The following is a 57,671-nucleotide window of genomic DNA, read 5'->3' on the forward strand; positions in this document are numbered from 1 at the left end:
CGCCAGCACCGGCCGATCGGCCGGTGCTGGCGCGCGCCGCGTGCGTCTACTCGTGCTTCTTGCGCCGCGTCCCGAAGACGATCTCGTCCCAGCTCGGCACGGCGGCACGGCGGCCGGGACGCACCCCGTCGGCCTCCGCCTGGCGGTCGGTCACGCCGGTCAGGCGGTCCCGGTGGCCCGTGACGGCGCGGGGCATGAGCACGTCCGCGTACGCCGAGCCGGCCCCGGCGCTTGCCGCGGGAGCCGGTGGCTCCTCGACCTCGTCGGGCTCCGGCTCCTCGCCCGCCCCGCGCTTGGGCGACTCCGGCACCACCATGTCGCCGCGGAAGCTCGGCACGGCCTCCAGGAGGCTGGTGAGGGAGTCGCGCTCGCGCTCGGCCGGGGGCTCCTCGCGTTCCGCCGCCGGCTCCGGCGCCGGGCGCTCGGTGAGCGGAGCGTTCCGGTCCAGCGGACGGTCCCGCGGCAGCCGTGCGATGCGCGGCACGAACGGGAACGTGGGCTCCGGCGTGTCGTCGCTCTCGCCGACGAGCGCGCGGGCCTCGTCGTCCATGGCCTGCACCAGGCGTCGCGGCGGATCGTAGGACCAGCTCGCGGAGTGCGGCTCGCCGGCGACCCGGTAGACCAGCAGTACCTCCCAGGTGCCGTCGTCCCGGCGCCAGGAGTCCCAGGTGACGGTCTCCTTGTCCGCGCCGCGCAGCAGCAGCCGTTCGGCGACCGCGTCACCGAGCTGCGGGCCGGCGTTCTCTCCCGGGCGGCGCACCGGTGTCTTGCGGGCGCGCTCGGCCATGAAGGCACGTTCCGCCAGGACCGGTCCCTCGAACCGCCGGACCCGCTCCACGGGGATGCCCGCGAGCTGCGCGACCTCCTCAGCGGAGGCACCGGCTCGTATCCGCGCCTGGATGTCCCGCGGGCGGAGGTGGCTCTCGACCTCGATCTCGATCTGTCCGAGGCGGGCGCGGTCGTTGCGGACGGCGGCGCGCAGGCGTTCGTCGATGGGAAGCGTGTACTCGGTGCTGTCCGCAGCTTTGAGCACCAGCCGTGTGCCGTCGTTGGAGACGGCCACGACACGCAGTTCGGGCATGGGAACCTCCCGGGTGGTGCCTGCCGACGTCACGTGCGTCGCTGCTTCCGCTGGTCGAGTGTGGCCTGCCCGGGGTGCAGCCTGCCACAACATTGCCGAGTTGCCCGGCGTGTCGGGGACGTACCCTGACGCGCCGTTATGACACGGTAACCGGTTCGCCACGCTCGGTCACCACGTCGGACGCCCTGGCTTCGCTGTCCGCGTGCCGTCCGGTCCGGGCGGTGGTGCCGGTGTGGTCGGTCTCCGGCGGTTCCCCCGTCGCTTCCGGGCAGCCCAGACGGGACATCGGGGCCAGGGCTCGCCACAGTACTCCATTCGGGCCACCGGAGTGGATCGCCGCGCCGCTGAAGTCGCCCAGGTCCAGGCGAGTTCGGTCGCCTTGTCGATCTCTCGTTTTTCCGCGCCCCCGGGGCGTGACGCCCCGTGTCCGATGGTGGTCGTCCGATGGCGGGGGTGTGTGCGGTTCGGGTGGCGAGTTTCACAGATTCTCCCCAACCGGAACTATCTGCTTCGCCAGTGGGTCCCCCATGCGTGCAAGATGGGAACGCAGGGGCGACAAAAGGCTGGAGATGGACAAGCAGAGCGACACAGGTACGAAGAGGCAGAAAAAGCTGGACCTGAGCCTTGCTCAGGTGGCGGGAAGCGCGGTGGCCGCTGCGGTGGCCGCCTACCTCGCCGGACGGCTGGGCGTCTACGGGACCATCATCGGTGCCGGGGTGGTGAGCGTGGTGGCCACCACCGGCGGCTCGGTCTTCCAGCACCTCTTCCGCCGTACCGGCGAACAGATCAGGGAGGCCGCCGTCACCACGCGGCCCAGACCCCGGCGCGCGACGGTATCCCGGCTCCCGGCCGGGGTGCGTCCGCCACTGGTCCTGCCCACCTTCGACAGGCACGGCGCCGAGGACGACGTGACCTCCGTGGCGGCTGCCGAGCGGCAGAGCGCGCCCGAGGAGCAGAGCACCCGGCTGCTGCCGCAGGTGACGCCGGCCACGGCCGGCCGTCCCGCCGACCGCACGCAGGCGCTTCCCCGCCTGGCCCGGACGCAGGTGGTCCCCCGGCCGCAGGTGCCGGCGCCCACCCGCAGCGCCGACCGGACGCAGCTGGTGCCACGGGTGGACCAGGCCACCCTCGCCCTGACCCGCCCGGAACCGCCGGAGGACGGGGACGCGGACGAGGCCGGCGCCACGACCGTGCTGCCGGCCGCCCCGTCCGGCCCGCGTCCGCCCGGAACACCCGGCGGCGTCGGCGCCGGCGAGGAACCCGAGGAGGTCGGCAGGGCGACCTACGGCACCCGGCTGCGCGGCTGGCGCAGGCCCGTCCTGGGCGCCCTCGGCGTCTTCGTGCTGGCGATGGGCGGGGTGACCGGCGTGGAACTGCTCACCGGCCAGACCCCGGACGGCTCACCCGGCACCACCTGGGGGCACTTCCGCGGGGCGAGCGGCCACGTCCAGCGGCAGCAGCCGTCCGGCACCACCCCGGACCACGCGGTGAGCGACTCGCCGTCCTCGCAGGAGGAGCCGAGCGGGACGCCCTCACCCCGGCAGTCCGGCACCGGGCAGGACGGCGAGCAGGGCACGGAACGCTCACCCGGCGGCGACTCGACCGCCTCTCCCGGCGGCGCCACCGGCAAGGACGGCTCCAAGGAAACCGCGACCCCGACCCCGACCCCCACACCCGGTGACGGGGAGACCGGCACCGACAAGGACTCCGGCAACGGGTCGAAGACCACCCGCTCCCCGGGAGCGGACGCCACCGCACCCACCGACACCCCCTGAACCCCCCGCCACGCATCGCCTTCCCCCACCGGCGGCCGGACGCCCCCGCGTCCGGCCGCCGCGGCGTCCCGTCACGGATGCGGCGTCCGGGGCCGGGCCCGGCCGTCAGCCGCCCAGCACCCGCCGCAGGTAGGGATTGCCGAACAGCCGCTGCGGGTCCAGCCGGTCCCGCAGGGCGGTGAACTCGCCGAACCGGGGATAGACCGTCTCCAGGTAGGCCGCGTCCCGGCTGTGGAGCTTCCCCCAGTGCGGTCGCCCGCCGTGTGCGGTCATGATCCGCTCCGCGGCGGTGAAGTACGCCGAGTGCGGCGTGCCCCGGTACATGTGGACGGCGATGTAGGCCGTCGCCCGGCCCGCGGCGGTGGACAGCGGGATGTCGTCGCCCGGAGCCACCCGTACCTCGACGGGGAAGCTCACCCGCAGCCGCGAGCGGTCCACCAGCTCCTTCAGCTCCCGGAGCGCGTCGACCACGGCCCGGCGCGGCAGGGCGTACTCCATCTCCACGAACCGGACCCGGCGCGGGCTGGTGAACACCCGGTACGGGACGTCGCTGTAGGTACGGGCGGAGAGCGCCCGGCTGGAGACCCGCGCGATGCCGGGAACCACCGCCGGCACGGCCCGGCCCAGCGCACAGGCCACCTGGAACACGCCGTTGGAGAGCAGTTCGTCCTCCACCCAGCCACCGACCCTGCCCAGCGGCTTGGCAGGCTGGTGGGTGCGGTTGTTCCGCTTGGTGTTGCAGTTGTCCGTGTGGGGGAACCAGTAGAACTCGAAGTGCTCGTTCTCCGCGACGAGCTGGTCGAACTCCGCGAGCACCCGGCCCAGCCGCATCGGCTCCTCCCGCGCCTGCAGCACGAACTGCGGCTCCACGGCGAAGGTCGCCTCGGTCAGCACACCCAGCGCCCCCAGGCCCACCCGCGCGGCGTCGAAGACCTCGGGGTTCTCCGTGCGGGAGCAGCGCAGCACGGAACCGTCCGCCGTGACCAGCTCCAGTCCGCGCAACTGGGCGGCGACGGAGGCGGAGTCCCGGCCGGTGCCGTGGGTGCCGGTGCTCACCGCGCCGGCCACCGTCTGCTCCATGATGTCGCCCATGTTGGTCAGCGACAGGCCGTGCGAGGCCAGCACCGTGTTCAGGTGGCGCAGGGTCGTGCCCGCCCCCACCGTCACCGTGCCCGCCTCGCGGTCGACACTGCGCACACCCGCCATCCGCTCCGGCCGCAGCAGCACACCGTCGGTGGCGGCCGCCGTGGTGAAGGAGTGGCCGCTGCCCACCGCCTTCACCGCCAGCCCGTCCGCGGCGGCCCGGCGCAGCACCGAGGCGACCTCCTGCGCGTCCCGCGGGGCGACGGTGCGTTCGGGGCGGGCGACGACGTTGCCGGCCCAGTTAGACCAGGCCGCCGCCCCCCGGGGCGCCGGTACCCTCCCGCGCCGCCCCGGACGCGCCCACCGGCCCGTCCGCGACCGCCCCGGTGACGGTGACGTCCCGTGCGCCCTCGACGCCTCGGTCATCGACTGCCCCTCCCCTTGCCTGCGGTGCGGCGCCCCCGGGCCGCTGCGGTGCCGTGCGCAGCCGGCGGTAGCCCAGCAGCGCCAACGCCAGCCCCAGCGCACCCGCCACCGCGGGGACGGCGTACCCCGCCCGGGCCCCGGCCGCGTCCACGACCGAACCGGCGACCGAGGAGCCGAGGGCGACACCGACGCACAGGCCGGTGCTCGTCCACGTCATGCCCTCGGTCAGCCGCGCACCGGGCACGTGCCGCTCGACCAGGGCCACCGTGGTCACCATGGTCGGCGCCACGGACAGCCCCGCGACGAACAGCGCGGCGGCCAGGACCGGCAGGTTCCCGGCCAGTTGGAGCGGGATCATACTCACGGCCATCGCGGCGACCCCCACCACCCAGCGCCGGGCGACGGGCCCCCGGGGATGCAGCAGCCCGAAGACGGCCCCCGCGGAGCACGAGCCGAGGGCGTAGGTCGCCAGGACGACGCTCGCCGCGCTCCGGTGCCCGGTGGCCGCCGCGAAGGCCACCGTCACCACGTCCACCGCGCCGAAGATCACACCGGTGGCGACGAAGGTGGCCACCAGCACCCGCAGCCCGGGCGAGCGCAGCGCCGAGCCGCCGGAATGCGCGTCGTGCGGGTGCGGCGGCGGCTCGGTGGCGCGCTGCGCCGTCAGCCACCAGATGCCCACCGCCAGGAAGACGGCCGCCAGCAACGGGCCCGCCTCGGGAAACCACGCCGTGGACAGCCCGATCGACAGGATCGGGCCGATGATGAAGCACAGTTCGTCGACGACCGACTCCCAGGCGTAGGCGGCGTGCAGCAGCCGCGGCGAGCCGCCGTGGATCAGCGCCCAGCGGGCCCGCACCATCGCCCCGGTACTCGGCACGCAGCCGGCCGGCACCGCACAGGCGAACAGCGTCCAGTCCGGCCACCGCCGCTCCGCGCTCAGCAGCAGCACCGCCACGGCGGCCAGGGAGACCACCGCCGCGGGGCGCAGTACCCGCCGCTGCCCGTAGCGGTCCACCCAGCGCGAGACCTGCGGACCGAGCGCCGCGCTGGAGAGGGCGAGCGTCGCGGTGAGCGCCCCGGCCAGCCCGTAGCGGCCGGTGAGCGCGGAGACCATCGTGACGACCCCGACGCCCATCATCGACTGGGGCATCCTCCCCAGCAGGCCGGCCGCGGAGAAGGGCAGCGTTCCGGGGCGCCGGAAGATGGCGCGGTAGGGACTGGACAACGTGGGGCTCCGCGGTTCGGGGTGGGTCGGTGGAACGGTCGAGCAGGGCGGCTGCGGGGCTGCCGGCGCCGCCGCGGCGCCCGTCGGACGGCGGGCCCCCGGTGTCCCGCGCGTCCGTCCCCGACCCCTGTGGGTAAGGAGTGAGGGCAGCCGATACAGATTACCGGCAGCCGGGCTGCGGGGCACGACGGTTTTCCGCCCACCCCTGCCCAGGTGGCAGGATCGACGACATGCCCGAGACCCACCACGCCTCCCGTCCCACCGCGGACGGCACCACCCCCGCCCCCCGCCGGGACGCCACCGCGCGCCCCCGCACCGGTGGCGACCCAGCGCCCTATGACGCGCTCCTGCTGCTCTCCTTCGGCGGACCCGAAGGCCCGGAGGACGTCGTGCCGTTCCTGGAGAACGTCACCCGGGGGCGCGGCATCCCGCGGGAACGGCTCAGGGAGGTCGGGCAGCACTACTTCCTCTTCGACGGCGTCAGCCCCATCAACGCCCAGAACCGGGAGCTGCTGGCCGCCCTGCGCACGGCGTTCGACGAGGCGGGCGTGGACCTCCCGGTCCACTGGGGAAACCGCAACTGGGCGCCCTACCTGACGGACACGCTGCGGGAGATGACCCGGGACGGGCACCGCCGGGTGGCCGTGCTGGCCACCAGCGCCTACGCCTCCTACTCGGGCTGCCGCCAGTACCGCGAGAACCTGGCCGAAGCGCTGAACACACTGGCGGCCGAGGGACTGCGCCCGCCGCGGGTGGACAAGCTGCGCCACTACTTCGACCACCCGGGCTTCGTGGAGCCGATGGTCGACGGAGTGGTCGCGGCGCTGGCCGAGCTGCCCGCCGAGGCCCGCGCGGGCGCCCACCTCGCCTTCACCACCCACTCCATCCCGACCGCCGCGGCCGACACCTCCGGCACCCCGGCGCAGCACACCTCGGGCGGCGCGGGCGGCGCCTACGTGGCCCAGCACCTCCAGGTGGCGCGGCTGGTGGTCGAGGCGGTGCGGGAGCGGACCGGGACGGCGTACCCGTGGCAGCTGGTCTACCAGTCCCGCAGCGGGGCCCCGCACATCCCGTGGCTGGAGCCCGACATCTGCGACCACCTGGAGGAGCTGCACGGCCAGGGCGTACCCGGAGTGGTCATGGCACCCATCGGCTTCGTCTCCGACCACATGGAGGTCAAGTACGACCTCGACACCGAGGCCCGCGCCAAGGCCGCGGAACTCGGCCTGCCCGTCGCGCGCTCCGCGACCGTCGGTGCCGACCCCCGGTTCGCCGGCGCGGTGCTCGACCTCCTCCTCGAACGCGCCGAGGCCGAACGCGCCGCCGCGCAAGACGCCACCGAGCCCGCCGCGGGCGCCGTACGCCGCTGTGCACTGGGGGAGCTCGGACCCAGCCACGACGTGTGCCCCGTCGGCTGCTGTCCCGCCCGCACCCCGCGGCCCGCCGCCGCGGGCGCCGACTGGGACGGCCCCACGCCCTGACGCCGACGGGCCGCACCACCGCGGCCCGTCCCGCACCCCGCCCACCACGACCTCGGGCCCCACCGGCCCGGCCAGGGAGTACCGTGTCCGACCCGCTCCACGACGAACTGCTGGGCCTCGCACTGGACATCGCCCGTGACGCGGGCACCATGCTGCGTGAGCGCCGCCCCGCCGACCTCTCGGTGGCCGCCACCAAGACCAGTCCCATCGACGTCGTCACCGAGATGGACATCGCCGCCGAGGAACTCATCACCTCCTACCTGCGCAAGCACCGCCCCGAGGACGGTTTTCTCGGCGAGGAGGGCGCCGACGTCGAGGGCAGCAGCGGCGTGCGGTGGGTGATCGACCCGATCGACGGGACGGTGAACTACCTCTACGACCTGCCCTCGTGGTCGGTGTCGATCGCCGCGGAGTACCGGGGCGAGACGGTGGTCGGCGTGGTCGCCGCCCCCATGCGCGAGGAGGTCTACCACGCCGTCCTGGGCGGGGGTGCGCACCGCAACGGCGTCCCGGTCCGCTGCCGGCCCGCACCGCCGCTGTCCCAGGCCCTGGTCGGCACCGGTTTCGGCTACCTGGCCGAACGCCGCGCCGCGCAGGCCGAGGTGGTGCGCGCCCTGCTGCCCCGGGTCCGCGACATCCGGCGGGGCGGGTCGGCTGCCATCGACCTGTGCGACGTGGCCTGCGGCCGGCTGGACGCCTACTACGAGCGGGGCCTGAACCCGTGGGACATGGCGGCCGGCGACCTGATCGCCCGCGAGGCCGGGGCGCTGACCGGTGGCCGGCCCGGGCTGACCCCCTCCACCGAGCTCACCGTGGCGGCCTCCCCGGAGGTCTTCGGCGTCCTGCAGCCCCTCCTGGAGGAACTCGGCGCCTGGCACGACTGAGAGAGCGCCCGCGGGGCTGCTCCGGCGTCACGGTGCCCGAGCAGCCCCGCCAGCCCCGGGGACGCGGCAGGGCCCGGCACCGTGGGGACGGTGCCGGGCCCTGAGACGTCCGCGGGCTGCGTCAGGCGGTGACGGCCACGCCGTGCTCGGTGGCCAGCCGGCGCAGGTCCTCCAGCTCTCCCAGTTCCACCTCGACGAGGTGGTCGTCGCCGGAGGCGAGGGCCTGGTCGAGGTCGGCCTCGGTGTTCCTTATGCGCTGCAGGATGTCTGCGGTGAACGACTTCATGGTGCGCCCCCTCGTCGTGGGTCGGGTCGGTGGCACAGGCGTGCCCTGGGGGTCTCCAGCCGGTGGGGAACCGGGCGGAGGGAACGATCACGGCGTGGTTCCCGTCGCGCGGCGTCAGTCGCCCACGGCGTGCCGTGGCGCGGGACGTGATCGGGCGTGTGAACACGTCATCCCCACCGGCAACCTCACGGAAACCTCAGAATCCGGCCCCGAAGCAGAAGTTTTTCAGCCTGCCCGCCCGGGCCCCAGGAGCCCCGCAAGCCCCGGGAGCACGGCCCGCGCCGCCTGCCGGACTGTGCTCCTTACCGCCGGTTTACCGCTCTTCGGGGCAGGATGGAGAGGCTGTGTGAACATCGCCCGCTTCGTGCGGGGCCCCAGGAAAGGACCTACGACGTGCGCGTACTCGTCGTCGAGGACGAGCAACTGCTCGCCGACGCGGTGGCCACCGGGCTGCGCAGGGAGGCCATGGCCGTCGATGTGGTGTACGACGGTGCGGCGGCCCAGGAGCGGATCGAGGTCAACGACTACGACGTCGTCGTCCTCGACCGGGACCTTCCCCTCGTCCACGGGGACGACGTGTGCCGCAGGATCGTCGAGTTGGGCCTTCCCATGCGGGTGCTCATGCTGACCGCCTCCGGGGACGTCACCGACCGCGTGGCCGGCCTGGAGCTGGGCGCCGACGACTACCTTCCCAAGCCGTTCGCCTTCAGCGAGCTGACCGCGCGGGTCCGGGCGCTGGGCCGGCGCACCACCGTGGCCCTGCCGCCCGTCCTGGAGCGGGCCGGGATCAAGCTGGACCCCAACCGCCGCGAGGTCTTCCGCGACGGCCGGGAGATCCAGCTCGCGCCCAAGGAGTTCGCGGTGCTGGAGGTGCTGATGCGCAGCGAAGGCACGGTCGTCTCCGCCGAGCAGCTTTTGGAGAAGGCCTGGGACGAGAACACCGACCCCTTCACCAACGTCGTCCGGGTGACCGTGATGACGCTCCGCCGCAAACTCGGGGAGCCGCCGGTCATCGTGACCGTGCCCGGCTCCGGATACCGGATCTGAACCGCACGATGGCCCCCTTCTCCAAGGCGCCCCCGCCGCCTCCGTCCGTTCCCCCCAAGCCCGTCTGGGACCCGCGTCCCGCGCCGCGTCCGGCGCCGTGGCTGCGTCCCACCATCCGCATACGGCTCACCCTGCTCTACGGCGGGATGTTCCTCATGGCGGGCGTGGTGCTGCTCACGATCATCTACATCCTGGCGGCCAAGGCCCTGCAGTCCGGCAGCCAGTTGCCGCTGCGCGTCACCGGCTCCAACCTCACGGTCACCAGCGACACCTGTCCGGGGCTGGCGGACATCCAGAACAGCGGTCAGCTCACCCACGCGATCGCCGACTGCCTCAACCGGCAGCGGGCGCTGGCCCTCAACACGCTCCTGAACCGCTCCCTGGTGGCGCTGGTCGGCCTGACGGTGGTGGCGTTCGCCTTCGGCTACGCCATGGCCGGGCGGGTGCTCTCGCCGCTGGGCAGGATCACCCGCACCGCACAGCGCGTCGCCGGCTCCGACCTGCACCGCAGGATCGAGCTGGGTGGGCCGGACGACGAGCTGAAGGAGCTGGCCGACACCTTCGACGAGATGCTGGACCGCCTGGACCGTGCATTCGATGCACAGCAGCGGTTCGTGGCCAACGCCTCCCACGAGCTACGGACCCCCCTGGCCATCAACCGCACCCTGCTGGAGGTGCAGCTGGCCGATCCGGCGGCTCCACCCGAAGTGATGCAGCTGGGCAGAACACTGCTGTCCACCAACGAGCGCAGCGAGCAGCTCGTGGAGGGCCTGCTGCTGCTCGCCCGGAGCGAGAACAAGATTACCGACAAGAAACCGGTGGACCTCGCCGAGGTCGCGGGGCAGGCCGTGGACCAGGTGCGCGCCGAGGCGGACGAACGCGGCGTGGAGCTGCGCGGAGTGCGCCGGCAGGCCTTCGTCCAGGGCAGCGGTGTCCTGTTGGAGCGGATCGCTCTCAATCTCGTCCAGAACGCCGTCCGGTACAACGTGGCCGAGGACGGCTGGGTCGAGGTCTCCACCGAGCCCCGGCAGGGCTACACCGTCCTGACCGTCTCGAACACCGGACCCGTCGTACCCGCATACGAGGTGGAGAACCTCTTCGAGCCCTTCCGGCGGCTGCGGACGGAGCGGACCGGCAGCGACAAGGGCGTGGGGCTGGGCCTGTCCATCGTCAGGTCCGTGGTCAGGGCCCACGACGGCACCATCGTCGCCTCCCCGCGCGAGGGCGGCGGCCTGGAGATGCGGGTGACCATCCCGGTGTAGGTCCACCGAAAAAGGGCGCTCCGAAAAGCCTTCTATCCGCCGGAACGCCGACACGCCCGGAGGTTTCGCTGTGAGCGTAGAGGAGACCTTCCTCACGACGACCCTCCGGTGTGCGTTGTCTCACAGGCGTGTGTTTCCGGACAAATACTCTCTGTGATCATGACGGGCCGGGAATGGCAAGGAATATCCGGGTTTCCCGGTGGGTTGGTCACGGGAAGTACAGGAGGTGGCGTCTTCGGACCGGCCGAACCGACCGTGTACGGTCCTGTTCGCCATCCAACCGATCACCTCTTCAGAGGTCCGGTTGGGTGTCGATTGAGTAACAGACCTTGATGTGAGGCAAAATCTCCGCCTCAGGTCGGGCACAAGCCCGGCCTCTCACGCGTTACGTGCGCGGAGACACCGCAGACACCCAGAGGGGGAGAGCGACATGGCAACGGATTACGACACTCCACGCAAGACCGATGACGACCTCAACGAGGACAGCATCGAGGAACTGAAGTCGCGGCGGAACGACAAGTCCGCCTCGGCCGTCGACGTCGACGAGTTCGAGCAGGCCGAGGGCCTGGAACTGCCCGGCGCGGACCTCTCCAACGAGGAGCTGGCCGTCCGGGTGCTGCCCAAGCAGCAGGACGAGTTCACCTGCATGAGCTGCTTCCTGGTGCACCACCGCAGTCAGCTCGCCGAGGAGAAGAACGGCCAGCCGATCTGCCGCGACTGCGCGGCCTGACGGTCCGCGTGGACGACGCGAACCCGTTCCGCAAGGGTCGCAGGGGCGAGAAGGGCCCGGCGGCCGGCGCACGAACACGCCCAGACCAGGCGCCCGTGCCCGCCGACCCGACCGTCCAGCCCGCGGAACAGGGTGACCACGTACCGACCCGACGGGGCCGGGTGGCCTCGCTCGCCGCGCGTCTCACGCCCGGCGCCTCCACCACGCGCCGGGACCGCGGTGCGGGCGGGCCGGAGGACGAGAGCGTCGAGCACGTCGAGGACGTGGTGCGGGCCGAGCGCAGACGCCGCGTGCGTCTCGGCCTGGGCTCCCTGGCCGACCGCATCATCGAACTGGCCCCTCGGGTGCCGGTGCGGGACCTGGCCACGCTGCGCCGCCAGTTCCCCGACCGCACGCCCGAGGAGATCGCCGACCGGCTCGTCGCCGGAGCCGCACGTGCCACGGCGACGGTGGGGGCCGGAGTCGGCGCGGCGGCGATGCTCCCGACCCCGCCGGCCATGCCGGCCGAGCTGGCCGCCGAGGTCATCGGTATCGCCTCGGTCGAGATCAAGCTCATCGCCGAGCTCCACGAGGTCTACGGCCTGCGACCGGACGGCGGCCTGCGCCGGCGGAGCCTGGCCTACCTCTCGTCGTGGACGGAGGAACGCGGCATCGAGGTCACCCGGCCCTCCTCCCTCAACGCGGCGCTCGGCAGCCAGACCAGACGCCGGCTGCGGCAGCAGATCCTCAAACGCACCTTCCGCAAGCTCCCGGCCCTTGCCCCGTTCATGATCGGCGCGACCGTCGGCGCGGTGCTCAACCGCCGCGACACCCGGACCCTGGCGGAGAAGGTCAGAGCGGACCTGCGCAGACACCAGGTCCCCTGGGACGCCCTGCCGGCCGAGCGGAGCGGTTCCTTCAGCGAGGACGGGCCCGGCCAGGACGGCCCCGCCACGAGCCGCTGAGCGGCCCCGTACAGGCGGAACGGGCGGGTCCGGCCCCCCGGCGGCCCCGTGAGGCGACAGCCGCCACCGCCAGGCCCTGGCCGCACCGCCGACGCGCCGGCCGCCACCCCGCGGTCCGGCGCACCTGAGACCTCAGGCGACCTCAGGCGGACCGCACCTCGGCCCTGTCAGCCCGGGTTCCGCCGTCCCGGGCAGCGCGCCGTCCCGCTCAGGCCTCTTCCGCCACCGGCTCCGACGCGTCCTGCTCCACCACCGGCTGCTCCGGCGCGGGCTCCTCCGGCCTGGCCGCCTCGATCGCCGCGATCAGCCGCTTCGGGGTGCGCGTGGAGAGGTACAGGTAGGGCGTGGGGTCGGCCGGGTCCACCACCTCGACCCGGACGGCCGTCGGCACGTAGCTGCGCAGCAGCATGAAGGCCCTAGGGTCCGCCTTGTGGGTGCGCCAGGCCAGCGTCTCGCGGGGGTCCAGCGCCCAGGCCTGCCCCAGCGCCGTCACCGGCAGCTTCGCGTCACCGGCGACCAGCGAGTCCCCGACGACCCGCAGGCGCACCGAGCCGTAGGAGCTCACCACCACCGCCGCCAGGGCGGCGCCGCCGATCAGCCCGCCGAGCATGGGTGCCGTGCCCACCGGCATCAGGATCAGGGCGCAGGCCACGCCGACCAGAGCGGCGATCAGCCACCAGGAGCGGGGGGCGGTGAGGCGTTCCTCGTACGACTGCATGCGTCCAGCTTGGCACGGGGGCGCGTCGCGCCCGCGCGCGCGGGTAGGGTCTGCACTCGTGAGTGGACCCAACCGCGAAGAACCCGTCGGGAAGCTGACGCCGCCGCCCGAGGCGACCGCGCCCGTGAGGCACCCCGAGGCGCCGGCCCCGGGCGAGATCATCGGCGCGCACTACGAGTACTGCTTCGGCTGCGGCCCCGGCCTCGGTCACGGGCTGCACCTGGAGACGCGCGCCGGGGAGGGCGTGCGGGTCCGGGCCGAGTTCACCGTCCAGCCGGCCCACCAGGGGGCACCCGGCCTCGCCCACGGCGGAGTTCTGGCCACCGCGCTCGACGAGACGCTGGGCTCGCTCGGCTGGCTGCTGCGGACCATCGCCGTCACCGGCCGCCTGGAGACCGACTTCCTGCGTCCGGTACCCGTCGGCACCGTCCTCCACATCGATGCCGAGGTCACCGCGGTCCACGGCCGCAAGATCTACTCCAGCGCGGTCGGCCGGACGGGCGGCCCCGAGGGCCCCGTGGCCGTCCGGGCCGACGCCCTCTTCATCGAGGTCAAGGTCGACCACTTCGTCGAGAACGGCCGCAACGAGGAGATCCGGGCGGCCATGGACGACCCCGACCAGCTCCGCCGGGTCCGAGCTTTCGAGGTGAACCCGTGAGCCCCCGGCGACACCCCGTCGACGTCCTGCTGTGCCGCGTCGACCCGGACGTCCCCGTCCCCGGCTACGCACACCCGGGCGACGCCGGTCTCGACCTCGTCACCACCCAGGCCGCCGAGCTCGCCCCGGGCGAGCGGACCGTGCTGCCCACCGGCATCGCCATCGCGCTGCCCGACGGGTACGCGGCGTTCGTGCATCCGAGGTCCGGACTCGCGGCCCGCTGCGGAGTGGCGCTCGTGAACGCCCCCGGCACGGTCGACGCCGGGTACCGTGGAGAGATCAAGGTGATCGTGGCGAACCTCGATCCGCGCGAGACGGTGCGCTTCGCCCGGTTCGACAGGATCGCCCAACTGGTCGTCCAGCAGGTCGAGAAGGTGCGCCTCCACGAGGTGGCGGAGCTTCCCGGATCGGCCCGGGCCGAGGGCGGATTCGGTTCCACCGGTGGACACGCGGCGGTGGACGGTCCCGCGGCCTCAAACGGATACGCATCGGTCGGTTCCGACCAGGAAGGACAGTGACGTGTTCGGACGTCGCAAGAAGAACGAGGCTCCTGAAGAGTCGGCTGAGTCCACGGGTGCGGAGGACCTCCCCGGGGACGCGACGGACGAGCAGGCCGACACGGACGACGCCCACCGGGTGAACCTGCCTCCCGCGCCCCGGCCGGACGGTCCCTGGGACATCTCCGAGGTCTCCAAGCCCGAGGAGGGGCGCGTCGACCTCGGCGGCCTGTACGTCCCCGGTGTCGAGGGCATGGAACTGCGGGTGGAGGTCGCGGGTGACGCCATCGTCGCGGCGACCGTGGTGCTCCAGGACAGCGCCGTGCAGGTGCAGGCCTTCGCCGCGCCCAAGAACGAGGGCATCTGGGGCGAGGTCCGCGAGGAGATCGCCACCGGCATCACCCAGCAGGGCGGTGTCATCGACGAGATCGAGGGCCCCCTGGGCTGGGAACTCCGTGCCCAGGTGCCCGTTCCGCTGCCCGACGGCAAGGGCGGGGTCCAGGTCGTGCGCTTCGTCGGCGTCGACGGGCCCCGCTGGTTCCTGCGCGGCGTGATCTCGGGCCACGGCGCGGTCCAGCCCGAGGCCGCGGGCGTGCTGGAGCACGTCTTCCGCGACACGGTCGTGGTGCGCGGCGAGGGACCGATGGCCCCCCGCGACCCGATCGTCCTCAAGCTCCCCGACGACGCGCAGATGGTCCCGGACGGTGTCCAGCAGGAGACCGTCGCCGAGTCCCGCTTCAGCGGGGGAGTGGAGCGCCTGGAGCGCGGGCCGGAGATCTCCGAGACCCGCTGACCACCTGCTCCGCCGCGCAACCGACGGGCCGCCCCGCCACCGGGGCGGCCCGTCGCGCGTGTACGCCCCCCGCGCGGCCGGCAGCCTCCCTTCCCCGCCTGAGCCCTCCGCCGCGGAGACGGGCTGCGCACCGTCTTGACCGTCCGCGCATTGGCCCATACCTTCCGTGCGGCAGGTGTTCAGATGAACGCCTGCTGTTCATGTACGAGAACGCCCTCGCTCTGAGGTTCCTCTCGACAGGAAGGCGCAACGATGCGCAGAATCCTCCCACTCGCCCTCGGCGCCCTGCTGGCCGCACTCGTCACCGGCTTCCTGGCCGGCTCCCCGGCCTCGGCGACCTCCGCCCGCACCGCACCCCGGCAGCCGGCGCAGGTCAGGACCACCGCAGCCTTCACCCACCCCGGGGTCCTGCTGGACACCGCGCAGCTGGACTTCGTCCGGACGAAGGTGAACGCGGGCGCCCAGCCGTGGAAGAGCGCCTACGACGCCATGATCGGCAGCAAGTACGCCTCGCTGGACCGCGTCCCCAAGCCGCGGGCCACCGTCGAGTGCGGCTCCTACTCCAACCCCGACTACGGCTGCACCGACGAGCGCGAGGACGCGATAGCCGCGTACACCGACGCCCTGGCCTGGTACGTGACCCGCGACAGCCGCTACGCGCAGAAGGCCGTCCAGCTCATGAACGCCTGGGCCGGCACCCTCAAGGAGCACACCAACAGCAACGCCCCGCTCCAGACCGGCTGGGCCGGCTCCTCCTGGCCCCGCGCCGCCGAGATCATCCGCTACACCTACGACGGCTGGGCCGCCGCCGACGTCGACAAGTTCTCCACCATGCTGCGCAGCGTCTACCTGCCCGAGCTGATCAACGGCTCGAACAGCAACGGCAACTGGGAGCTGAGCATGATGGAGGCCGCCGTCGGCATCTCCGTCTTCCTCGACGACCGGAGCGACTACGACAAGGCCCTCACCCGGTTCGAGAACCGCACCCGCGCCTACGTCTACCTCGACTCCGACGGCGACCTGCCCAGGACGGTGCCCGGCAGCGGCCTGGACACCCGCGACGAGATCGTCAAGTACTGGCAGGGCCTGTCCACCTTCACCACCGGCGTCACCCAGGAGACCTGCCGCGACTTCACCCACACCGGTTACGGCATCTCCGCGATCTCCCACGTCGCCGAGACCGCCCGCATCCAGGGCCAGGACCTGTACTCGACCGACATCGGCGAGCGGCTGCGGCAGGCACTCGGCTTCCAGTCCAAGTACGAGCTGGGCGCCACCCCGCCGAGCTGGCTGTGCGGCGGCTCCGTCAACCGCGGCCTCGGCCCGGTGACCGAGGTCGGCTTCAACGCCCTCCACAACCGCCTCGGCATCGCCATGACCAACACCCAGACGCTCACCGAGCAGCAGCGCCCGGCGGGCAGCAACAACCTCTTCGTGGCCTGGGAGACCCTCACCCACGCCGGAAACCCGAACTGAGCCGCCGCGGGGCGGGACGAAAAGCTCCCCGTCCCGCCCCGCAGCCCCCGTCAGGGTCTCGTCAAGATGGGCTGACCAGTGGCTTCCGCCGGCCCGCGGCGGCCACCGGATCGGTATCGTCCCTCGTGGGGCACCCACCCCGGTAGGGGGACCGACCCGCACGAGGACGAACGATGGAGCCATGGGACGCGGCAGGCTGAGGATCTATCTCGGTGCGGCACCGGGCGTCGGCAAGACCTACGCCATGCTCTCCGAGGCCCACCGCAGGGCCGAACGCGGCACCGACGTCGTCGCCGGCCTCGTCGAACACCACGACCGGACCAGGACCGAGGTCATGCTCCACGGCCTGGAGCAGGTCCCGCCGGCCGCCCTGGAGTACCGCGGCTCCACCTTCCGCGAGATGGACGTCGACGCGGTGCTGCACCGGGCCCCGGCCGTCGCCCTCGTCGACGAGCTGGCCCACACCAACATCCCCGGCTCCCGCAACACCAAGCGCTGGCAGGACGTCGAGGAACTGCTCGCCGCCGGCATCGACGTGATCTCCACCGTCAACATCCAGCACCTGGAGTCACTCGGCGACGTCGTGGAGTCCATAACGGGCGTACGGCAGCGCGAGACCGTCCCCGACGAGGTGGTGCGCCGCGCCGACCAGATCGAGCTGGTCGACATGTCGCCCCAGTCGCTGCGCCGCCGGATGGCCCACGGCAACATCTACGCCCCGGACCGCGTCGACGCCGCCCTCTCCCACTACTTCCGGCCCGGCAACCTCACCGCGCTGCGCGAGCTGGCGCTGCTGTGGACCGCCGACCGGGTCGACGAGTACCTCCAGCAGTACCGCGGCGAGCACGACATCCGCTCCACCTGGCAGGCCCGCGAGCGCATCGTCGTCGGCCTCACCGGCGGCCCCGAGGGGCGCACCCTGGTGCGGCGCGCCGCCCGCATCGCCGCCAAGGGCTCCGGCAGCGAGGTCCTCGCCGTCTACATCGCCCGCAGCGACGGCCTGACCCCCGTCTCCTCCAAGGAGCTCGCCCTCCAGCGCACCCTCGTCGAGGACCTGGGCGGCACCTTCCACCACGTCATCGGCGACGACGTCCCCCACGCCCTGCTGGAGTTCGCCCGCGGCGTCAACGCCACCCAGGTCGTCCTCGGCTCCAGCCGGCGCAGGACCTGGCAGTACGTCCTGGGACCCGGTGTCGGCGCCACCGTGGCCCGGGAGTCCGGCCCCGACCTCGACGTGCACATCGTCACCCACGACGAGGTCGCCAAGGGCCGCGGACTGCCCCTGCCGCGCGGCGCCCGCCTGGGCCGGGCCCGCAACATCGGCGGCTGGGCGGCAGCGCTCCTCGGCCCCTGCCTGCTCACCCTCACGCTCACCCTCACCGCGGTGCACGACGGCCCCGGCCTGGCCAACGACGTACTGCTCTTCCTCTTCCTCACCGTCCTCGCGGCCCTCCTCGGCGGGCTGCTGCCGGCGCTGGCCTCGGCCGCGGTCGGGTCGGTGCTGCTCAACTACTTCTTCACCCCGCCCACCCACACCCTCACCGTCGCCGCCCCCAGCAACCTCGTCGCCATCGTGGTGTTCTTCGCGGTGGCCGTGGGCGTGGCCTCCGTCGTCGACCTCGCGGCCCGGCGCACCCAGCAGGCCGCCCGGCTGCGGGCCGAGTCGGAGATCCTCTCCTTCCTCGCCGGCAGCGTGCTGCGGGGCGAGACGACCCTCGACGCGCTGCTGGAACGCGTCCGCGAGACCTTCGCCATGGACTCCGTCGCGCTCCTCGAACGCGGCGGCGAGCCGACCAGCTGGGTCTGCGCCGGAAGCGCCGGCACCGCACAGGGCAGACCCGCCCCGGCCCGCCCCGAGGACGCCGACGTGGATGTCCCTGTGGGCGACACCATGGCGCTGGCCCTCACCGGCCGGGTGCTGCCGGCCGAGGACCGGCGGGTACTGGCCGCGTTCGCCGCGCAGGCCGCAGTCGTCCTGGACCGGCAGCGCCTCCAGGACGAGGCCCGGCGCGCCCGCGTCCTGGCCGAGGGCAACCGCATCCGCACCGCCCTGCTCGCCGCGGTCAGCCACGACCTGCGCACCCCCCTGGCCGGCATCAAGGCCTCGGTCTCCTCGCTGCGCTCCGACGACGTGGAGTGGTCCGCGCAGGACCAGGCGGAACTCCTCGCCGGCATCGAGGAGGGCGCCGACCGCCTCGACCACCTGGTGGGCAACCTCCTGGACATGTCGCGGTTGCAGACCGGGACGGTCACCGCCCTCATCCGCGGCACCGACCTCGACGAGGTGGTCCCGATGGCGCTGGGCGGCGTGCCCGAGGGCAGCGTCACCCTCGACGTCCCCGAGGAACTGCCGGTGGTCGCCGTCGACGCCGGCCTGCTGGAACGGGTCGTCGCCAACCTGGTGGAGAACGCCGTCAAGTACAGCCCCGGCGACACCCCCGTGCTGGTCGCCGCGAGCGCCCACGACGAGCGGGTCGAGCTGCGCGTCGTCGACCGCGGCCCGGGCGTCCCGGACAGCGCCAAGGACCGCATCTTCGAGCCCTTCCAACGTCACGGGGACGCACCCCGGGGCGCCGGCGTGGGCCTGGGGCTGGCGGTGGCCCGCGGCTTCGCCGAGGCCATGGCCGGCACCCTCACCGCGGAGGACACCCCGGGCGGGGGCCTGACCATGGTGCTCACCCTGCGGGTGGGGGAGGGCGCCGAGCCCGGCGAGGCCGCCGAGGCCGCGGCGGGCCTGCCGTGAGCCGGGTCCCCGCCCCGCGCCCCGCCCGGGCACCTTCGCCCGCCCCACCGCGCCCGCCCGCCGGCGGCCGCCCGTCACCTGAGAGGTCCCGATGAACCGGGTGCTGGTCGTCGACGACGAGCCGCAGATCGTCCGCGCGCTCGTGATCAACCTGAGGGCGCGCCGGTACGAGGTCGACGCCGCCGCCGACGGCGCCACGGCGCTCCAGCTGGCCGCTGCCCGCCACCCCGACGTCGTCGTCCTCGACCTCGGCCTGCCGGACATGGACGGCGTGGACGTCATCCGCGGCCTGCGCGGCTGGACCCGGGTACCGATCATCGTGCTCTCCGCCCGGCACACCTCCGACGAGAAGGTCGAGGCGCTCGACGCGGGCGCCGACGACTACGTCACCAAGCCCTTCGGCATGGACGAGCTGCTCGCCAGGCTCCGGGCGGCGGTCCGGCGCGCGGAACCGGTGGCCCCGGCGGACACCGCGGTGGTGGTGGAGACCCCCGGCTTCACGGTCGACCTGGCCGCCAAGAAGGTCAACCGCGACGGCAGGGACGTCAGGCTCACGCCCACCGAGTGGCACCTGCTGGAGGTCCTGGTCCGCAACGCCGGCCGGCTGGTGAGCCAGCGGCAGCTGCTCCAGGAGGTCTGGGGCCCCTCCTACGGCACCGAGACGAACTACCTGCGGGTGTACATGGCGCAGCTCCGCCGCAAGCTGGAGGCCGACCCCTCCCACCCCCGCCACTTCGTCACCGAGCCGGGCATGGGGTACCGCTTCGAGGCCGACCCGCAGTGACCGGACGCGGACGGCGGCGCGGCACGGCTCCCACCGCCCCGGGGCCGCGCGCGGCCCGCGCCCCCGGACCGGTGCGTGAGCGGGCGGTGGCCGCGGCCGGGCCCGCCCCGCGGCCCACCGGTTGTCCACAGGCTGCGGCCGTCCGTGATCCGGGGCGCGCCGCGCGGGTACGCTGACGGGTATGAGTGCCGAGACCCGTTCCGAGAAGCCGACCGGACGTCTGCGCCGGCTGCTCGACAGGCTGTCGTCCTCCGAGGAGGAGCTGCAGACCGCCGAGCTCCAGGAGGACGCCCGGGAGGCCGGATGCACGCGTATCTGTGACTGCGGGGACCGCCAGATAGTCAAGGTCACCGGCACGCTGCGGCACGTCACGCTCCGGCCCCGCGCCGGGGTGCCCGCCCTGGAGGCGGAGCTGTTCGACGGCTCGGCGCCGCTCCACCTGGTCTGGCTCGGCCGCCGGTCCATCGTCGGCGTCGAACCGGGCCGCAAGCTCATCGCCTCGGGCGTCGTCTCGGTCAGCCACGGACGCCGGGTGCTGTTCAACCCCAAATACGAGCTCCGACCCCTGGGACAGGAGTAGCCGGTGACGGCTCACGACAACACCGACAACGCACCGGGCCACCGCCCCGACGAGCCGCAGACCGGCCGGGACGGTACGGACGGAGCCACCAGGAGCACCTCCTCGGAGCTGACCGAGGCCGCGCTCTTCGAGGCGTTCGGCGGCGTGCGCGGCATGGTCGAGACGGTCGTCCCCGGACTGCTGTTCGTCTCGATCTTCACGGTGAACAAGGACCTGAAGTCCTCGGCGATCGCCGCGCTCGCCGTCTCCCTCGTCCTCGGCGTCGCCCGCCTGGTGCGCCGCGACACCGTCAAGCACGCCTTCAGCGGCGTCTTCGGGGTCGCCTTCGGCGTGGTCTTCGCGATGATGACCGGCAATGCCAAGGACTTCTACCTCCCCGGCATGCTGTACACGCTGGGGCTCGCCCTCACCTACATCCTCACCACCGTGGCCGGGGTGCCGCTGCTGGGCCTGATCCTCGGGCCCGTCTTCAAGGAGAACCTCTCCTGGCGCACCCGCAACCCCGGCCGCAAGAAGGCGTACGCCAAGTCGAGTTGGGCGTGGGGCCTGATCCTGCTGGCCAAGTGCGCGATCCTCTTCCCGCTCTACTGGTGGGCCGACACCACCCAGCTCGGCTGGATCCTCATCGCCCTGAAGATCCCGCCGTTCCTGCTGGCCGTCTGGCTGACCTACGTCTTCCTCGCCAAGGCCCCGGCGCCCATCGACGTCTTCGCCGAGATGGAGGCCGAGGAAGCGCGGAAGGAGGAGGCCGAGGCCCGCCGGCAGCGGGAGAGCGAGGAGGCGGTCCTCCAGGGCGCGGCCGACGACCTGCTGCGGGACCTCGCCACCCCGCCGGCCGAGGAAGAGCCGCCCGCCGCCCCCCGCGGCGGACCCCGCCACCGGCGCTGAGCACACCGACGACGACTGCCCGGCACCCACTCGGGGTGCCGGGCAGTCGCCTGTCTCCGGGGTCCGGCCGCGCCGGACCGGGTCACTGCGAGGCGCCGCCGCGGGCGTTCGCCCGGCGCTCGGAGAGCAGCTCCTCCAGCTGCTCCTCCCGGGAGGGCGCGGCGACGAACAGCAGCTCGTCGCCCACCTCCAGCACGTCCTCCTGGTTCGGCGTGAGCACCCGCTGGCCCCGGATGATCGTCACCAGCGCGGTGTCCTCCGGCCAGGTCACGTCCCCGACGCGGGTGCCGGCGTGCGCCGACTCCGGCGGCAGCGTCAGCTCCACCAGGTTCGCGTCGCCGTGGCTGAAGCGCATCAGGCGGACCAGGTCGCCGACGCTCACCGCCTCCTCGACCAGCGCCGACATCAGGCGCGGCGTGGAGACGGCGACGTCCACCCCCCAGGCCTCGGTGAACAGCCACTCGTTCTTGGGGTTGTTGACCCGGGCCACCACCCGCGGCACCCCGTACTCCGTCTTCGCCAGCAGCGACACCACCAGGTTGACCTTGTCGTCCCCGGTCGCCGCGATGACGACGTTGCAGCGCTGCAGGGCCGCCTCGTCCAGCGAGGTGATCTCGCAGGCGTCGGCCAGCAGCCACTCCGCCTGCGGCACCCGCTCCACCGAGATGGCGGTCGGCGCCTTGTCGACCAGCAGCACCTCGTGACCGTTCTCCAGCAGCTCACCGGCGATGGACCGGCCCACCGCACCGGCTCCCGCGATAGCGACCCTCATGCGTGCGCCTCCTCGGGCCCGCCCGCGAACGCGGCCTCCACCTGTGCGACCTCGTCGGTGCGCATCATCACGTGCACCAGGTCGCCTTCCTGCAGGACGGTCTGCGAGGTGGGCAACATCGCCTCACCCAGACGGGTGAGGAAGGCGACGCGCACGCCGGTCTCCTCCTGCAGCTTGCTGACCTTGTGGCCCACCCACCGGTCGGAGGTGTGGACCTCGGCGAGCTGGACCCCGCCGCTCGGGTCCCGCCACAGGGCCTCGGCCCCGGAGGGCAGCAGCCGGCGCAGCATCTGGTCGGCGGTCCAGCGGACGGTCGCCACCGTCGGGATGCCCAGCCGCTGGTAGACCTCCGCACGCCGCGGGTCGTAGATGCGGGCCGCGACGTTCTCCACGCCGAACATCTCCCGCGCCACCCGGGCGGCGATGATGTTGGAGTTGTCGCCGCTGCTGACGGCGGCGAACGCGCCGGCCTCCTCGATACCCGCCTCGCGCAGCGTGTCCTGGTCGAAGCCGACGCCGGTGACCCGGCGGCCGCCGAAACCGGAGCCGAGGCGGCGGAACGCGGTCGGGTCCCGGTCGACCACCGCGATCGTATGACCCTGGTTCTCCAGGGTCTGCGCGAGCGCTGATCCCACGCGCCCGCACCCCATGATGACGATGTGCATCGGCCCCTACCTCGCACCTTTCCTGTGCGTCCACTGCCCGCGAGCCGTGCACATGGACTGCCCGGCTCGCTCGGACGACAACGCTACCTGCCGCATGCCCGGCGCAGACCACTGCAGGAGGGTGGCGCTCCTGCCCGGCGCGTCAAGAACGCGTTAGGAATCCGTACAGGAAGCGCGAGTCCGTGCCCGCGCACCCCTCCTTCCGTACCCGCTTCCGCCCACCACGAACACCCCGCAGTCACCGTTCCGTCACCCTCGGTGCGCAAGTCCTCGCTCATTCCCGGGCGCAGACCCCCGTGACGAACGCCACCGCACCCCCGCGCGCCCCCGCCCGCCCCCCACCGGGCACCCCGGCCCCGCCTGGCCGGACCGGTGTGCCACCAGGCAGGACGCGGCCAAGTCCCGCCCCGCGCACCGCCGTCGGCAGGGGCAGGGACCGGGCCGTGGAACGGCACGCGGGACCGGCCCCGCCCGCCCCCGGCGCCGCCCGGAACCAGGGGGTGGATCACGGGCCGCAGGCGGGTGGGCGTCAGCACGGCTCGGGGCTTAGCATCCTCTGCGTGTCCAAACTGACCGACGTGCCCAAACGGATTCTGATCGGGCGCGCACTACGTAGTGACAAGCTCGGCGAGACGCTCCTACCGAAGCGCATCGCACTCCCCGTCTTCGCCTCGGACCCCCTGTCGTCCGTGGCGTACGCCCCGGGAGAAGTGCTGCTTGTCCTGTCCATCGCGGGCGTGTCGGCCTACCACTTCAGCCCGTGGATCGCCGTCGCGGTGGTCGTGCTGATGTTCACGGTGGTCGCCTCCTACCGGCAGAACGTCCACGCCTACCCCAGCGGTGGCGGCGACTACGAGGTGGCCACCACCAACCTCGGCCCCAGAGCGGGTCTGACCGTCGCCAGCGCCCTGCTGGTCGACTACGTCATGACGGTCGCGGTCTCCATCGCCTCCGGCGTGGAGAACCTCGGCTCGGCCATCCCCTTCGTCGTCCAGCACAAGACCCTCTGCGCCATCGCGATCATCGTGCTGCTGACGGTGATGAACCTGCGCGGCGTGCGCGAGTCCGGCAAGCTCTTCGCCATCCCGACCTACGTCTTCGTCGCCGGCGTCTTCCTCATGATCCTCTGGGGCGCCTTCCGGGGTCTGGTCCTCGGCGACCACATGGAGTCGCCGACCGCGCACTACACCATCCACACCGAGCAGACCGGACTCGCCGGCTTCGCGCTCGTCTTCCTGCTGCTGCGCGCCTTCTCCTCCGGCTGCGCCGCCCTCACCGGCGTCGAGGCCATCAGCAACGGCGTCCCGGCGTTCCGCAAGCCCAAGTCGAAGAACGCGGCCACGACCCTCGCCCTCATGGGCGGCCTCGCCGTCACCATGTTCTGCGGCATCATCGTCCTGGCGCTCACCACGCACGTCCGCATGGCCGAGAACCCCGCCAAGGACCTGCTGCTCAACGGGCACCCCGTCGGCTCGGGCTACACCCAGAACCCGGTCATCTCGCAGGTCGCCGAGGCCGTCTTCGGCAGCGGCTCCTTCCTCTTCGTGGTCCTGGCCGCCGCGACCGCGCTGGTCCTCTTCCTCGCGGCCAACACCGCGTACAACGGGTTCCCGCTGCTCGGCTCGATCCTCGCCCAGGACCGCTACCTGCCCCGCCAGCTCCACACCCGCGGCGACCGGCTCGCCTTCTCCAACGGCATCCTGCTGCTCGCCGGCGCCGCCGCGATACTCGTCTACATCTACGGCGCGGACTCCACCCGGCTGATCCAGCTCTACATCGTCGGCGTCTTCGTCTCCTTCACACTCAGCCAGATCGGCATGGTCCGGCACTGGAACCGCCACCTGGCCGTCGAGAAGGACGCCGCGGTCCGCCGCCGCATGCACCGCTCCCGCGCCATCAACGCCTTCGGCGCCACGCTCACCGCCATCGTGCTCGTCGTCGTCCTGCTGACGAAGTTCACGCACGGCGCCTGGGTGGCCCTGCTCGGCATGTGCATCTTCTACGTGACCATGACGGCCATCCGCCGCCACTACGACCGCGTCACCGAGGAGATCACCCCTGAGGACACCGACGACTCGGAGGTCTCCCGGCCCTCCCGTGTCCACTCCATCGTCCTGGTCTCCCGGCTGCACAAGCCGACGCTGCGGGCGCTGAACTACGCCACGCTGATGCGCTCGGACTCCCTTGAGGCCGTCAGCGTCGACGTGGAGCCCGGAGACACCCGGGCCCTGCGCGAGGAGTGGGAGCGCCGCAACCTCGACGTCCCCCTGAAGGTCCTCGCCTCCCCCTACCGCGAGATCACCCGGCCGATCATCGACTACGTGAAGTCGCTGCGCCGCGAGAGCCCGCGGGTGGCCGTCTCCGTCTTCATCCCGGAGTACGTCGTCGGGCACTGGTACGAGCACCTGCTGCACAACCAGAGCGCGCTGCGCCTGAAGGGACGGCTGCTGTTCACCCCGGGCGTCATGGTGACCTCGGTGCCCTGGCAGCTCGACTCCTCCGAGGTGGCCAAGAAGCGGGCCCGCAAGCGCGCCGAGTGGAACGCCCCCGGCGCCGTCCGCCGCGGACCCGTCAACCACCCGAAGAAGGAGAAGGCGGCGGGCGCGAAGTAGCGCAGTGCGCACCCGCCGCCGGCCACCGCCCGGCCGGCGGCGGGTCCCCGCACGCCCCCGTAGACTGGAGGGCCGGCACCCCGCCGCCCCCGCAGGCGGCCCACCACGCCGGCACCACCACCCCCGATCGCAGGAGTACTCCCGCATGCCGCAGCACGAGAAGCCATCGCTGGTCGGCGAGGAGTACCGGGTCGAGGTCGGGCCGGTCGCCCACGGCGGCCACTGCGTGGCCCGCACCGAGGACGGACAGGTCCTCTTCGTCCGCCACACCCTGCCCGGCGAGCACGTCGTGGCCCGCGTCACCGAGGGCGCGGCCGGCGACCGCTTCCTGCGCGCCGACGCCGTCGAGATCCTCACCCCCTCCAAGGACCGCGTCGAGGCGCCCTGCCCGTTCTCCGGCCCCGGCAGGTGCGGCGGCTGTGACTGGCAGCACGCCAAGCCCGGGGCGCAGCGCCGGCTCAAGGGGGAGGTGGTCGCCGAGCAGCTCCAGCGCCTCGCCGGCCTGACCCCCGAGGAGGCCGGCTGGGACGGCACCGTCGAGCCCGCCCCCGGCGACAAGGTGGCCCCCGGCGAGGTGCCCGCCTGGCGCACCCGCGTCCAGTACGCCATCGACGACGAGGGCCACGCCGGCCTGCGCAAGCACCGCTCCCACGACGTCCAGCGCATCGACCGCTGCCTGATCGCCGCCCCCGGGGTCAGCGAACTCGGCGTCGAACACCACGACTGGCCGCAGACCGCCGCCGTCGAGGCCGTGGCCGCCACCGGCTCCCACGACCGCCAGGTCGTCATCACCCCCACCCCCGGCGGGCGCCTCCCCCTCGTCGAACTCGACCGCCCCGTCTCGGTCCTCCGCGTCGACGACTCCGGCGCCCGCCCCGGCAGGCCCCCGGCCGTCCACCGGGCCCACGGCCGCCCCTTCGTCCGCGAGCGCGCCGCCGACCGCACCTGGCGCGTCTCCGCCGGCGGCTTCTGGCAGGTCCACCACAAGGCGCCGGAGCTGCTGGTCGAGGCCGTCATGCAGGGCCTGATGCCGAAGAAGGGCGACATGGCCCTGGACCTCTACTGCGGCGTCGGCCTGTTCGCGGGCGCCCTGGCCGACCGGGTGGGGGAGAAGGGCGCCGTCCTCGGCATCGAGTCCGGCAAGCGCGCCGTGGAGGACGCCCGCCACAACCTCGCCGACAACGACCGCGTCCGCATCGAACAGGGCAAGGTCGAGGCGGTACTCCCGCGCACCGGCATCGACTCGGTGGACCTGGTCGTCCTGGACCCGCCGCGGGCGGGCGCCGGCCGCTCCACCGTCGAGCACGTGGCCGCACTCACCCCGCGCCGCATCGCCTACGTGGCCTGCGACCCGGCGGCACTGGCCCGCGACCTGAAGTACTTTGCGGGGGCGGGGTACGGGGCTCGGCGGATGCGGGTTTTTGATCTGTTTCCGATGACGCATCATGTGGAGTGTGTTGTGATCCTTGAGCCGGTGTCGAAGAGCTCCTGAGCTGCGGTTTTGCGCATGCGCAGCGACTCCTGGGCCAACCCGGCGAGGGGGGATGCCTGGGGCGGTGCACCTACCAGCCCTCCGTCGCTCGGCGTGATGCCAAAGATGACGACTTCTCGCTGGTTCTTCCGGGGTGCCGTGACCACCGGACTCCAGGTGACCCGGGTGCCTCGGAGCGGCCGACTCGCGTTCCACGGAGCCCCTACCATCTGCGCCGGGGCAGTGACGGGCTCACCGAGTGCAGGACCGCGCGGTGCCCTCGCTGCGCCGGCACTACCGGCGATCCGCACGGTTGACGTGCTCCCCGTGGAAGGTCAGCCCGGCAACGGTGCCGGACTGGACGACGGGGCCGTGCTGGACTCCGCCGCTGATGCGGTTGTCCACGGTGCTCCGGCTGTCTGCCACGGACGCCGAGAGCTGAAGTAACGAGACCAGCAGGGCGCGCAGGGCCTCGCCGCTGCCGTCGTCGGCTTCCGCGAGCCGGCGCAGACGGTCACCGTATCGCCTGCTGATCTCGCGGGCGTTCCGTTCGCGGTCCGTGGCGTCGGCCGTGAGGAGCCGGGTCCTGGAGTCCTGGAGGTCGTCGAACGTGTCGGGGTCTGCTCCTGTGCGGGTCAGGTACTGCCCGACGAGCTCCCGGGCGCGTGTCCAGGAGTCGGTGACCATGAGGGAGACCAGTGTGGTGGCGCCCGATGCCGCGAGTACGGCCAGTTCGCTGTCCATGTTTCTTCTCCTAGGCGAGAGGGGAGCCGGAGGCGGGAGCCTCGTCGTCATCCAGAGCGGGGGACGCCGGCGGATCGAAGTGGTGCTGGATCTCCTCGGCGGTCTCGTGGCGGTTCTGCTCCTCGATGAGGCCGGCGATCTGTGCCGCGAGCATGGGACGTCGTACGTCTCCCTCGGTAAAACCGATGCTGTCGAGAAAATCGGAGAGAAGCATGGTGGCTTTCCCCCGTCCCTGCGGCGCTGAGGGAGGCCCCGCCTCGGGAAATTCCGGCGTCGTCGGCTCGCCGGTCTGCTGAGAGATCAGATCCCGAAGTCGTTCGGGAATGTCGGTGTCATTGGCTGCCGAGGTGAGCTGAGCGAGCAGGGCCAGGTCGTTCACCGTACGTTCAACATGCTCGTCGTTTCTCGCCAGCCACCAGACCACCGCGCTGCCGGTGTCCTTGAGGACGTCCTCGCCCAAGTACTGTCGCTTGTTCTGCTCGTACTTGCGCTGGTGTGTCCAGACCGCCTCGTCTTTGCGCACGGAGGCGAGCTTGTCGAGGCGCTCCTGGTCCTGCTGCACCAGGACGAGCCGGATGTCCTCCGCCATCGCATGGAGGTGCCCGGTGGATTCAGGCATCATCCGGCTGAGGGCGCCGGACAGTTCCTGCTCGACGAGGGAGGACCGGACCGGTTCTCGTTGCTCGGTGATGTCGCGAGCCCGCTTCAGGACCGCGTCGACGGCGAGGCCCGCCGGGTTGAGAACGGGGGCACCTGCGGGAGCGCCAACGAGGTACCAGCGCACCGTGGCGGAGAAGACGAAGTCGTAGTCGGCCCATTTGCTGGGCAGCACGACCTGGCTGACGCGGTGTTCCGTGCGTTCCACGGGGGCGGCTGTGAGCTGCTCCTCGAAAGCCACCGGTACCGCGCCGCGGCGCATCGCGGCGAACCGGAAGGCGGCCGCGGGTACGACGAGCAGCAGCACTGCCAGCAGTGGCCAAGTCCACGCGGGCCACCGCTGCGTCAGACCGACGATACTCAGCAGAAGACCGCTCAGAACGGTGAGGAAGACGGTTGTGGTTTTCCGTGCGGTGGTCATGGTCGAGTGCCCCTGTGTGAGGTCGTCGGCGGTGCGGCCCGAGCGATGTCCTGTGCCGCGCTGATCTTGTGGAGCAGCAGACCGGTCGTCTCCGCGGCCCGCGCAACGTCCCCCCGAGCGGTGCGCTCGGCGTCGCGGGCGCACGCGTACAGCAGAGCGAAGACCTTGCCTCGCTTCTCCGTGCACCGCTGTGCCGCGCTGACCAGGAGGTCGAGCAGAAGCACGCCGTGCGGTCCGGTGTCGGCGGCCGCCCAGTGGAACCAGCGTCGTGCATGGGCCTGCCACTGCGGAGGCGGCAGCTCGGTCAGTACTGCGTGCCAGCAGGTTGTCAGGGAGTGCTGCGTGCCCTGCTCGTCGACCAGCGCGTGCGAGGGGCCGGCGCGGAGCATCAACCGCTCCGGATCACTGGCCTGGAGGAAGATCCCGAGATTGGCGAGTGAGAAGTCGGAACGGGCGAGGCGGTCGAGCAGCACGCGGTGCAGCCTGCGGCTGCGCCCCACCAGATCGCACAGGGCCTGCCGGGCCCGCGTCGTACCGCGCTCACGCCTGGCCAGGTGGTGGAGTCTCACCAGGGCTTGATCGGGATGACTGGTCGCGAGGACGTCGGCGCAGACGCGGACCAGTACTTGCGCGAGCTCCCCCTTGAGGGGACGGCTGGCGCACCACTGGTACATCTGCTCGCGGAAATCCCTGGCGTGCACCGGATCCGCCAGACCGCAGGTGAGCGCATGAACGGCCGCTTCCAGGCGAGGTCTGCTCGATGCACTGGTGCTCCAGCGTTCGACGAGGGCCCCGAGGCCGTCTGCCCGTCCGGTCCGCAAATACTCACCGGCCACCCGTTCCACCAGGCCGTCGCGGACGACGGCAACGACGTGCGGGTCGTTCAGCTCCACCACACTCGCCACCCAGGTGCCGAGGTGGGGGCGGAGATCGGGCATGTGGTCCCAGAAATGGGCACGCACGGCGGCGTCGAAGTCCAGCCTTTCGAAGCGGACCTGTCCACTGCGGGTGGCTGTGGCCGCGATCTCGTGGAGTCGCTCGGCGAGATCCCGGTATAGCAGAGGTGAGTCATCCTCCGACGGAGACCCGACGGTGCTCAGCAGCTTCTCGGCCGCGAGGTGAACGACATCGGCATGCGCCCCGTGCAGCATCGCTACGGTGATCAACAGAGCCCGTTGCGGCGCCTCCCGCAGCGTGGCGACGAGTGCGGCGGCTTCCCGGCGGCCGTCGTTCCGCGCCCGTCCGGCCGCCTCACACCACTGGCCGAATTCGTCCCCGGGCTGCCCGGCCTCGCGTGCCCGGCGTACCAGGTCGGCGAATTCCGCAATCTCGCGCATCGGCCTGGCCACCGTCAGGAACCCCGCGACGGTCTTGTCCTGACGGAGATACTGCTCAGGTGGCACACCGTGCAGACGCAGATGCCGGCGGAGAACACCGATACCGGATGGCCGTTCGAGCACCACTCGGCAGTACTGTAGGTCCGGGTCGAGCACGCCGCGGTGCGGCATGATCACGACCAGGTGCGCCCGCTGCTCGTGCACGGCCTTGCGCAGCGCCGGGAGGTCGGCTTGGGCTGCGGCCCAGCGGCCGTCGTCCGCGGAGGACAGATCCAGTAACAACTGATCACCGGTCCCGACCAGCGCGGGGTCCTGGAGGGACAGCTCGCCTGTCTCACCGGGCAGGAGTTCGTGGAAGACACCGCTGTCCCGGTGGTGCTCGTGCAGCAGTACGCGGGCCACAGCCGATCGGCCGCTGCCCGGGACACCGTCCAGGATGACGGTGCCGGAGTCGGCGAGTACGGCACGAGCCTCGCCCATACCCGACGGAGCGACCAGTACGTAGCGCAGGCGGCGGAGCTGGTCCTCGGCGACACGACGGAAAGCCGGTTTGTTCGAGTCCTGTAGCTGTGAGCCGATGTAGACGTCGCCAGGCCCCGTGACCGTGACGCCTGAGTCCCGTACCCATGTGCCGGTGTGCTGGTTCACCGATCCTTGTCCTCCTGGCCGTCCCGCTCACCGAACCGGTGCTGGACAGGGCCGTGGTGGTCGCCCTCGAAATAGGTCATCCCGTCACCTGAGAAGTGACGGTCGCCCGAGACGTGACGGGAATGGGAATAGATGTTGCCGTTCCCGGTGTGGACAGGGCCGTGGGCGCCCTTGACGACCGTGCCGACGTCACCGGCGAAGTCACGGCTCTGTACGGCTGTACCGTTCACGGTCCCGACGGAGTTGGTCACGTTGCCCGGCGTGGGCATCCCCGCCTCCGCCCCGGGCCGGTCGTCGAGGCCGGGAATCAGGTCAGTCATCAGATCACCGATGCGCGTCACACACATGTCGGTGTCGCCGGAGTCGAACCGGATGGACTGGAGATCGGCGAGCCGTCGCAACGCGGGCGGAAGATCGGACTTACTCAGTCGGCTGGTGTTGCGCCCGTCCAGGACGGGGACCACGGGGACCTCGCACTTGAAAGCCTCCTCGATCTCCTGCCGCACCCAGTCCTCGGGATCCTCCAGCTTGTTCCGGAAGTTCGTCCAGTCCGGTCCGATGACGACCAGGCATACGGAGCTGCGGCGCACCGCGGTCAGTAGCCGTTCGGGCCAGCTCTCTCCGGGGACGATGGATTGTGACGCGTGGAAGGCGTGTCCCGGGCCGAAGCGGTGCGACAGTCCTTGACGGAGCAGGGCCGCGGTCTTCTCCCCGTCTCCGGTGCGGTAGTTGATGAAGATGTCGCTCATGACGGTGTCTCCTCGTGAGGGGTGATCGGGCGTGACAAGGTGCCGAGCCGCGGTGCCAGTCGACGTACGGGTGGGTGGTCCGGGTAGCGGCTCAGGACCCGGACGAGTCGTCGGAGATCGATCGTGACGGTCGCCGAACGGACCGCCGTCACACCGTCGAGTAGTGGCTCCGTCAGCGCGCACGCATGGTCGATCTCGCCGGCGGAGGCATAAGCAAGCGCGCGACGTACGCCGTACCGCACCTGCGTACGCACCGCGTCGGCGCCGACCTGAGCGAGCTGACGATCCAGTTCCTCACCGGCCTCGCCCGGTCGCCCGAGATCGACGAGGCACCAGCCGGTGACCATGCCGACCGAATCGGGCAGATGGATGGAGCCGATCACCGGATCGTCGTCACCGTCGTTCGGGCGGGTGAGCAGAGTGCGAGCCCGGTCCAGAGCATGGAGACAGGCGTCGACATCACCAGCGAGGGCATGCCCCTGCGCTTCACGCTGTGCGGCGAGACCGCGGATCCGTGACGGAAGCACGCCGATCTGCGCCCGCCGGGCCAGCGAAATCGTCTGCTCGGCGTCCTCCCGGTACAGCGTGACCAATGCCCTGCGGACCAGCGCGTAGCCGGCCAAGGCCTGATCACCGCCGGTGGTGGCCAGATCGACCGCACGCTGCGTCCACCACAGCGCCGCACGCTCGTCCCCGGTCTCCTGCACCAGCCAACCCACGTATTCGGCGTACCGGGAACCGAGCGCCAGTAGGCGACGCCTGGTGGAGCTGTCGCTCTGCGCCGACAGCTCCCGCAGTGTGTGTGTCTGCGTGATCAGTGCGGGCAGGAGCAGGCCGGGTTCCACGGCCTGACCGAGCCTGCGGTAGTGCGTGAACAGTGAGCGCGAGACTTCCAGCATGTCGGCGCCGACGGCTGGGGAGGCCGGACTCGATCCGCCCGATCTCCAGGTCATCAGCGAGGCGACACCGGCGTTCAGGACTTCGCGTCGGCCCAAGGGCTCAAAGGAGCTCGGGCCGTCCGATGACAAGCGCATCATCCAGTTCTCCTCCTCGACTCGGCCTGGCGCCGACACGGCAGGTAAGTCGACAGCGGCAGGGGTGCTCAGGGCGATCAGTGCCCCATCGGCACCGAGTGCGGCGTCGCACAGCCGCGCGAGGTCACGGCTGGGTGCCTTGATGCCCCGCTCGACCTTGCTGAGCTGCGCTTTGCTGTAGTGCACGAGACCGGACAGGTCCGTCAGGCTCAGCCTGGCCTCCAGACGCCGTTTCCTCAGTTCCTCGCCGAACGGGGTGGACGGATGTGGCACAAGAACCTCCCAAGCCCGGTCGTCCGGGCCGAGGCGGTACTGCACGCAAGAGTGCGGTGCCGACTCCCGGACGGACAAGACGATCGAAGCTGTTTCCCGTTTCCTTCTCCGACGGCGGGACGCGGCAAGCCTCGCCAGCGAAATCCGACATCACTGAATCCTTCGGGGGTGAGCTCTGCGTACGCACAGGGGCGGACCGATGTGGCTCCACGAGCGGGAGGCTCCGTACCGGTGGGGGCGCGCTGCGCACCACGGGTCGGTACCATGCGTCAGAGGTCCGGTGCCGACCCGACGTAGAGCCGTGATGCTCCTTTGACGCTCCGTGTGTCGGCGGCTCTCGACCGAACTCACGGCTCGCTCTGACGAATGGTTTAGGCCTCAGCGCCAGGGTCGGCACCCTCCCGATGACGCATCATGTGGAGTGTGTGGTGGTTATGGAGCCTGCTGCAAAGGGGCTCTGACCTGCGGATTTCCTGGGGTGATCGGGCGTAGCCGGTCGTGCTCGGCTTGTTTCCGATGTGCGCGAAGTGGAGCACGCCGCCTGCCGACCCAATGCTCCTGACATGCCTATCCGACCCGTGACGGGAAGGCGGGCGAGTGGTGCCACCGAAATTTCGCAGAGTGTGCGCAAGGCGGCCCTGACGATCTTGTGTTGTTCGCTTTGTCTGCTTTGACAGGGGCGTCACCCTGTGCATGAGGCGGCATGCGGTCCGTGCGTGGAGTTGCACGGAGGGCGGCAAAGGGCGACTCGTATGTGACAGCAAAAGGGGCCGGAGAACGCGAGCGGACGGGGTGCCGGATCCGTACGGTGACCCGGCTCTCCTGACCTCTGCCAGGACGGAGGGCCACGACGCCGCCCCCGGCCGGGAACGCAGTCGGCTGCGGAGTTGTCTCGAAGCGGTTGTCGCGGCCCGTCCGACGCCGGTCACACCACGGTCGCCTTCAACGCCGTCTACTTCGGGTGCGAGCTCGGCGGCGACGGCTGCGGCGGAAGCCCGCTGTGCCTCGACGACCTTCCCGTCATCGCCTCCGTGAGTGCGCTCCCGTGCTCCCGGTCGGTGCCATGGTGTGTGTCGGCAACGGGATCGGACCTGCTCGACGCCGGAAGCGTCTACCGGGAGGGTGCAGGTCCCTTGGTCCCGCATGTGCAGGTGTGGTGCCGCGACTCGCCCCGCAGCCTGGTGAGGACGTCCCGGCACAGGGCACTGCTCACCCGCCGAGCAGCTGACATGCGGATGCCCGGGCTGGTGGGCGACGCCTGACGGTGCTTGGGCCGTGGGGGTTGGAGGCAAGTCCCACCGTGTCCGCCGTCATGCAGTGCGCGGCAGGACCGCGCCGGTCACCGGCCTGGGCACGGAAGCATGCTCCCTGCCGGAGGGGCCGGGGGCCTGTGGGGGCCAGGCCCCGCCGACCCTGCCGGCCCTGCCGTGACGGGTCATAGCTGGGCGCCGATTCCGGTCAGTGCCCGGACCTCCATCTCCGCATGCTTGTCCGGGTCGGAGGGGCGCCGGCTGAACACGGTGCCGAGGTATCCGCAGACGAACGAGAGCGGAATCGACACGATGCCGGGATTGGTGAGCGGGAAGCAGTGGAAGTCGACGCTCGTGATGATCGACGTGGGGGTGCCCGAGACCGCCGGTGAGAAGATGATGAGCACGAGGCAGGACACCAGGCCGCCGTAGATGCTCCACAGCGTCCCCGAGGTGTTGAAGCGTTTCCAGTACAACGTGTAGAGCATCGTCGGCAGGTTGGCGGAGGCGGCGAGCGCGAGGGCGAGTGACACGAGGAAGGCGACGTTCTGACCGTCGGCCACGATGCCGCCGATGATGGCCAGGAGACCGGTCACGACCGCTGTGATGCGGGCCACCCGCACTTCGGACCGGGGATCGGCATTACCGCGCCGCATCAGGTTGGCGTAGACGTCATGGGCGAACGAAGCCGAAGCGGCCAGGGTCAGACCGGCCACGACCGCCAGAATCGTCGCGAAGGCCACGGCCGAGACGATTCCCAGGAGCGCGACTCCACCGATACGGAAGGCGAGCAGCGGCGCTGCGGAGTTCTCCCCGCCCGGGGCGTGAACGATCGCGTCGGAGCCGACCAGGGCGGTGGCACCGTAACCGACGACCAGGATGCCCAGGTAGAACGTGAACATCGACCAGGAGCACCACACCACCGACCGGCGGGCCTCCTTGGCGTTCGGCACGGTGTAGAACCGCATCAGCACGTGCGGCAGGCTTGAGATGCCGAGGACCAACGACAGGGCCAGGGAGACAAGTTCGATCTTGCTCGTCGCGTTCTGGCCGTACAGGCTGCCCGGCTCGAGCAGTCGCCCGCCCAAGGGACTGTGCTCCGTCGCCTGTTGCAGGAGCGCGGAGAAGCTGAATCCGAACTTGCCGATGAGGAACACGCTGATGAAGGTGACGCACACCAGGAGCAGGCCGGCCTTGATGATCTGCACCCAGGTCGTGCCCTTCATTCCCCCCACCAGCACGTAGAGCAGCATGATGACGCCCACGCCGCAGATGAGCAGCGCCTGCCCGCCCCGTGTGTGCACGTCCAGCAGCAAGGCGATGAGCCCACCGGCGCCGGCCATCTGGGCGAGCATGTAGAAGAACGTGATCACCAGAGTGGCATTGGCCGCCGCGGCCCGCACCGGACGCTGCTTCATGCGGAACGCCATCACGTCACCCACCGTGAACCGCCCGGTGTTGCGCAGCCTCTCACCGATGAGCAGGAGGGCGACCAGCCAGGCGACGAGCCATCCGACGGAGTAGAGGAACCCGTCATAGCCATGGACGGCGATCGTCCCGGAGATTCCCAGGAAGGAAGCGGCGGAGAGGAAGTCGCCAGACATCGCGATGCCGTTCTGTACACCGGTGAAGGCGCTGCCGGCAGCGTAGTAGTCGGATGCCGTCTGGTTCTTGTTGGTGACCTTGTAGACGATGAAGAGAGTGATGAGGACGAATATCAGGAACACGCTCAGGTTGAGCATGGGGCTGCCAGTCGCGCCCGCGGCGATCTGCCGTGTCATTCCTTGTCGACTCCTGCCAGTTCGTGGATTCTGTCCACTTCCGTATCAAGCTTCTTCCGGGCGAAACTCCGGTACGCCAGGACGATCACGACCGTGGAAACGAACTGCAGCAGACCGAGGATGGTGCCCGCGTTGATCTCGCCTGCGACCTTGTGGCTCATGAAGTCGTGCGCATATGCGGAGAGCAGAGCGAACGTCATGTACCAGCAGAAGAAGAGTGCACTCATCGGGAACACGAACAACCGGAGCCGTCTGCGCAGCCGGACGAACTCCGCACTCTGCTGGATCGCGTGGTAGTCGGGCTCGCCTGCGTGGCGGACGCCCGTGAACTCCCGCCTGACAGGCCGCTCGGGTAGGTCGAAGGTCGGCGGCCCAGTCGGTCTGGTCACGTTCCTCTTTCTCCGGATTCGGGCAGGAGGACGCGCGGGTGCTCCTGCGGCGAGCGACGGGACGGGGCAAACCGTAGCCCCCGGGTGGTGGAGAGTGTAGTGAGACGCCGTGCGCCGCCAACCGGCGCCCGGCGGCTTGAGCGGTGAGCGCCGGACCGCGCACGGGTGCCTGACGCCCCCTGAGAACCGCTCGACCATTCCATACCCTCAGCGGGTGCGAACCGAGAGTGGCTGGTTCCCACTCCGGCCCGACATGCACCGAACCTGCACAGCGTCGTCGATCTGCCTGCCGGGTGTGAGGAACATGTGCGTGGCGATGTGGTGCGCCGGCGCCCGTGGTGGGGCATCCGCGTTGTTCCTGTTGGCCTGGCTGTCCTAAACTCACGTGGCCTTCACCGCCCTTGGCGAGCTGTCACGCGGCATGCGGGGATCGGTGCTCATCCGAGAACTGGGAGACGGATCGATGGACTTCCTTGGGCGCACCCGCGGCGTCGCCGGGACGGGTGAGGGCCCCTGGTCGAACGCTGCCTTAGTTTGAGGATGCGATCCTCACTGCCCGGGACGCACACCCGCTCCCGGGCTCGCGCACCATGGTGTGGTCGCAGGCAGCCGCGCCACCCCTCCGGCACTACCCTGTGCTGCCGTGCGTCCCCGTCCTGCTCAGGTGAAGACCCGGGAGAAAGCAGCATCGTGACAGGCACCTGCGAGCAAGCTGTTCCGAGTACGGAGCTCATACCGTGACCGCGGCCAGGCATGCGGTGATACGTCCGGAACGGCCATCCTGGTGGGCTTCGCTCGTGGAATGGCGGAACTGGCGGCTGCTGGTGAAACTGGCGGCTGTGCTGGTCGTGCCCGCCCTGCTCGCCGTCGGTCTGGGCGTCGTGCAGATCCATGACGACGTCACCCGCGCCAACTCCTACGCGGACATGCAACGACTGGTCAAAATGCGCGGCGGGCTGCGGAATCTGCTGGACACCCTGCAGATGGAGCGCACGATGTCCGTCGAACGGCTGACCGCCACCGCAGGCGACGCCGCTGCCGGTCTGCGGCAACAGAGGCGCGATGTCGACAGCGCCCGGACCGCAGTCACCCGCACCAGCCGACAGGGCGCCTTCCTGACGGGCGTCACAGCGCATCGTTATCGCGATGCCGTCGGCCTTCTGGACCGCCTGCCCGCCCTGCGCACAAAGGTGGAGTCCGGCGGTATCGGTTCCTGGGCCGCGCTCAACGACTACGCCGCGATCATCACGGGATTGCTCGACCTGGACCAGGCACTCGCCAGCGGGTTCGCCACCCCCCAACTCAGCAGGCCGGCGACCGCGTTGTACGACACGGAGGCCATCGAGGAGCAGATCCACCTCGAGCACGCGATTCTGCTGCAGGCAGCCGACCGGAACCACCCGATGACCCCGGCGCTGACCAAGGCGCTGCAAGACGCCGACGTACGCCTGCAGGACAGGCTCGGTGACTTCCGGGCCCTGTCCACCCCGACCGAGCTGAGCGCATACGAGCGGACCGTCACCGGCCCCGCCGTCAGTCGGCGTGCGCACGTGGTGAGCGCCGTACTGGCTGGGCCGCGGCAGAACGCCAGCGTGTCGCTGCCCGTCCCGGTCAGCAGCTGGAACCGCGACTCGGAGGCCACCGGATCGCTCGTCGACAAGGTGTCGGCGGACTACCTCGACCAGCTGCGCACCTCGTCGACCAGGCTGCAGGAGCAGGCGAGCAACCGCGCGGGCACAGCGTCCGTCATCCTCTTCGCCGTGCTCCTGCTCGCCCTGGCCATCGGTCTCGGGATAGGCAGGCACCTGCTGCGGTCGCTGACCGTCCTGCGCCTGACGGCACTCGATGTCGCGGGACACCGGTTGCCCGCCTCGGTCGAGAGCATGCGCGAGGGGCGGAAGACGGACGTCGTGGTCGACGTGGTGCCGGTCCACACCACAGAGGAGTTCGGTCAGCTCGCCCGGGCGTTCGACACGGTGCACTCTCAGGCCGTCCGTCTGGCGGCGGAGCAGGCCGCACTGCGCGGCGACCTCAGGAACACCCTGGTCAATCTCTCCCGGCGCAGCCAGAGCCTGGTGGACCGTCTGCTGCTGATGATGGAGCAGCTCGAGCGGCACGAGGAAAGCCCGGAACAGCTGGCCAGCCTGTTCGCGCTCGATCACCTGGCGACGCGTATGCGGCGCAACAACGAGAACATGATGGTCCTGTGCGGCAGCCCTCTGGTGCGCTCCTCCCACAGTGCGACGCTGGACACCGTGCTCAGGGGCGCTGTCTCCGAGATCGAGCACTACCAGCGCGTGCTCGTCCAGCCCGCTCCGCCCGTCGAAGTGCTCGGGTACGTGGCCGGAGACCTGGGGCGGCTTGTCGCCGAACTACTGGACAACGCCACCGCCTTCTCCCCACCGCACACCCAGGTGGTGATCGGCGGCACTCAGCAGCCCGACGGCTCGCTGCTGGTCGAGATCCAGGACGGGGGCATCGGGATGAGCGAGAGCGACCTGGCCAGGGCCAACCAGCGCGTGGCAACGGACACCGCCACGGATGCGCCGGTGTCCCGGCAGCTGGGACTGTTCGTGGTCGGTCGCCTGGCCGGTCGGCACGGCATCACCGTCAACTTCGACTCGCAGCCGGGCGTCAGCGGACTGCGGGTTCGCGTCCTGGTACCGGCCAGGCTGGTCACGTCACCGGCGCCGGCTCACCCGGACCGGCCGGGCACCGCGGCCGAACGTCCCGCCGGCAGGCTTCCGACGCGGACGCGCGGCGGCGGGGCGAACAGCGACGGAGCCTCGCGCCTGCCGCAGCGGCCGTTCACCGTCCCCGCCGGGACGGCACGGTCCGGCCCAGCCGGCGAGGACGCCTCTCAGACGCTCGGCGGCCCTGCGTGGTTCACTCTCGCCGAATCGGCAGCCCGCAGCGCCGGGAGCGGCGTGGAGGCCCGGGTGCCGCGCGCCGCGGCGGAGGAGCCCGCACCTTTCCCCCCGTCCTCGACCGAGGCGCCCGGCGCCCCCTGGCCGACAGGCCACCCGGCGCCCGCACCTGCTGTGCGACGCCCGGCCGGGGGCGGTGCACCGGCGCCCGACCAGTCGGCCGACCGCACAGAGACCGGACTGCCCAGAAGGACGCCGCGTACGCCTTCCGCTCCGGCCCGAACCGAGCGGCCCGCCGCAGGGGACGGGACAGTCGCGAGCCGGAACGCCAGCCGCGCCCACAACTTCCTCAGCAGCTACCAGTCGGGCATCCGTCGGGCTCAGCCCGACCAGACGCAGAATCCATCGGCGACGGGCAGGAACAATTCATGACATCACCCCACTCCCCGGAGGTAGGCCAGTTCGGGTGGCTGGTCACCAACTTCACCGAGCGAGTGCCCAATGTGGCGCACGCCGTCGTGATATCGGCCGACGGACTGCTGCTCACCGCCTCGGACCGGCTCGCAGCCGAGCGTGCCGAGCAGCTCTCCACCATCGCGGCGGGTGCCGTCAGCCTGGTCCAGGCCGCCGCCCACTGCCTGGACACCGGGAACGCGCTGCGCACGGTGGTACAGATGGAGCACGGCAACATGCTGATGATGTCGATCCGAGACGGCTCGTGCCTGGTTGCCCTGGCCGCCCCGGACTGCGAGATCGGCCAGATAGCCTATGAGATGGCCGTGCTCGTCGACCAGGTCGGCGAGATGCTGACTCCGGAACTCCGGGACGAGTTGCAGCAGTTGCAGCAGACTGCTGCCTGACAGCCGGACAGGGGGAACATGAGCACCGGTGGGGACCTGCCCGGCCGTCGGAGAGATCAGGGAGCGGAGGACGAGCAGACCTTCGCCGACGTGCTCAACGGGTTCAGCTTCGGCGCCGGACGACGCAGGCGGAAGGCCTCCGGCACTCGTGGCACACCGCGGGAGACGGCACACGACGAGAGTGACGGAGCCTCGCCGCGGCCCGGCCCGGAGTCGTACGGGCCGGCATCCCAGGCGGGCTACCAGCCGTCCGCCTGGGAAGCCGGGGACGTGGAGCCAGGAGCGCCGGCCTCCTTCGTCCGCGCTTACGCGTGGACGGGAGGCCGGACCAGGTCGCACCACCACTTCGAGGTCGAGACCCTGGTCACTGCGGTCGCTGCCGCCGATCGGGGCGGCGTCCCCGGCGCCGGCACGCAGTGGGACCACGCGGTGCTCGACATGTGCCGGGAACCGCGGTCGGTGGCCGAGGTGGCGGCGCTCCTCGCGGTGCCCCTGGGAGTGGCCAAGGTTCTCCTCGGTGACATGGTGGATCGCGGAATGCTCTTCGTTCACGAGGCGGCGACCCACCCCGGCGACGCCCCTACCCAGGCGGTGATGGAGAGGGTGCTGATCGGGCTGCGCCGACTCTGAAGGGCTGCGGTCTCCGGCAGGTCGACGGCCGGAAGGGGAGGAGGCTGGGCTGCCTTCTGGGCTGCCTCGTCAATGAGGTGGGACGGGCATCGCACCGGAAGCTGCCGCGATGTCGCGGACAGGTCGACCAGGGGCTCCGTCAAGGTGTACCTCACCACGTCGGCTCCTCGACGTCCGAGGGCCGGACAGCCCTCAGGGGCGACACAGGCGCCTGTGCGCAGTGGTTCCCCGTACGGGTCCCTCAGGCGCGGGCTGCTCAGGGTCCCCTTCCTCGTCCGTCCCCCCTGACAGCCGCTTTCTGACGCAGTCCCGCCGGGAACCGGCCGTCCACCACGAGCGGGCTGCTGCGGCCCTGGCTGCCGCCTCAGGCCACCACCCCGGGTGGCTTCGGTCTCACACGTGCTCCGCAGACCCCTTCGGACGGGATGACCGGGCGGTGGTGCGGGCGAGTAGGTGGAGGGCGGCCTGGGACGGGGAGCCGGGTGGGGTGATGGCGAGCACGATGTGCCGTTCCTCGTCCTGCGGGGAGCGCAGGCTCTGCTGGGTCACGGTGAGGCTGCCGACCAACGGGTGGTGCATCTCGTACGTCGCGGAGCCGCAGGGGCTGACCCGGTGATCGGCCCACATGGCGGCGAACTCGGGGCTCCGCATGGTCAACTCGCCGACGAGTGAGGTGAGCAGCGCGTCGTCGGGATGCCGGCCGGCCGTCATGCGGAGGTTCTCGACGACGGCTCTCGCCTTGCTCGGCCAGTCGGCGTACAGGGCGCGGGTGTGGGGGTCGAGGAAGACCAGACGGGCCAGGTTGGGGCGGTCGGCGGGGTCCTCCGTGTCGGCCGGGTCGAGGTGGGAGGCGAACAGGGCGTGCCCCATCCGGTTCCAGGCCAGTACGTCACTGCGCCGCCCGCTGACGAGGGCGGGGACGTCGCCGAGGGCCTCCAGCATGGTGGCGGTCGCTGCGTCGACGCTTTCGACGGGTGGGTGGTGGAGGACCGGGCGCCGTCTCGCGCTGCCTGCCAGGTCGTGGAGGTGGCGCAGTCCGGCCCCGTCCAGGTGCAGCGCCCGCCCGATGGCGTCCAGGACCTCAGGTGAGGCGCCGACGGACTGGCCCTGTTCCAGACGCGTGTAGTACGAGGAGCTCACGCCGGCCAGCAGCGCCAGCTCCTCCCGGCGCAGCCCGGGCACCCGGCGCCGGTCCCCGTAGTCCGGCAGCCCGACGTCCTCGGGACGCAGCTGAGCCCGCCTGGTCTGCAGGAAGTCCCCGAGTTCTCGCTGTCCGGTCATGCGGCCCAGTATGTGCCTCCCGCCGGCCGCGAGCCTGACCCGGTCAGGGGTAGGCACAGCCGGGGCTGGCCCGGCCGCGGCGGGGCCGCTGACATGGTTCCTGCACCGTTCACCGGCTGCCGGGGGCGGCACACGTCCGGCCCGGCGCCCCTCAGCACGCCCCGTGACTCCGACGTCCCGCGTGACCACGGCCGCCGGCGTCGCCCACGCCGCCCCGCCCGGCGCTCCGGGCCGCCGGGCGAGGCGGCACCACCGGCAGCCGGAGCCAGGGGCGGCCCATCTCCGCCCCACCACCCACAGCCGTCCTGCGGGACGGACCCGACGATTCCGTGCAGGAGAGACCAGCCGTGAACACCATCACCCTGGGTGACGTCACCGTCACCCGCGTCCGTGAGTACTTCGGGCCCGTGGACCTGACCCCCGAGACCTTCTTCCCGGACAGCCCCGCGCAGGTGTGGGAAGAGCACCGCGCCATGCTGGTCCCGGAGTTCCTGGACGACCGCACCCGGAGCGTCAACTCCGCCATCCAGACCTGGCTGCTGCGCAGCGAGGGCAGGACCATCCTCGTCGACACCGGCGTGGGCAACCACAAGGACCGCCCCTACGCCCCGGTGTGGAGCCGGCGGGACACCCGGTTCCTCGACGACCTCGCCCGCGCCGGAGTCCGGCCCGAGGACGTGGACATCGTGATCAACACGCACCTGCACGTCGACCACGTCGGCTGGAACACGTATCTCGACGGGCGTACGTGGGTTCCCACGTTTCCCCGCGCCACCTACCTGATGCCGAAGGACGACTTCGACTTCTGGAACCCGGAGAACGGCCACAGGAGCGTATTCGGCCGCGGCAACCAGAACGTGTTCGAGGACAGCGTCGCCCCGGTGCACCAGGCCGGCCAGGCACTGCTGTGGGAGGGCAGCCACCGGATCGACGCGAACCTGCGCCTGGACGCCGCCCCGGGGCACACCCCCGGCTCCTCCGTGCTGACCCTCACCTCCGGGACGGACCGCGCGGTCTTCGTCGGCGACCTGCTGCACAGCCCGGTGCAGGTCCTCGAACCGGACACCAACAGCTGCTTCTGCGAGGACCCCGCGCAGGCACGCGCCACCCGCCGCAAGGTGCTGGGCTGGGCGGCGGACCACAACGCCCTCGTCGTCCCCGCACACCTGGGCGGCCACGGCGCCGCGCAGGTGGCGCGCGAGGGCAGCAGGTTCGCCGTCAGGGGCTGGGCCCCCTTCGCCCCGAACTCCGACTACTCCGAGTACTCCGAACAGGGCTGACCCCCGTGAGGAAAGGCACTTTCGTGAACCAGTTCGCCGATCCCGTCGTGACCACGGAGCAGGGGCGCGTCCGCGGCCTGCGCCAGGGCGGCATCACCACCTTCCTGAACATCCCGTACGCCGCACCGCCCCGGGGCGCCGACCGGTTCGCCGAGCCCCGCCCGCACGCGCCGTGGGACGGCGTGCGCGACGCTACGGTGCCGGGGCCCAACGCGCCGCAGTCCGAACGCCGGCTGGGCGACCTGGACATGAGCCCCTACTTCGGCGCCGGTTGGAGCCGTGGTGCGGACTACCTCACGGTCGACGTCCGGGCACCCGCCGACGCGGACGGCGGACTGCCCGTCATGGTGTTCGTCCACGGCGGTGGGTTCGTCGCGGGGTCGACGCGCTCCGCGCTGTACGACGGTTCCGCCTTCGCCCGCGACGGCGTCGTCCTGGTCACCCTCAACTACCGCCTCGGCGCGGTCGGGTTCCTCGACATCCCCGGCGCGCCCGCCAACCGCGGCCTGCTCGACGTCGTGGCCGCGTTGCGCTGGGTCCGGGAGAACATCGCTGTGTTCGGAGGCGACCCGGACAACGTCACCCTCTTCGGCCAGTCGGCCGGAGCGACCGTCGTCGGGGGTGTCCTGGCGACGCCCGAGGCCGCGGGGCTCCTGCGCCGGGCGATCGTCCAGAGCGGCAGCGGGCTGGGCGCGTTCACGACCGAGCAGGCCGCCCGCGTCACCGCGGCGGCGGCCCGGGCGCTGGGCATCGAGCCGCACCTCGACGCCTTCGCGGCCGTCCCGGACGCCCGCCTGGTGGAGGTGGCGTCCGCGCTCGCCGGCACGGACCTGCAAACGGCCACGCACCACGATCCGCTGCTCGGGCTCAGCCCCTTCAGCCTGGTGGTGGACACCCAGCCGGCCGACTCCGTCGCCGCGGGCCTCGGCGCCGACGTCGACCTGCTCGTCGGCACCAACACCGAGGAGGGAAACCTCTACCTGGTCCCGGTGGGCGCCCACACCACCTCGACCAGTGCGCACGTCGACGCCGTCGCGGAACGTGCACACGGCGACCCGGCCCGGCTGGTGGCCACCTACCGCGGCAGCCGGCCGGGGGCGTCCTTCAGCGAGCTGCGGTCGGCCGTCATGGGTGACGCCCTGTTCGGCGCGGGCAGCCGGGCTCTGGCCGACGCGCACGCCGGCCGGCGCCGGGCCGCCACCTACCGCTACGAGTTCGCATGGCGCTCCCACGCACTGGGCGGAGAACTGGGTGCCGCCCACGCGGTGGAGCTGCCCTTCGTCTTCGACCTCACGCAGCTGCCCGGGCTGCACGGCCCTCACGCCCTGCTCGGTCCCGACAGACCGCCCGCCGATCTCGCCCCCCGCATGCACAGGGCGTGGGTGCGGTTCGCCGCGACCGGTGATCCCGGCTGGAGCCCGTACACCACCGAGCGCCGGGCGACCATGCGGATCGACGCCGACTGGACCCTGGTCGACGATCCGCGCGGCCGGGAACTGGGGGCCTGGACCCGGGCGTGAACCTGACCCGGCGTGCTTCCCGCCGGGCCCCCTTCACCGGGTGCCCCCTCAGGAACCCACACGTCCAAGGGGGTTCCCCGCCCGGTGGGCGCTGTCACGGGGCGCCATGGTGCGGGGCAGGATGGCACCCATGGGACTGCACACCGCTTACGGACTCAGCCGCATCATCAACGCACGGGGGCCCTACACGCCCCTCGGTGTCTCGCGCAGTGGGGAGGCTGTCACCACCGCGGTCGCCGGAGCGTTGGCGGAGTTCTTCGTGATGGACGAACTGCAGGAGGCGGCCGACCGGGCCCTGGCCCGGTTCACCGGGGCGGAGGCGGGGACCGTCGTGCACTGCACGGCCTCGGGCATCACCCTGGCGGTCGCGGCCGCGATGGCGGGGGAGGACCCGGAGCGCGTCGCGGCGCTGCCGGACGCGACCGGTATGCCCCGTGCCGTCGTCCTCCCCGCGGGACACGCCGTCGACTACGGACACCCCATCGAGCAGGCCGTCCGCCTGGCGGGTGCGCTCCCGGTCCAGGTGGGAACGGAGGCCGGGTTCACGGTGGAGGACCTGGCAGCGGGCCTTGCACGCCCCGACGCCGCCTGTCTGCTGCTGGTGTCCTCCCGTCTCGTGCGCGGGGCCGGTGCCGAGCTTGCCGAAGCGGTGGCGGTCGCCCATCGCCGTGGGGTACCCGTCGTCGTCGACGGTGCCGCACAGGACTTCCGGGTCGGGGAACTGCTCGGCAGCGGCGCGGACCTGGTGACCGTCAGCGGGCAGAAGTACCTGGGCTCGCCGACCGCGGGGCTGGTGGTGGGCCGGTCCGGTCCGGTGGCGGCGGTCCGGGCGCAGGAACGGGGCATCGGCCGTGCGATGAAGGCGAGCAAGGAAGCGGTGATCGGGGTCCTCGCCGCCCTTGAGGAGCGTCAGGGACTCGACATGGCGGTGTGGCGGCGCCAACAAGCAGAGAAGGTGGCCGACTTCGTCGCACGGGCCGGTGGCCTCCCCGGCGTCACGGCGTCCTGCGTACCCGACCCGACCGGGCTGCCCTTCGACCGCGCCTGCCTGGCCCTGGACACCGAGGTCGCGGCCATGGACTCGGCCGCCCTGGACAAGGCGCTGCGCGCCGGGTCGCCGTCGATCTGGGCCATGCCCGGCCGGCGGGACGCGGAGGAGCTGCTGTTCGAGCTCGTGCCCCTCACGCCGGACGAGATCGACGTCATCCTGGACCGGCTGGGCGAACTGCTGCTGTAGCCGGTGGTGTTGGCGGGGCGCGGGTGAGGGGCGGTGAGGTCGGCGGCCGCCCCTGCGGTGACGCCCGGGCCGCGTGCGGTGGTGTGCCGGCCGCCGAACCCGTCAGACGCGGTGCGCGGGGAGCCAGCCGTTCTGCACCGCGTGGACACCCGCTTCGAAGCGGCTGCGTGCCTCGAGCGCGTCCATGAGTTCGGCCGCGAAACGGCGGGCGGTGCGAGTGGAGACGCCGAGGCGCTTGGCGACCGCTTCGTCCTTCAGCCCCTGGGCGAGCAGTCGCAGCGCCGCGCGGTGCTGCGGGGTGAGGCCGTCGGCGTCGCGTTCCCGCGTGGGCATCAGGGGGGTCGCGGCCTGCCAGGTGCTGTGGAAGAGCTCGCACAGGGCGGTGAGGACGCCCTGCCCCCTGATCACCACGGCACCGAGGCTCGCGTCGGCGGTGTCCAGGGGGAGGACGGCCTCGGTCCGGTCCGCGATGATCATCCGGATCGGCAGGCTGGGAGCGGTGCGGACGTGGCCGCCGCGCTGGTGGAGCCACTGGACGTGCTGCAGCGTGGGCTGGTGGTTGCGGACGCTGTCGAGGTAGACGGTGCGCACCGTGACGCCGCGGTCCAGCAGTGTCGCGTTCGGCTGCCGGCTGGCTTCCAGGTCGCTCTCCGTGTGGGCGCCACCCGGGGCGAGGGTCATGACCTCGTGGCGGACGTCGGCGGCGAGCCGGGCGAGCCGGTCACGTATCTCCTCCGCGCCGGTCAGCTCCTCCGTGCGTAAGCCGGCCGACGGCCTGTGCAGGGCGGCGCACTCGGCGACGAGTTGGGCGGCCGCGGCCCGCGCGCTCTCCAGACGTTCCTGCTGGGCGGCGAGTTCGGCCTGCTGGCGGGCGAGCAGCAGCTTCATGGCCTGTTCCGGGCCCAGCACCCGGAAGGTGCTCTCCGCCTTGCCGGACGGGCGGACGAGGGCGAGGGAGTGGAGCCGGTCCAGGCAGTCGCGCAAGGTGTCCTCGGGCAGTGCGAGTCGCTGGGACAACGCGGAGATCCCCTCGTCGCGATGGGCCAGCATGGCGCGGTAGACGCGTTCGGTGTCCGTGTCGATTCCGAGTGCGGCGAGCATGAGGTGTGTCCCCTGATCGGTGAGCGTGTCCGGAGAGGCGCGGGGAGGGAGGCATGGTGGCCTCCGCCCCGGTCGGGCCCAACCGGGGCGGTCAGCCTCTGGGTGGTCTCCCGGACACGGTGCGACGGCTTCTGGCGGGTACTAGGGCATGAACTTCCGACGCGTGCATGATCTTGTCAAGGTCGCGTTTCGGCCTGCGAGCCGATCGGTGTGCGGTCGCCGCGCGGGGCCGCTCCGGTGGACGACCGGCCCCGCACAGCCGGTTCCCGCGGTCCGGCCGGCAGGTCGTCGTGGTGCCCCGGCCGTCTTTGGCGCCCAGGGGCCGGGCTGACCACGGGGGATGCGCTTCGCCGGCGGTCCGCACGACGACGTGGACCGCAGCGGCGCGGCCGGCGGCCCGCTGGTGCGGGTGGGGCCGTGCCGGACACCGGGTCTCGTGAGGAGCCCGCGGAGGAAGGCGCGTTCTTGAGGCGGTGCCGTGCTCGTGGCGGCCTCGTGCCGGCGGGCCGGGTGGCGCCGAGCACGCCGGGGGCTCCCAGCGGCACGGTCGGGCGGGCGGGTGGCCGGAAGGGCGTCGGCGCCTCGCGGTCGCCTGCGGCTGCCTGCGCGGGGGACCGGCCGGTCGGTGCACGGCGTGCCCGGGCGGCGTCGGGGGGGGCTTCGGGGCGACGGCCCTCGGGGGCGGCCCGCGAGGCGGCTGGGGGCGCGAGGCCGGCCGGGTGACGCCGGCGGGTCACGGTGTCTCGGCGGTCCCGCCGGCCTCCGGCACGGGCGCGGCGGACGGTGCCGGCGCGGCGGCCCCCTGTCCCGTACCGGACGAAGGGCGGGAGGCGCCCCGCAGACCGAATGCCCAGGCAAGCGCGGTGGTGAGGACACTGAGGGCCCCGGCCGCCAGGAACACCGGCCGGGGGTCGCCGTGGTGGAGTGTGGTGAGCGCACCGCCCGCGAGCGCCCCGACGGGGCTGGCCGCCAGCGCGGCCACCCTGGCGGTGGCGGTGACCCGGCCCAGCAACTCCCGGGGTACCAGCCGCTGGCGCAGGGTGCGGATGAGCACCACCGCCGTCACCGTGGAGCCCCCCAGCAGCAGGTTCAGCACCAGCAGCGGGACCAGGGAGGTCGCCACTCCGAGGCCCGCCAGCGTGGTGCCCAGGCAGGCCGCGCTGAGCGCGATGAGGGTCTCGTGCCGCATCCTGCGACCGAGCCGGAGGGCGACGGCGGTGCCGAGCACCCCGCCCACGCCGCCGGCCGCGACGACGGCGCTCGCCGCGGAGGCGCCGAGGTGGAGGGTGTCGCGCAGGTAGAAGACCAGGAGGTAGCCGACGGCGAGGAAGAGGTTGGCGCTCGCCTGAAGGCAGGTCACCACGAGCACCACCCGCAGGGACCGCAGGCAGCGGAACCCCCGCACCAGGTCGCCCCGCACCTCGCGCAGGGCCTGGCGCAGCGGCGCGGAGGGGGCCCGGCCCGCCCGGTCCCGGCCGCCCAGTGCGTGCAGGACGGTGGCGAAGGACACCGCGAACGTACAGGCGTTGACCAGGAGGGCCACCTGCAGGCCCCACAGCGCCGAGAGCAGACCGACCAGCCCCGGGCCGACGATCTGCGCGCCCTGGTTCGCGGCCTCCAGGAGTGAGTTCGTCCGCACCAGGTGCTCGGGCTCCACCAGGTCCCGCACCGCCACGGTCAGCGCGGTCTCGAAGAACACACCGGCGCCCGCCGCGACGAACGCGAGGGCCAGGATGACCGGGACGGAGAGGTGTGAGGTGGCCGCGAGTACGGCCAGGGAGAGGAAGACCGCGAACCGTACGACGTCCATGGTCAGCATGACGTCACGGGGGTTCAGCCAGTCCACCAGCGCACCGGCGGGCAGGCCGACCAGCAGGTAGCCGACGGTCCGCGGGATGGCGGCCAGCACCGCCGCGTAGGGGGAGCCGCTGACCTCCAGGACGAGCAGCGGGATCGCCAGGATCGCGAGGCCGTCCCCGATCAGTGACACGCTCTGCCCGCCGAGGAAGACGCGGAACCGCAGGGGCGAGGGACGGGCGGGCACCGCCGCGGTCAAGGCGTTCGTCATGGGGGCACCGTCTCCGCCGATCGTTCCGGTTTCTTCGGGCGGCGAAATCACGCCGTCGCGTCGAGGGGAATCGGCGCGGGGTGACGGCATCGACCCGCCACGGATTCCCGGTTCCCGTGGAATTCGTGGCGTCGCACGCCCGGAACACGATGCGACCGCTGAACGCCCCCCATCAACCCTTTCGGCCTGGACGGTATGGGCCAGTGCATTCACCGGCCAGTGGTGGGACGGGGCAAACGGGCACAGTCGGGCAGGCGGGTGGCGCCTGAGCACATGGCGCCCGGCCCGGTGGTCTCGCACGGCCTGCGGGGAGCGGGGCGACCCCGTCCAGTACGGGCCCCGGGGGACTGTCGTGGAAAAGGGGCGCCACGACTTTGCCGGTGGTGTATCAATGGTCGTCGCATGCCGGACGGCCGGCCGTGGCCTCGTCGTGATCGGCGCGCCACCGGCCCCCGAAGCGGGCAGGTGCTGCCTGCCGGCGGGTCGCAACCGCGGCCCACGGCAGCGGTGTCCGGGGCGGCCGCAGGCGGGATCGGTCCCCTGCGGGGGGAACGGTTGTGCCCGCTTGCCGGTGCGGTGGTGCCCGGTGCGGTCACGAGGTCTCCTCGGGAGCCGACCCGCTGCCCCGTGGACGAGACGGTGTCCCACCTTCGCCGACCTCGTGGTCCGTCCAGGACGGGCCTGTCCGCCGGACATCGGGTGAACGCGAGGGGCACTGCCCGCGGCGGGTGGCCGACGCACCGGTGTGCGTGCCGCCTCCGGCCGGAACCACTGCCGGCGCTACAGGAACGAACGCGAGAGAAGGGGGAGCTGTGTATCTCGTACATGTGGCTCTGGACGGGCCCGCCGATGTGCCGCTGCCCGTCGGGACGTGCGCCGCGGTGATGTCCTGCGCCGAGCCGGGGGACGGCCTGGAGCACGTCAGCGTGGACCCGGACGGGTTCGGCGGGCCCGTGATCGGCCTTTTCCTGACCGCGCCCAGTCTGGCCGTCGCGGAACTGCGGGCCGCAGCCCTCTGCTCGCGGGCACTTGCCGCGCATTTCCCCCTGGCGCCCTTCCGGATGACGTCCTGCGGCGTGGTGCTGGTTCCCGAGTACTGGGACCGGGTGGCGTCCCCGTCACCCGTGGACGGGATAGGACACAACATGTTCCGTCCACCGGTTTCCCCTTCCGAAGGGAACGGCGAGTCGCCAGAGTAGGGCACCGGCGAACGAGGGAGAGCGAAATGGCACTCCGAGCGGACGCCGCGAATTCGCCGGAAGAGCAGAAGGCTATCCACCGAAAGGTCGTTCCGTGAGACGCACCGCGACTTTCGAAACCGTCGCAGCCGGCAGCATCGCGCTCGGCGCCCTCCTCATGGCTCAGGCGGTCTCCCCGGGCAGCGCCCAGCCCTCCGCCCACGTACGCGCCGACGGCGCCGCCGCCGTCACCGTGCCGACGGGCGGCCTGTCCCGGACCACTGCCGGCCCGATCGGCAACGACGACGTGACCTGGGGCAGTTGAGCACCAAAGGCTCCTTCCCTCCCCGCGGGCCGGCTGGGCACGGCGCCCCCGGCACCTGCGAGCGCCTCGCCCGGGAGACCGGACCGAGCGCGCCACCGCCGGCCCGCTGACACGAGACCCGCGAGTGCCGGGCGCACGGACGCACAGGTGCCGGCCCGCGCCGGGCACCGCGGTGCACCGCGACCCACCCGGCCGCCGGGTCCTCAAGGCCGGCCGGCGGCCCGGACTCGTCCAGCACCTGCGACGCCGTGGACCGCCTCCGCCGAGCCGGCCCCGCCGGCCGTGCGCCGCAGAACCGTTCCCCAGTGAACCCGCCCCTCGGGGGCGGTGGTTGCGCGCGCCCATCCGGCCCGCGTCCCCCCGTCCCAGGAACCCGACACGGAGCAGCACAGACCATGACCACTGCCCTCACCCCGCGTACCCAGGAACTCCTGGAGCAGGGCTACACCCTGCTCGACGGCATCACCACCGACGAAGAGGCCGCCGCGGCCCTGGAAAGCCTCGGCACCCTGATCCCGCAGTACGACGGGCAGCTGCGCTACCAGGTGAAGGCCGCACCCGGCTTCGAGGACCGGCGCTACTCCAAGAGCACCAACACCATCCTGGTGCACACCGAGGCACCCGGCTGGAACCCGCCGCCCCGCTACCTCGCGCTCCACTGCCGGGTCCAGGCCCGGTGCGGCAGCGGACACACCGAACTCGCCGACGCGTACGCCTTCGTCGCCTCCCTCAGCGAGGAGGAGCGCCGGGCGGTGCACGGCGAGGGCGTCGACTGGGTGGGCCACAACACCGCCGGCACCGGCGCCGCGGGAGTGCGCCGCCCCGTGGTGGAGAGCACCCCCGGGGGCCGCGACATCGTCCGGTTCAGTTACAACCTGCTGACGGCCGGGCACTACGACCCGCCGGTCGACGCCGACGTCCCCGCCGGGCAACTGCCGTTGGGTGCTCTGGGCGCAGAACTCGCCGTGCGGGCCGAGGCGTTCTTCCGCGAGAACAAGGTGTCCGTCCTCATCCCGGAGAACTCGGTCCTCATCTGGGACAACCAGCGGATGCTGCACGCCCGCTCCTCCTACAGCGACGCGCGGCGCCACCTGACGCGCTACTGGCTCCAGGAGTCCTGAGCCCGGCCGCGGCCCACCGGCGCCACCGGAAGGCGACGCCCCCGACCCCGCGGTGCCCGCCGGCACCGCCCCCTGTGAGGAATGTGATGAGCAGCGACACCCCGACCCTCGAAGGCCCCGAAGAGGCGGTCGGGCAGGAGATCCCGGGCCCCCCGCTCCCCGAGGGCATCCCCACCTTCGACCCGGACGACCCGGTGGAGAACGCGGTGATCCGCCGGCTCGTCGGCAACTGGCACCGTCGCGCCACCGTCAAGCGGGACGAGCCGGACCTCGACGAGCTCTTCGACCCCTCCCGCGCGGACTACCCCGAGCGCATCCTGCCCTTCCACGACCACCCGACCTTCCAGGGCCTGGACCCCGAGAAGCGGTCCGAAGTGCTGAGCTGGGCCTGGATCGCGTACAACCGGCACACCGTCATGGCCGAGCAGAAGGTGGCCAACCCCGCCTTCGCGCTGGTCATGGAGGGGGAGTACCCGGGTCTCACCGGGGAGGCGCTCAACCTCTCGCTGGCGCAGGCGATGGTCGACGAGCAGTACCACACGCTCATGCACCTCAACGCGAGCGCGGTGACGCGCCGGCGGCGGGGGAACGCCATGCCGGACAACGCGCTGCCGCTCTCCCACACCGCACGCGTCCACCAGGAACTGCGGGACCGGGCCGGGGAGCGCTGGGAGAAGTCGCTGACGACGCTGGCCTTCGCCACCGTCTCGGAGATCTCCATCAACGCCTACCTCGACCTGCTCGCCGAGGACACCGCGATCCAGCCCATCAACAGCACGACCGCGAAGCTCCACAACCGTGACGAGTACTGCCACGCCTCCATCTCGCACGTGCTGGCCGAGATGGTCTACCACCACCTCGACGCCCGTCGGCGCAGGTACTTCCTGGACATGCTGATGGAGGGCCTCGACGCCTTCGTGGCCAACGACTACTCCACCTGGCACCGCATCATCGACCTCGCCGGCGTCGAGGGCGGGCACGAGATGCTCGCGGACTGCCAGGCACAGGCGGGACGCGGACGGCTGGTCCGCGACTACACCGGACTGCACAAGCTGGTCGAGCAGATGGGCGTGGCCGACGAGGTGGACTTCGACTGGTCCCGCTCCCACATCGCCCACTGACGCTGCCCGGCACGCGACCGGTGACGGCCGTCCCGCCACCGAGGACCCCCAAGGATTCCGTGTGAAGACCTACTCCCACGAACGCCTGGCGGCGCTCGCCCGCGCCCGCGGGATGTCGCAGGAGTACCTGCGCGACCTGCGCGTCGTCTCCTCCGTCCTGCCCTTCAAGGTGAACGAGTACGTCGCCGACCAGCTCGTCGACTGGTCGGCGGCGCCCGACGACCCGATCTTCCGGCTCACCTTCCCGCACCGCGACATGCTTCCGCCGGACGTCTTCGACAGCATCGCCGCCCTCCACGACGGCGGGGCGTCGCGCGAGGTCCTGCGCAAGGCCGCAGCAGACGCCCAGGAGCTCCTCAACCCGCACCCCGGGGACCAGCTGGAGGCCAACGTGCCGACCCTGGACGGGCGCCGGCTGGACGGGCTCCAGCACAAGTACGACGAGACCCTGCTGGTCTTCCCCTCGCAGGGCCAGACCTGCCACGCGTACTGCGGATACTGCTTCCGCTGGGCCCAGTTCGTCGGTGTCGCCGAGCTCCGGCAGGCGTTGCGCGCCCCCACGGACCTCACCGGCTACCTGACGGAGCACCGCGAGGTGACCGACGTCCTGTTCACCGGCGGCGACCCGATGATCATGAAGACCGCCGTGCTGCAGCGCTGGGTCGAGCCGCTGCTCGACCCGGCCATGGAGAGTGTGCGCACGCTGCGCTTCGGAACCAAGTCCCTCTCCTACTGGCCGGCCCGCTTCACCGACGACGCCGACGCGGACGACCTGCTGCGGCTCCTCGAACGCTGTGTCGCAGCCGGCCGGCACGTCGCGGTCATGGCCCACTTCTCCCACCCCAGGGAACTGCGGACGCCGGTGGTGCGGAAGGCCATCGCCCGGCTGCGGTCCACCGGCGCGGTCATCCGCGCCCAGGCACCGCTGATCGCCCACGTCAACGACCGCGCGGACGCCTGGTCGCAGATGTGGCAGCAGCTCGTGGAGCTGGGCGTGGTGCCGTACTACATGTTCGTGGAGCGGGACACCGGCGCCCGCAGCTACTTCGGTGTCCCCCTCGCCCGGGCGCTGGAGATCTACAACGACGCCATCCGCGGGGTCTCCGGACTCGCCCGCTCCGCCCGCGGCCCGGTGATGTCGGCCTCGCCCGGCAAGGTCCTGCTGGACTCGGTGTGCACCGTCGCGGGGGAGCGGGTCTTCTCCCTGCGGATGCTCCAGGCCCGCGACGCCCGGCTCGTGGGACGGCAGTTCTTCGCGCGGTACGACCCGAAGGCGGAGTGGTTCGACGAACTGCGCCCCGCGCCGGGCTCCTGGTTCCCCGGCCGGCCGGAGACCGCGGGGCCCCGGGCGGGCGACCGGTGAGGATCACCGCGCACGAGACCAGCCTGACCCAGCGCCACCTGTGGCGTTCCGCGCGGGAGGCCATCCCGGTGACCCGCACGGTGGTCCTCCAGGCGGAGCAGGACGGCGTGTCCGGCTACGGCGAGGCCTCCTGCTTCATGACGGACCACTACAACTCCGGCCTGGAGCAGCTCCACACCGACCTGCGGCGGACCGCGCCCCTGCTGGCCGCGCTCGACCTCGGCGGACCGGACGGCGGAGCCGACACCGTCTGGCACCGGCTGGCCGCCGAGCTGCCCGCCTCGCCCTTCGTGCTCGCCGCCCTCGACTCCGCCCTCCACGACCTGCGCTCCCGCCTGCTCGGCGTCCCGCTGTGGAAGTCCCTGGGCCTGGACCGGCCGCACGGGCTGCGCTCCAGCTACAGCATCGGCCTGGACACCGCCGAGGTGATGGTGGGCAAACTGCGCGAGCGGCCCGGCTGGTGCGCGTACAAGGTCAAGCTCGCCGACCCCGGTGACCTCGGCATCCTGCGCCGGCTGCGCCGCGAGACCGACGCCCCCTTCCTCATCGACGGCAACTGCGGCTGGGCACCGGACCGGCTCGTCCCCGCCCTGCCCCATCTGCACGACCTCGGGGTCCGGCTGATCGAACAGCCCTACCCCCGCGCCGCCTGGGAGGCCGCCCGCGCCCTCAAGGAGATCAGCCCGATCCCCGTCATCGCCGACGAGAGCATCACCTCCCCCGCTGACCTGGACGCCTGCGCGCAGGCCTTCCACGGCATCAACGTCAAGCCGATGAAGGCGGGCGGACTCACCCCGGCGCTCGCCATGCTGCGGGCCGCACGCGCACGCGGCCTGGTCACCATGCTCGGCTGCATGCCCGAGTCCGCCGCGGGAGTCACCGCCACCGCCCACCTCGGCGGCCTCGTCGACCACCTCGACGTCGACGTGGTCGACCTCCTCGCGGTGGACACCGGACACGGGCTCGGCCTCGACGCCACCGGCCGCGTCCACCTGCCCGACCGCCCGGGCTCCGGATACCTCCCGGACCCCGCGGCCCACGGCTGGTACGTGCACCAGGTCCCGGCCGACCGGGTGCGACCGGTACGCCGCCAGGCCGCGCCCGCAACCCACCACCCGCAGGACGCCCACCCCGGCACCCGGCACTTCGCGGCGCTGCACCACGGCCGCGCGGTGGGCGCCGCCTCCCTGTGCGCCGGGGACCCACCGGCCGGCCACGCCCTGCCGGACCCGCGCCCCGGCCGCGCCCGGCGCCTGTACGGCATGGCCACGCTGGACGAGGTCCGCGGCACGGGTGTGGGCGGCGCGCTCCTGCGCACCGCCCTGACCGCCGCAGCCCTGGACGGCGCCGGCACTCTCTGGGGCCACGTCCCCGAGGCGGCCCTCGGCTTCTACCGCAAGCACGGTTTCGACGTCCTGGGCGCCCCCGGCCAGTCCGGTGACGACCCCCACCACCTCGTGCACAGGAGCACCCGTTGACCACCGAAGCCCCCACCGGGACACCCCCGGCCGAGTCCGCGCCCCCCGCGAGGGGCCGCACCATCGCCGCAGGGCAGGCACACACGCTCGCCCGGGAGGCACTCGCCGCGGCGGGCCTGCCCGCGGACCGGGCCGAGCAGGTGGCCGACGCGCTGGTCACCACCTCGCTGCGCGGCATCGACACGCACGGCCTGCGCCTCCTCCCGCAGTACCTCGCGGAGCTGTCCACCGGGGTGGCCCGCGCGACGGCGCAACCGGCCGTCGTGCGGGACAGCGGAGCCGGGCTGCTCCTGGACGCCGACGGCTCACTGGGCGTGCTGGCCGGGCTGTCGGCCGCGCGCCTCGCGGCCGAACGCGCCGCCCGGTACGGGGTCGCCGCCGTCGGCGTGCGCAACTCCAACCACTTCGGGGCCGCGTCCGTCTACACCCGCACGCTGGCCCGGGCGGGTCTGGTGGGCATCGCCGTCACCTCGGCCGCCTCCCGCGTGGCACCGTACGGCGGCGTCGAGCCGCTGTTCGGCACCAACCCCATCAGCGTCGCCGCGGGCAGTGACGAGCAGGAGTTCGCCCTGGACATGGCGACCAGCCAGGTCTGCTTCGGCGAGGTGAAGCAGCGCCGGGCCGAAGGCCGCGACCTGGACGGCGGCTGGGCCACCGACCGCGCGGGGCGGCCCACCACACACCCCGACCAGGCGTACGCGCTCTCGCCGCTGGGCGGCTACAAGGGGCAGGGCCTGGCCATGGCCGTCACCCTGCTCGGCGCCGTACTGACCGGCACCGCGCCGGACTGGCGGCTCTCCCAGGTCGGTGAGGGCAGCCCCGGAGCCGGCCGCGGCATCGGACACCTCCTCCTCGCCCTGGACCCGGCAGCCTTCACCGGCGTGGACAGCTTCACCGGGGGACTGGCGGACCTGCTGACCACGGTGCGCACCGCGCCCGCCGCCACGGACCGGCCCGTGCTCGCCCCCGGTGACCCGCAACGCGCCCACGAGCAGCACCGGAAGGTCCACGGCATCCCCCTGGACGCGCACACCGCCGCGGCGCTGGACGAACTGGCCGTGCGGCTCGGCGTCCCCGGGACCGAGGCGGGGCCCGCGTGATCCTCGTCCTGATCAGCCCGCGCCAGGCCGGGCTCCCGTTCGCGCAGTGGCTGCCGGAGGAGGCGGGCCGTCTGGTCGCGGTCACCGCCGCGGGCGCCCCGGTGGGCGAGGGCTTCGCCGAGGTCGTCACCGTCCCCGACTGGACCGACGACGCGGCCGTGCTCGCCGCTGCCCGCGAGGTCGCCCGCAGGTACCCGCCCCGCGTCGTACTGGCGCCGGCCGAGGCGGACGTCGAGCGCGCCGCCGCCCTCCGCCACGAGCTGGCCCTGCCCGGCCTGGACCGCGTCGCCGCCGCCGCGTACCGCGACAAGGTCCTGATGAAGCAGTACGCCGGCGCCGCCGGCCTGCCCGTGCCCGCCTTCGCGCCCGTCGCCACGGTGCGCGACATCACGGACTTCATGGCCGCCCACCCGGGCCGGGTCGTGGTCAAGCCCAGGAACGGCTCCGGGTCCTCGGGAGTGCACGTGCTGGACGCTCCCGGCCGGGCGGAGGCGCTGGCCGAACAGGTGGCGGGCGGTTTCCACGAGGTGGAGGAGTTCGTCGACGGAGCCCTGCACCACGTGGACGCCTTCCGGGTCGAGGGCGAGCCCCTGGCGGCCGTCGCCTCCCGGTACACCGGCGCCGGCTGCCTGACCCACTGGGAGGACGCCCCGCTCGGCTCGCGCAACCTCGACCCCGCCGACCCGCTCCACCAGCGCCTGGTCGACCAGACGTGGCGGCTCGTCGACGCGCTGCCCTCCCCGGCCACCCTCAGCGCGCACGCGGAGTTCTTCGTCACCGACGACGGCCGGATCGTGCTGTGCGAGATCGCCGCCCGGATCGGTGGCGGACCCGTCCCCGCGATGCTCCGCCACATCCTGGGCACCGATCCGCGAGAGCTGTGGGCCCGCGTCGAGTGCGGGCTGCCGGTCGCGCTCGACGCGGTCCGGCACCACGCGCGCACCGCCCCCCGGGCCGCCTTCTGCGGCATCCCA

At 72.3% G+C, this 57,671-nt stretch carries 47 protein-coding genes and 1 pseudogene (1 of these 48 running past the window's edge); 31 read left to right on the forward strand and 17 right to left on the reverse strand.

What is annotated here, in order from left to right; genetic code table 11:
* Positions 1-46: 46 nt before the first annotated feature.
* Positions 47-1,114, reverse strand: coding sequence for a septation protein SepH (gene sepH, locus ACFV3R_RS21825; RefSeq protein WP_385585481.1), 1,068 nt, complete (start codon positions 1,112-1,114; stop codon positions 47-49).
* Between the two features lie 536 nt (positions 1,115-1,650).
* Between sepH and ACFV3R_RS21830 the strand changes: the two genes are divergently transcribed.
* Positions 1,651-2,856: a hypothetical protein gene (locus tag ACFV3R_RS21830; RefSeq protein WP_385585484.1), complete on the forward strand. Its 1,206-nt coding sequence runs from the start codon at positions 1,651-1,653 to the stop codon at positions 2,854-2,856.
* Between the two features lie 105 nt (positions 2,857-2,961).
* On the opposite strand, the pseudogene ACFV3R_RS21835 reads toward ACFV3R_RS21830, so the two are convergent.
* Positions 2,962-4,251 (reverse strand): annotated as a pseudogene (locus ACFV3R_RS21835) (D-arabinono-1,4-lactone oxidase); the annotation flags it as partial.
* On the reverse strand, positions 4,241-5,593 hold the full coding sequence (locus tag ACFV3R_RS21840) for an MFS transporter (protein ID WP_385585487.1): 1,353 nt from the start codon (positions 5,591-5,593) through the stop codon (positions 4,241-4,243). The pseudogene ACFV3R_RS21835 and the gene ACFV3R_RS21840, both read right to left, overlap by 11 nt.
* 230 nt (positions 5,594-5,823) lie before the next feature.
* Here ACFV3R_RS21840 and ACFV3R_RS21845 point away from each other — a divergent pair, with 230 nt between their 5' ends.
* The gene (locus tag ACFV3R_RS21845; protein WP_385585490.1) at positions 5,824-7,074 is read left to right on the forward strand and encodes a ferrochelatase; all 1,251 of its coding nucleotides are present in this window, start codon (positions 5,824-5,826) and stop codon (positions 7,072-7,074) included.
* Positions 7,075-7,157: 83 nt separating this feature from the next.
* Entirely contained in the window at positions 7,158-7,958 is an 801-nt protein-coding gene (locus tag ACFV3R_RS21850) for an inositol monophosphatase family protein (protein ID WP_385585493.1), read from the forward strand.
* 121 nt (positions 7,959-8,079) lie between these two features.
* On the opposite strand, the gene ACFV3R_RS21855 is transcribed toward ACFV3R_RS21850, so the two are convergent.
* On the reverse strand, positions 8,080-8,244 hold the full coding sequence (locus ACFV3R_RS21855) for a hypothetical protein (RefSeq protein WP_385585495.1): 165 nt from the start codon (positions 8,242-8,244) through the stop codon (positions 8,080-8,082).
* Between the two features lie 393 nt (positions 8,245-8,637).
* Between ACFV3R_RS21855 and ACFV3R_RS21860 the strand changes: the two genes are divergently transcribed.
* The 4 genes from ACFV3R_RS21860 to ACFV3R_RS21875 all read left to right on the forward strand — a co-directional run bounded on the left by ACFV3R_RS21860 (position 8,638) and on the right by ACFV3R_RS21875 (position 12,227).
* Positions 8,638-9,291, forward strand: a complete 654-nt coding sequence (locus ACFV3R_RS21860; RefSeq protein WP_385585498.1) for a response regulator transcription factor — start codon at positions 8,638-8,640, stop codon at positions 9,289-9,291.
* A gap of 8 nt (positions 9,292-9,299) precedes the next feature.
* Complete coding sequence (locus ACFV3R_RS21865) at positions 9,300-10,553, forward strand: sensor histidine kinase (protein ID WP_385585500.1); 1,254 nt, start codon at positions 9,300-9,302, stop codon at positions 10,551-10,553.
* A gap of 430 nt (positions 10,554-10,983) precedes the next feature.
* Entirely contained in the window at positions 10,984-11,283 is a 300-nt protein-coding gene (locus tag ACFV3R_RS21870) for a DUF4193 domain-containing protein (RefSeq protein WP_033267328.1), read from the forward strand.
* A 95-nt stretch (positions 11,284-11,378) separates the two neighbouring features.
* Complete coding sequence (locus ACFV3R_RS21875; protein ID WP_385585504.1) at positions 11,379-12,227, forward strand: hypothetical protein; 849 nt, start codon at positions 11,379-11,381, stop codon at positions 12,225-12,227.
* A 208-nt stretch (positions 12,228-12,435) separates the two neighbouring features.
* Here the strand turns inward: ACFV3R_RS21875 and ACFV3R_RS21880 are convergent, their stop codons facing one another.
* Entirely contained in the window at positions 12,436-12,945 is a 510-nt protein-coding gene (locus tag ACFV3R_RS21880) for a DUF3093 domain-containing protein (RefSeq protein WP_385585507.1), read from the reverse strand.
* Between the two features lie 58 nt (positions 12,946-13,003).
* On the opposite strand from ACFV3R_RS21880, the gene ACFV3R_RS21885 reads away from it, so the two are divergent.
* The 8 genes from ACFV3R_RS21885 (at position 13,004) to ACFV3R_RS21920 (ending at position 21,364) form a co-directional block, all read left to right on the forward strand.
* Positions 13,004-13,603 carry a PaaI family thioesterase gene (locus tag ACFV3R_RS21885; protein WP_385585509.1) on the forward strand — a complete coding sequence of 200 codons (600 nt, stop codon included), beginning with the start codon at positions 13,004-13,006 and terminating at the stop codon, positions 13,601-13,603.
* Positions 13,600-14,121, forward strand: coding sequence for a dUTP diphosphatase (gene dut / locus ACFV3R_RS21890; protein ID WP_385585512.1), 522 nt, complete (start codon positions 13,600-13,602; stop codon positions 14,119-14,121). Before ACFV3R_RS21885 ends, dut begins: the two co-directional genes overlap by 4 nt.
* A gap of 1 nt (position 14,122) precedes the next feature.
* Positions 14,123-14,893 (forward strand): DUF3710 domain-containing protein, encoded by a 771-nt coding sequence (locus ACFV3R_RS21895; protein ID WP_385585515.1) that lies wholly within the window; start codon positions 14,123-14,125, stop codon positions 14,891-14,893.
* Positions 14,894-15,145: 252 nt separating this feature from the next.
* Entirely contained in the window at positions 15,146-16,369 is a 1,224-nt protein-coding gene (locus ACFV3R_RS21900; RefSeq protein ID WP_385585518.1) for an alginate lyase family protein, read from the forward strand.
* Between the two features lie 181 nt (positions 16,370-16,550).
* Positions 16,551-19,112 (forward strand): ATP-binding protein, encoded by a 2,562-nt coding sequence (locus ACFV3R_RS21905; protein WP_385585521.1) that lies wholly within the window; start codon positions 16,551-16,553, stop codon positions 19,110-19,112.
* 91 nt (positions 19,113-19,203) lie between these two features.
* Positions 19,204-19,896 carry a response regulator gene (locus ACFV3R_RS21910; protein WP_385585525.1) on the forward strand — a complete coding sequence of 231 codons (693 nt, stop codon included), beginning with the start codon at positions 19,204-19,206 and terminating at the stop codon, positions 19,894-19,896.
* A 181-nt stretch (positions 19,897-20,077) separates the two neighbouring features.
* A complete protein-coding gene (locus ACFV3R_RS21915) occupies positions 20,078-20,476 on the forward strand; it encodes an OB-fold nucleic acid binding domain-containing protein (RefSeq protein ID WP_385585527.1) in 399 nt (132 codons plus the stop codon).
* 108 nt (positions 20,477-20,584) lie between these two features.
* Positions 20,585-21,364, forward strand: a complete 780-nt coding sequence (locus ACFV3R_RS21920; RefSeq protein WP_385585711.1) for a DUF3159 domain-containing protein — start codon at positions 20,585-20,587, stop codon at positions 21,362-21,364.
* Positions 21,365-21,446: 82 nt separating this feature from the next.
* Here the strand turns inward: ACFV3R_RS21920 and ACFV3R_RS21925 are convergent, their stop codons facing one another.
* Both ACFV3R_RS21925 and ACFV3R_RS21930 read right to left on the reverse strand, forming a co-directional pair.
* The gene (locus ACFV3R_RS21925; RefSeq protein ID WP_385585530.1) at positions 21,447-22,136 is read right to left on the reverse strand and encodes a potassium channel family protein; all 690 of its coding nucleotides are present in this window, start codon (positions 22,134-22,136) and stop codon (positions 21,447-21,449) included.
* On the reverse strand, positions 22,133-22,801 hold the full coding sequence (locus tag ACFV3R_RS21930; protein WP_385585533.1) for a potassium channel family protein: 669 nt from the start codon (positions 22,799-22,801) through the stop codon (positions 22,133-22,135). Before ACFV3R_RS21930 ends, ACFV3R_RS21925 begins: the two co-directional genes overlap by 4 nt.
* 560 nt (positions 22,802-23,361) lie before the next feature.
* On the opposite strand from ACFV3R_RS21930, the gene ACFV3R_RS21935 reads away from it, so the two are divergent.
* The gene (locus ACFV3R_RS21935) at positions 23,362-25,413 is read left to right on the forward strand and encodes an APC family permease (RefSeq protein ID WP_385585535.1); all 2,052 of its coding nucleotides are present in this window, start codon (positions 23,362-23,364) and stop codon (positions 25,411-25,413) included.
* A 145-nt stretch (positions 25,414-25,558) separates the two neighbouring features.
* The gene (locus tag ACFV3R_RS21940) at positions 25,559-26,905 is read left to right on the forward strand and encodes a class I SAM-dependent RNA methyltransferase (protein ID WP_385585538.1); all 1,347 of its coding nucleotides are present in this window, start codon (positions 25,559-25,561) and stop codon (positions 26,903-26,905) included.
* A 273-nt stretch (positions 26,906-27,178) separates the two neighbouring features.
* Here ACFV3R_RS21940 and ACFV3R_RS21945 read toward each other — a convergent pair whose 3' ends face one another.
* The 7 genes from ACFV3R_RS21945 to ACFV3R_RS21975 form a co-directional block, all read right to left on the reverse strand.
* Entirely contained in the window at positions 27,179-27,628 is a 450-nt protein-coding gene (locus tag ACFV3R_RS21945; protein ID WP_385585541.1) for a hypothetical protein, read from the reverse strand.
* A 10-nt stretch (positions 27,629-27,638) separates the two neighbouring features.
* Positions 27,639-28,706 carry a hypothetical protein gene (locus ACFV3R_RS21950; RefSeq protein WP_385585544.1) on the reverse strand — a complete coding sequence of 356 codons (1,068 nt, stop codon included), beginning with the start codon at positions 28,704-28,706 and terminating at the stop codon, positions 27,639-27,641.
* Positions 28,703-30,691 carry a hypothetical protein gene (locus ACFV3R_RS21955; RefSeq protein WP_385585547.1) on the reverse strand — a complete coding sequence of 663 codons (1,989 nt, stop codon included), beginning with the start codon at positions 30,689-30,691 and terminating at the stop codon, positions 28,703-28,705. Before ACFV3R_RS21955 ends, ACFV3R_RS21950 begins: the two co-directional genes overlap by 4 nt.
* On the reverse strand, positions 30,688-31,440 hold the full coding sequence (locus ACFV3R_RS21960) for a toll/interleukin-1 receptor domain-containing protein (protein WP_385585550.1): 753 nt from the start codon (positions 31,438-31,440) through the stop codon (positions 30,688-30,690). The genes ACFV3R_RS21955 and ACFV3R_RS21960 overlap by 4 nt, the downstream gene beginning before the upstream one ends.
* On the reverse strand, positions 31,437-32,792 hold the full coding sequence (locus ACFV3R_RS21965; protein WP_385585554.1) for a helix-turn-helix domain-containing protein: 1,356 nt from the start codon (positions 32,790-32,792) through the stop codon (positions 31,437-31,439). The genes ACFV3R_RS21960 and ACFV3R_RS21965 overlap by 4 nt, the downstream gene beginning before the upstream one ends.
* A gap of 1,390 nt (positions 32,793-34,182) precedes the next feature.
* Positions 34,183-35,778, reverse strand: coding sequence for a cation acetate symporter (locus ACFV3R_RS21970; RefSeq protein ID WP_385585557.1), 1,596 nt, complete (start codon positions 35,776-35,778; stop codon positions 34,183-34,185).
* A complete protein-coding gene (locus tag ACFV3R_RS21975) occupies positions 35,775-36,167 on the reverse strand; it encodes a DUF485 domain-containing protein (protein WP_385585560.1) in 393 nt (130 codons plus the stop codon). Before ACFV3R_RS21975 ends, ACFV3R_RS21970 begins: the two co-directional genes overlap by 4 nt.
* 797 nt (positions 36,168-36,964) lie before the next feature.
* Between ACFV3R_RS21975 and ACFV3R_RS21980 the strand changes: the two genes are divergently transcribed.
* Genes ACFV3R_RS21980 through ACFV3R_RS21990 form a run of 3 tightly spaced genes read left to right on the forward strand, consistent with a single transcriptional unit; the run spans position 36,965 to position 40,524 of the window.
* Positions 36,965-39,466, forward strand: a complete 2,502-nt coding sequence (locus ACFV3R_RS21980) for a nitrate- and nitrite sensing domain-containing protein (RefSeq protein ID WP_385585563.1) — start codon at positions 36,965-36,967, stop codon at positions 39,464-39,466.
* Positions 39,463-39,894 (forward strand): roadblock/LC7 domain-containing protein, encoded by a 432-nt coding sequence (locus ACFV3R_RS21985; protein ID WP_385585565.1) that lies wholly within the window; start codon positions 39,463-39,465, stop codon positions 39,892-39,894. Before ACFV3R_RS21980 ends, ACFV3R_RS21985 begins: the two co-directional genes overlap by 4 nt.
* 18 nt (positions 39,895-39,912) lie before the next feature.
* Positions 39,913-40,524, forward strand: coding sequence for a DUF742 domain-containing protein (locus ACFV3R_RS21990; RefSeq protein ID WP_385585568.1), 612 nt, complete (start codon positions 39,913-39,915; stop codon positions 40,522-40,524).
* Positions 40,525-40,917: 393 nt separating this feature from the next.
* Here the strand turns inward: ACFV3R_RS21990 and ACFV3R_RS21995 are convergent, their stop codons facing one another.
* Positions 40,918-41,805: a helix-turn-helix domain-containing protein gene (locus tag ACFV3R_RS21995; RefSeq protein WP_385585571.1), complete on the reverse strand. Its 888-nt coding sequence runs from the start codon at positions 41,803-41,805 to the stop codon at positions 40,918-40,920.
* Positions 41,806-42,152: 347 nt separating this feature from the next.
* On the opposite strand from ACFV3R_RS21995, the gene ACFV3R_RS22000 reads away from it, so the two are divergent.
* From ACFV3R_RS22000 to ACFV3R_RS22010, 3 genes are all read left to right on the forward strand, one after another.
* A complete protein-coding gene (locus ACFV3R_RS22000; protein WP_385585574.1) occupies positions 42,153-43,085 on the forward strand; it encodes an MBL fold metallo-hydrolase in 933 nt (310 codons plus the stop codon).
* A 23-nt stretch (positions 43,086-43,108) separates the two neighbouring features.
* Positions 43,109-44,605: a carboxylesterase/lipase family protein gene (locus tag ACFV3R_RS22005; RefSeq protein ID WP_385585577.1), complete on the forward strand. Its 1,497-nt coding sequence runs from the start codon at positions 43,109-43,111 to the stop codon at positions 44,603-44,605.
* A 130-nt stretch (positions 44,606-44,735) separates the two neighbouring features.
* On the forward strand, positions 44,736-45,842 hold the full coding sequence (locus ACFV3R_RS22010) for an aminotransferase class V-fold PLP-dependent enzyme (RefSeq protein WP_385585580.1): 1,107 nt from the start codon (positions 44,736-44,738) through the stop codon (positions 45,840-45,842).
* A gap of 102 nt (positions 45,843-45,944) precedes the next feature.
* On the opposite strand, the gene ACFV3R_RS22015 is transcribed toward ACFV3R_RS22010, so the two are convergent.
* Positions 45,945-46,943: a LuxR C-terminal-related transcriptional regulator gene (locus ACFV3R_RS22015; RefSeq protein WP_385585583.1), complete on the reverse strand. Its 999-nt coding sequence runs from the start codon at positions 46,941-46,943 to the stop codon at positions 45,945-45,947.
* A 733-nt stretch (positions 46,944-47,676) separates the two neighbouring features.
* On the reverse strand, positions 47,677-49,011 hold the full coding sequence (locus tag ACFV3R_RS22020; RefSeq protein ID WP_385585586.1) for an MFS transporter: 1,335 nt from the start codon (positions 49,009-49,011) through the stop codon (positions 47,677-47,679).
* 812 nt (positions 49,012-49,823) lie between these two features.
* Between ACFV3R_RS22020 and ACFV3R_RS22025 the strand changes: the two genes are divergently transcribed.
* The 8 genes from ACFV3R_RS22025 to ACFV3R_RS22060 all read left to right on the forward strand — a co-directional run.
* Positions 49,824-50,210, forward strand: a complete 387-nt coding sequence (locus ACFV3R_RS22025; RefSeq protein WP_385585589.1) for a hypothetical protein — start codon at positions 49,824-49,826, stop codon at positions 50,208-50,210.
* 94 nt (positions 50,211-50,304) lie between these two features.
* Complete coding sequence (locus ACFV3R_RS22030) at positions 50,305-50,514, forward strand: hypothetical protein (protein ID WP_385585592.1); 210 nt, start codon at positions 50,305-50,307, stop codon at positions 50,512-50,514.
* A gap of 395 nt (positions 50,515-50,909) precedes the next feature.
* Positions 50,910-51,635: a TauD/TfdA family dioxygenase gene (locus tag ACFV3R_RS22035; RefSeq protein WP_385585594.1), complete on the forward strand. Its 726-nt coding sequence runs from the start codon at positions 50,910-50,912 to the stop codon at positions 51,633-51,635.
* Between the two features lie 86 nt (positions 51,636-51,721).
* On the forward strand, positions 51,722-52,756 hold the full coding sequence (locus tag ACFV3R_RS22040; RefSeq protein WP_385585597.1) for a diiron oxygenase: 1,035 nt from the start codon (positions 51,722-51,724) through the stop codon (positions 52,754-52,756).
* Between the two features lie 61 nt (positions 52,757-52,817).
* On the forward strand, positions 52,818-54,119 hold the full coding sequence (locus tag ACFV3R_RS22045) for a KamA family radical SAM protein (RefSeq protein WP_385585599.1): 1,302 nt from the start codon (positions 52,818-52,820) through the stop codon (positions 54,117-54,119).
* Positions 54,116-55,597, forward strand: a complete 1,482-nt coding sequence (locus ACFV3R_RS22050; RefSeq protein ID WP_385585602.1) for a GNAT family N-acetyltransferase — start codon at positions 54,116-54,118, stop codon at positions 55,595-55,597. The genes ACFV3R_RS22045 and ACFV3R_RS22050 overlap by 4 nt, the downstream gene beginning before the upstream one ends.
* Positions 55,594-56,697, forward strand: coding sequence for an Ldh family oxidoreductase (locus tag ACFV3R_RS22055; RefSeq protein ID WP_385585605.1), 1,104 nt, complete (start codon positions 55,594-55,596; stop codon positions 56,695-56,697). The genes ACFV3R_RS22050 and ACFV3R_RS22055 overlap by 4 nt, the downstream gene beginning before the upstream one ends.
* Positions 56,694-57,671, forward strand: partial view of an acetyl-CoA carboxylase biotin carboxylase subunit family protein gene (locus tag ACFV3R_RS22060; RefSeq protein ID WP_385585607.1) — the 5' portion only. Its footprint extends 285 nt past the window's final position; the window shows 978 of its 1,263 coding nt (coding positions 1-978); its start codon is at positions 56,694-56,696; the stop codon falls past the right edge of the window. The genes ACFV3R_RS22055 and ACFV3R_RS22060 overlap by 4 nt, the downstream gene beginning before the upstream one ends.

The organism is Streptomyces sp. NPDC059740 (genome assembly GCF_042733155.1).
Classification (GTDB): Bacteria; Actinomycetota; Actinomycetes; order Streptomycetales; family Streptomycetaceae; genus Streptomyces.

Coding starts and splice junctions, on each gene's coding strand:
- ACFV3R_RS21950 (WP_385585544.1), bottom strand. CDS start 28,706: ATGACCACCGCACGGAAAACCACAACCGTCTTCCTCACCGTTCTGAGC.
- ACFV3R_RS21925 (WP_385585530.1), bottom strand. CDS start 22,136: ATGAGGGTCGCTATCGCGGGAGCCGGTGCGGTGGGCCGGTCCATCGCC.
- ACFV3R_RS21940 (WP_385585538.1), top strand. CDS start 25,559: ATGCCGCAGCACGAGAAGCCATCGCTGGTCGGCGAGGAGTACCGGGTC.
- ACFV3R_RS22040 (WP_385585597.1), top strand. CDS start 51,722: ATGAGCAGCGACACCCCGACCCTCGAAGGCCCCGAAGAGGCGGTCGGG.
- ACFV3R_RS21845 (WP_385585490.1), top strand. CDS start 5,824: ATGCCCGAGACCCACCACGCCTCCCGTCCCACCGCGGACGGCACCACC.
- ACFV3R_RS21990 (WP_385585568.1), top strand. CDS start 39,913: ATGAGCACCGGTGGGGACCTGCCCGGCCGTCGGAGAGATCAGGGAGCG.
- ACFV3R_RS21905 (WP_385585521.1), top strand. CDS start 16,551: ATGGGACGCGGCAGGCTGAGGATCTATCTCGGTGCGGCACCGGGCGTC.
- ACFV3R_RS21930 (WP_385585533.1), bottom strand. CDS start 22,801: ATGCACATCGTCATCATGGGGTGCGGGCGCGTGGGATCAGCGCTCGCG.
- ACFV3R_RS21995 (WP_385585571.1), bottom strand. CDS start 41,805: ATGACCGGACAGCGAGAACTCGGGGACTTCCTGCAGACCAGGCGGGCT.
- ACFV3R_RS22020 (WP_385585586.1), bottom strand. CDS start 49,011: ATGACGAACGCCTTGACCGCGGCGGTGCCCGCCCGTCCCTCGCCCCTG.
- ACFV3R_RS21910 (WP_385585525.1), top strand. CDS start 19,204: ATGAACCGGGTGCTGGTCGTCGACGACGAGCCGCAGATCGTCCGCGCG.
- ACFV3R_RS21945 (WP_385585541.1), bottom strand. CDS start 27,628: ATGGACAGCGAACTGGCCGTACTCGCGGCATCGGGCGCCACCACACTG.
- ACFV3R_RS21880 (WP_385585507.1), bottom strand. CDS start 12,945: ATGCAGTCGTACGAGGAACGCCTCACCGCCCCCCGCTCCTGGTGGCTG.
- ACFV3R_RS21870 (WP_033267328.1), top strand. CDS start 10,984: ATGGCAACGGATTACGACACTCCACGCAAGACCGATGACGACCTCAAC.
- ACFV3R_RS21830 (WP_385585484.1), top strand. CDS start 1,651: ATGGACAAGCAGAGCGACACAGGTACGAAGAGGCAGAAAAAGCTGGAC.
- ACFV3R_RS22010 (WP_385585580.1), top strand. CDS start 44,736: ATGGGACTGCACACCGCTTACGGACTCAGCCGCATCATCAACGCACGG.
- ACFV3R_RS22035 (WP_385585594.1), top strand. CDS start 50,910: ATGACCACTGCCCTCACCCCGCGTACCCAGGAACTCCTGGAGCAGGGC.
- ACFV3R_RS21855 (WP_385585495.1), bottom strand. CDS start 8,244: ATGAAGTCGTTCACCGCAGACATCCTGCAGCGCATAAGGAACACCGAG.
- ACFV3R_RS21970 (WP_385585557.1), bottom strand. CDS start 35,778: ATGACACGGCAGATCGCCGCGGGCGCGACTGGCAGCCCCATGCTCAAC.
- ACFV3R_RS21915 (WP_385585527.1), top strand. CDS start 20,078: ATGAGTGCCGAGACCCGTTCCGAGAAGCCGACCGGACGTCTGCGCCGG.
- ACFV3R_RS21985 (WP_385585565.1), top strand. CDS start 39,463: ATGACATCACCCCACTCCCCGGAGGTAGGCCAGTTCGGGTGGCTGGTC.
- ACFV3R_RS21900 (WP_385585518.1), top strand. CDS start 15,146: ATGCGCAGAATCCTCCCACTCGCCCTCGGCGCCCTGCTGGCCGCACTC.
- ACFV3R_RS21960 (WP_385585550.1), bottom strand. CDS start 31,440: ATGAGCGACATCTTCATCAACTACCGCACCGGAGACGGGGAGAAGACC.
- ACFV3R_RS22015 (WP_385585583.1), bottom strand. CDS start 46,943: ATGCTCGCCGCACTCGGAATCGACACGGACACCGAACGCGTCTACCGC.
- ACFV3R_RS21865 (WP_385585500.1), top strand. CDS start 9,300: ATGGCCCCCTTCTCCAAGGCGCCCCCGCCGCCTCCGTCCGTTCCCCCC.